Below are 55,031 nucleotides of genomic sequence, written 5' to 3' on the forward strand. Positions count from 1 at the left end.
GCGGCTTGACGATGTCGGGCACCAGGTTCGGATCGAGCGGCATCTACTTCTTCTCCGTCCACGGGAAGCAGGCATCGGCACGCGTTTCCAGGGGGCCCTCCTCGATCACTGAAGATCTTCTATCACTCCCGCAGCACGGAACACCACAGAAACCCTTATAACGGGCGTTCGTCCTCGCTACGCTTCCAGGCTGTGAAGCTTGACGGAGTCGTTTACAGCAAGGCCCAGCTACGCCGGATCGCCACCGGGACGGGCGCATTGGCCGGCATCACGTCCAGGACGACCACCCGGTACACGACCGTGAAGAACGCCGTACACGTCGCGCTGACCGACGACGAGTACGGCCGCTCCTACTGGGAGGCACGGGGCCCGCAACTCGAGAACATCGGCGTCGGCCTTGGTCTCCTGGCCGATGCCCTCAGCAAGCAGGAGAGCGGGCTGGCGGTCGCGCTGCGCAACTACCGCGCCGGCGACGACGCCTCCACCCTGCCCACCTGACGGCCTACCGCTGGAAGTGCCAGAACAGCATGGACGGCGTTCCGGCGATCGCGGCGTGCGCCGCCTCGGGGGCCAGGTCGCAGAGCGCCCACGGCCACACGTCCCACGGCTCCAGCACGTCGGTACGCTCGCGCGGCTCGCCCGCCGGATGCCGCGGTTCTTCGCAACGCCGTACGTGCAGCCCGGCCGCGAGCGCGGCCCGCACGTAGTCACCGACCGGGTGATGGTGGGTGGCCACCCGCGCGGGACGGCCGCCGGGCAGCCGTACGGGCGGCACCACGCCCCGCGCCACCCCGTCGGGATGGATGTCGGAGAGCACTGCGTGACCGCCGGGCCGCAGCACCCGCGCGAACTCGGCCAGCACCGGATCAAGCGCCGGCACGTGCGTGAGCGCCAGCGAGCACACCACCAGATCGACGCACGCGTCGGGCAGCGGCAACGCGGCCAGCTCACCGGGCAGGAACTCCGCGTCAGGCACCCGCTCGCGCGCCCGCGCCAGCATGTCGGGTGAGCCGTCGACCCCGCGCACCCGGTGCCCGCGCGCGGCGAGGAGCGCGGCGATCCGGCCGGTGCCGCACGCGGCGTCGAGCGCGTCGCCCGCCGGCAGCCCGCCGACGACCTCCTTGATGAACGGCTCGTCCAGGTCGAACGCGCTGTTGGGTCCGTCGTAGGTGGACGCCCAGATGCGGTAACCCGTCGCGACGTCCACCCGCTCGACCTCGACGGCGGCCCCCGCGAGCCTTTCGTCGTCGAGGAACGCCCGGATCTCGGCCAGCCGCGCCTCGACGAACGCGCGGTCGTGCCCGCCCGTGTAGGCCCGCATGAGGGCGACGCCCTCCAGGCCCAGCACGTACGCCAGCGGATGCTCGTACATCATCACCGCCACGCTAACGACGCCCTCCAAGGCGCGCACCTGATTATCCGGCAGCCCGTACGCCTTGAGCCCCCGCCCCGGCGGGCCGCGGAGATCGCCCGCCAGGCGAGCCGGGTGTGCGCCAGGCCCGCGAGCAGCACGGCGACCTGCCCCGGCCCCAGCCGCCGCCTGCGGCCGGGAGCGGGGTGCCGCAACGTCATCTGGCAGAACGCGGAGAACAGGTGCAGCACGAAGTCGCGCGGGGCGTACTCCACCGGGGCCGGCACCGCGGCCGACGAACCTCCGGTCAAGCGCGCGTCAGTGGAAGGTGCCGTGGCGGCCGAGGGTGGTGACCGGGGTGGCGCCGGGGCGGGTCCACTGGGCCGTGGGGCGGCTGGTCTCGCCCCACGTCGAGTTCCCCTCGGCGTCCGTACGCCAGTACCAGCAGGCGTGCTCCCCCTCCGGCCAGCCCTCGGGCTTGTCCTCCCAGGTCTCGCCGCGCCCGTACGGCGTCATGTCGAGCAGCGCCAGGGACGGGTTGGCGGGTTCGCAGCCCCGGCCCGTCGTCGAGTAGGTGAGGAAGGTGCGCTCGCCGTCGCGCAGGTAGCTGGTGAGATAGCCCGTCGGCCCGCCGGCCGGCCCCTCCACGCCGCGGATGGAGTACCACGGCTGGGTGTAGCCCATGAACGCGACGTACTCGGCTACCTCGTCCCACGCGCCGGGGGTCACGACGGCGAACGAGACGCCGCGCGCGTTGAGGTAGGCGGAGTCCTTGAGGTGCCAGGCCGTGGTGGTGCAGCCCTCGCACTGCCCCTGGGGCGGCGCGCCGTCGTACCACATGTGCTTGTAGACGACGAGCTCGTCGCGCCCCTGGAACAGCTCAAGGAACGGCACCGGGCCGCCCGGCCCGGTGACCTTGACGGAACCGTCGAACTCGACCATCGGCAGCCGGCGGCGGGCGGCGGCGATGGCGTCGCCCTCGCGGGTGTGGGCCTTCTCGCGGACCAGCAGCTCGTCGCGGGCGGCCTGCCAGGTGGCGAGGTCGGCGACGGGCGGGCGGCCGGGCTGCGCGGAAGCGCTGGATGTCACGGTGTCCTCCGGTGGTGTTCGGGGTGTCGTCGTACGACTCTGTACGACGCTCACCCGAACAGACCGGCGACCCGCCGGAAACTCATCGCACCCGTTACTGGAGCCCCGAACGGACCGAGGTGATGCGCTGGGTGTTGAAGCCGAGCCAGTGCATCCGCCCGACGTAACGGGCGTGCTCGACCTTGAGGCAGCGGTCCATGATCACGGGCAGGCCGGCGTCCTCGGCGATCCGCGCGCCCTCCTCGTTGATCACCCCGAACTGGCACCACAGCGCCCCCGCCCCGATCTGCACGGCCTCGCGGGCGATGCCGGGCAGCGCGTCGGGCGCGCGGAAGACGTTGACGAGGTCGATCGGCACCGGCACGTCGGACAGGCTCGGGTAGCTGGTCTCGCCGAGTATCTTCTGCTCGCGCGGGTTGACCGGCACGACCTGGTAGCCGTGGCGCTTGAGGTAGTAGCCGACGAAGTTGCTGGCCCGCAGCTCGTTGCCGGACAGGCCGACGATCGCGATGCTCCTGGTGGCGTGGAGGACCCGCTGGATGGTCAGCGGGTCCTGGTAGCGGGCCAGGCCGGCCGTGCTGTCGGTCATGCCGTCTCCTCCTTGGTGCCGATCGTCGCGGCGACGCGGGCGAAGCCCTGCTCGAGGTCCCAGATGAGGTCGGTGACCGACTCGGTGCCGACCGAGAGCCGCACCGAGCCGGGCCCGACGCCGGCGGCGGTCAGCTCGTCGTCGCTGAGCTGGCGGTGGGTGGTGCTGGCGGGGTGGATGACCAGGCTCTTGGCGTCGCCGACGTTGGCCAGGTGGGACCAGAGCGACAGGCCGCTGATGAGGCCCTGCCCGCCGGCCCGGCCGCCCGCGCACTCGAAGGAGAACACCGCGCCCGCCCCGCGCGGCAGGTATTTGTCCACCAGCGGGCGGTATTTGCTGCCCGGCAGGCCGGGGTGGCTGACGTTGGAGGCCAGCTCGTGGCCGTCGAGGAACTCGGCGACCTTGCGCGCGTTCTCGACGTGGCGCTCCATGCGCAGCGACAGCGTCTCCAGGCCCTGCAGGAACAGGAACGCGTTGAACGGCGACATCGCCGCGCCCAGGTCGCGCAGCGTCTCGGCGCGCAGCTTCATCAGGTAGCCGTACATGCCGAACGTCTCGTGGAAGCGCAGCCCGTGGTAGGCGGGCGACGGGTCGGCCACCACCGGGAAGCGCCCGTTGGACCAGTCGAACGTGCCGGCCTCCACGACGACCCCGCCGATGCTGGTGCCGTGGCCGCCGATGAACTTGGTCGCCGAGTGGATCACGATGTCGGCGCCCCACTCGATGGGCCGGCACAGGTAAGGCGTCGCGAACGTGTTGTCCACGATCAGCGGCAGCTCGTGCTCGTGCGCGATGGCCGCCACGGGCTCGATGTCGAGCACGTTGCCCGAGGGGTTGCCGATCGTCTCGGCGAAGAACGCCTTGGTGTTGGGCTGCACCGCCTTGCGCCAGGCGTCGGGGTCGTCGGGATCGACCCAGGTCAGCTCGACGTTCATCTTGCGCAGCAGGTGCTTGAGCTGGTTGACGGTGCCGCCGTAGAGCGCCGACGACGACACGACGTGGTCGCCCGGCTCCAGCAGCGTGAACAGCGCGGCGGCCTGGGCGGCGATGCCGCTGGCGAACGCCACGGCGCCGCTGCCGCCCTCCAGGTTGGCCACCCGCTCCTCGAACACGGCGACCGTGGGATTCATGATCCGGGAGTAGGTGTTGCCGTATTCCTGGAGGTTGAAGTACGCCGCCGCGGACTCGGGGTCCTCGAAGACGTAGCTGGTGGTCTGAAATATCGGTACGGCACGTGCTCCCGTGTTGGGGTCGGGCCGCTGCCCGGCATGCAGCTGCCGGGTCTCGAACCCGAAGGCGCGGGCCTGCTCTTGACGGGGGTGTTGCTCGGTCACCAGTGCCTCTTCCTCGACGTCACCCGGCCCCGCCTCGGGCAAGGAACCGGCGGATGATGGGCGTCTGCCGCGCTTCTTCCAGCAGGAAGCAGTCGTGGCCGTACGGCGCGTCGATCACCTCGAACTCTACCGGCTTGCCCTGAGAGCGCAGCGCCCGGTCGATGTCCTGCGAGGCCGCCGGCGGGTAGAGCCAGTCGGAGCTGAACGCGATCAGCAGCGTCCGCGCCCGCACGTCCTCGAGCGCCCGCTTCAGCGACCCGCCGCCGTGCTGCCTGGCGAGGTCGAAGTAGGTCAGCGCGCGCGAGATGTAGAGGTAGGTGTTGGCGTCGAAGCGCTTGACGAACGAGTCGGCCTGGTGACGCAGATAGCTCTCCACCTCGAACTCGGGCTCGGTGATCGTGTAGCGCAGGTCGTCGGCGAACTGCAGCCGCCGGGAAAACTTCTCCTCCAGCGCGGGCGCCGACAGGTAGGTGATGTGGCCGACCATCCGGCCGATGCCCATGCCGGCGTCGGGGGCGCGGCCCGTGCCGTAGTAGTGGCCGCCCTGCCAGGCCGGGTCGCGCATGATCGCCTCGCGGGCGATGGCGTTCCATGCGACGCCCTGCGGGTGCAGCGCGTGGGTGCTGGCGATGGCCACGACGGCGTCGACCTGGTCGGGGTAGCTGATCGCCCATTCCAGCGCCTGCATGCCGCCGAGCGAGCCGCCGGCCACGGCCGCGAGCCGCTCGATGCCGAGGGCGTCGAGGAAGGCGCGCTGGGTGCGGACCATGTCGCCGACCGTGATGACCGGGAAGTCGGACCCGTAGGGACGGCCGGTGGCCGGGTCGGTCGAGGACGGGCCTGTGGTGCCGCGGCAGCCGCCGAGCAGGTTGGTGGAGATCACGAAATAGCGGTCGGTGTCGAACGCCTTGCCGGGGCCGATCATGCCGTCCCACCAGCCGAGCCCCTTGGCGCTCGACCCGTCGCGCTCCTCGGCGCCGAAGCCGTCGCGGGTGCCCGACTCGGGCGGCGCCTTGGCCACGCCGGCCGCGTGGGCGTCGCCGCTCAGCGCGTGGCAGACCAGGATGACGTTGTCGCGCTCGGGGGAGAGGGTGCCGTAGGTCTCGTACGCCACCCGCACCGGGTGCAGCTCCCTGCCGCAGTCGAGCCGTACGGGGTCCGGAAGGTCGAGGTGGAACGTTTCGACGACGCCCACGGAGCCGGCCTCGGACGTTCTTGCTGGCTGCGACATGGGGCTTATGGTAGCCGCCACTCCCGGTATATGGTCAAATACCTACCGGAATACCCGGAAGCGAAGGGCGAGAGCTATGACCACGGTCACCAACGGTGTCAACGTACAGGCACTGCTCGAAGCGCGCGAAGCGCTCAAGGGTGCGCCCGAGGCCGCCCAGTTCGTCTGGCGGGCCTCCTCCAAATGGCAGAACGGCGTCCACAGCACCACCACGGTCAAGGAGTTCTTCGGCCTCGGCGAGGAGCGCAGCCACCGCAAGGAGGCGGTCTTCGACGCCGACCATCCCGAGGTCTTCGCGGCCGAGGACAACGGCATCACCCCGATCGAGTACCTGCTGGTCGGCCTGGCGAGCTGCCTGACCGCCGGCGTGGCCTCCGTCGCCCAGAACCGCGGCATCCAGCTCCGCTCGGTCGAGGCCAAGCTGGAGGGCGTCCACGACATCCGCGGCATCCTCGGCGCCGACAGCGACGTGCGCAACGGCTTCAACGACATCAAGGTGACGTTCGAGATCGACGCCGACGCCTCGCGCGAGGACATCGAGGCCCTGGTCGCCCAGTCGCAGAAGCGCTCGGCCGTCTTCGACGCCCTCACCAACCCGACGAACGTCACCGTCGAAGTCGCCTGAGGGAGCGAAGCATCATCGAACGGGTCACGACGGTCGTCATCGGCGCGGGGCACGCCGGCCTCGCCGCCTCGCACTTCCTGCGCGCGCGCTCGATCGACCACCTGGTGATCGAGCGCGGCGAGGTGGCCAACTCCTGGCGGCGCGAACGGTGGGACTCCTTCCGCCTGCTCACCCCCAACTGGCAGAGCCGCCTGCCGGGCCTGGCCTACGACGGGCCCGACCCCGACGGCTACATGACCACGAAGGAAGTGACGCAGTTCATCGAGCGGTTCGCCGCGCTCGCGGGGGCGCCCGTGCGTACCGGGACGACCGTCACGTCCGTACGGCCGTCCGGTGACGGCTACCACGTCACCACCGACCGCGGCGAGATCGCCTGCCGCACGGTGGTGATCGCCAGCGGCGCCTGCAACCTGCCGTCGGTGCCGTCCTTCAGCACTTCGGTGCCGCCGCAGGTGAAGCAGCTCACGCCGTACGACTACCGCGAGCCCGGCAGGCTGCCCGAGGGCGGCGTGCTCGTCGTCGGCGCCTCGGCGACCGGCGTGCAACTGGCCGCCGAGCTGCGCGCCTCGGGCCGTCCCGTCACGCTCTCGGTGGGCGAGCACGTCCGGCTGCCCCGCACCTACCGCGGGCGCGACGTGCTGTGGTGGATGGACGCCTCCGGCGTGTGGGACCAGCGCCACGACGAGCTGGACGACCTGACCAGGGCGAGGCGGCTGCCGTCGCCCCAGCTCGTGGGCACGCCCGAGCGGGCCACGCTCGACCTCAACGCGCTGACGGCGACGGGGGTCGAGCTGGTGGGCCGCTGGGCCGCCCTGCGCGACGGGAAGGCGCTGTTCTCCGGCGGGCTGCGCAACGTGTTCTCGCTGGCCGACCTGAAGATGAACCGGCTGCTGGACGCGTTCGACGCATGGGCGCGCGAGAGCGGCCGCGACGGTGAGGCGGGGCCGCCCGAGCGGTTCGAGCCGACCCGGGTGCCGGCCTCCGCGCGCTGGCAGCTCGACCTGAACTCCGGCGAGATCGCCACGATCGTCTGGGCGACCGGCTTCCGTCCCGACTACGGCTGGCTGGACGTGCCCGTGCTCGACGAGAAGGGTTTCCTGCGCCACGACGGTGGCGTGGTGGACGCGCCTGGACTGTACGCGCTGGGCCTGCCGGTGCTGCGGCGGCGCAGGTCGACGTTCATCAACGGCATCGAGGAGGACGCGCGGGAGGTGGTCGCGCACCTCGCCGGCCACCTGGCGGAACGGGCGTGACCGAGAGGGATGTCCGTTCTCACACCCGCTGATGCCCGATATTTACTCATTGCCACCTATATGGGTGTTCTGTAGATAATGCGGGATGGCAGAACGCGATCTACGGACCGGTGACCCCCAACTCGACCGGGTCATGGCGGAGTTCAAGGCGAACTCGCGCGAACTCTCCGACGTCATGGGCCTCGTCGGCGACGTCTCCGGTGAGGCGGCGAGCCCCGACGGCAAGGTCAGGGTGCGCGTCACCGCGTCCGGCCAGCTGACCGGCCTGCGGATCGACCCCCGTGCGATGCGGCTGGGCTCGCAGGAGCTGGCCGAGGCCATCCTGGAGGCCTCGCGGCGGGCTACGGAGGACGCGGCCCGCCACGTCATGGAGGTCACCCGCCCCTACCTGTGAGGCGTCAGACGCGGGGGATGAGGCTGCGGGTGCCGTGCACGATGAACTTCTGGTACATCTCCTCCTCGGTCAGCCCGTGCTCGGTGCCCGGCAGCGGGTTGTCGCCGTGCTGGACGTCCACGGTCATCGAGTACGCCGTCGAGGCCGTCATTCTGGGCAGGAAGTTGCCGGTGTTCAGCGTCACCCCGTTCGGCAGCTCGACGTTCTGGGCGACCGCGCGCAGGCCCGGCACCTTGGTCATCAGCGCGGAGCCGCCGTCGACCACGCTGTCGAAGATCATGTTGGCGTAGAAGTGCTCGCTGAACGTCGTGAGGTTGTGCTCCAGCGACTGCACCTCGTTGCCCGACATGTCGGTCTTGATGCCGCCCAGCTTGTTGATGGCCAGCGGCAGCACCACCTGCCCGGTGGCGTAGGTGGCGCTGTCGAGCACCCAGTACAGCCACGTCGGGATCAGCATGGCGATGAACCAGTGCGCGGTCTGCTGGAACAGCAGCGCCTGCCGCTTCATGATCGCCTGGAAGATCTTCCAGGTCAGCACCTGGTAGCCGATCGTGAACATCATGTCCACGGTCAGGATGTAGCACAGCACCTTGATCGCGTGGTTGACCTTCTCGATCACGTCGGCGTAGGCGCGGCAGGCGACGGCGGCCTTGCGGTGCCTGAGCGACACCTCCAGGACGACGGGGCCGTACTGCTCGGTCCAGAACTTCTTGAACTGCGACACCGCGGGGCCGGCGCTGGTGGTCCACACGGCGGTGGCGGCCGCGTTCGCGGTCCTGAAGTGCTCGTCGATGGTGTCGGCGACGTCGTCGAGTACGTCGGCCGCCTTCCTGATCGTGGCGGGGTCGCCTTCGAGGTAGGAGATGCCGAACAGGAACTCGGGCGCCAGGATGCCCGCCGCACCCGCGCCGGCCATCCCGCCCGCGGCGACCTTGGTCGCGAGTCCGATGGGCACGCGCGGCTCCTCAGTCGCGCTCTACCGGAGTGGACGGCACGGCGAGTGGTCGGTCCTCGCGCTCCGCGAACTCCTTGAGCGCCTTGAGGTGCTCGTTCCTGACCATCATGCTGGCCCACTCGGCGTCCTTGACGTTCGAGCTCATCGCCACCACGGCGTCCCCGATCGCCTTGTACGACTCCGTCAGGTCGCGCAGCGCCGTGCCCAGGTCGTCGCAGGCGGCGTCGAAGCCCGGGTGACCGTCCTGGCCACGGCGGAAGATACGGGCCGCCTCGTCGCTGTCGGGATTGCCGAAGTAAGGGACCAGCGGCCCGAGCGTCTGCCAGGCCCTGTTCACGGCCTCGCCGAACTCGCCACCGCCGTCGTGGATCGCCCGGCCGCTCTTGCGCATGCTCGAATGATCGATGTCCACGTGGTCTCCTCCCCGTACAACGCCTGAGCGGCCAGTCTCTGCACTCTTCGTTTCGGTCAGATGACCATTTGGTTGCCGTTCGCGCAGTTTGATGATCGAAGGGGCCTTGTGACGCCTGGTCAGAGAGCCGGCCGCGCTGCGTTCGCGGACGCTGGCCACTCGCGTCCGCGAACGCCCGGGCGTCAGGTGGTGGGGTCGACGATGACCTTGCCCACCGCGTGGTTCTGGACCGCGTTCTGGGCGGTGGCGGTTTCCGACAGCGGGGCCGGGCGGCGGTCCGCCCGGCCCCTCAGCGGGTCAGATCAGTTCGCTCTTGTAGAAGATGTTGGCCACCCGGGCCCCTGACTCGCCCGACGCCAGCCCCAGGCACAGCCGGGGACGGCCGGCGGCGATCTGGATGCCCATGCCCTCGGGCTCGCGGAAGTCGAGTGACCGGCCCGCCTCCGTGCGGGCCCGCTGGACCTGCTCGCCGGTGCGCAGGTCGAAGCAGGTGACGTGGGCGTTGCCGGGCGGCGGGTTGCTGTCGCTGTAGGCGGTGCCGTCCAGCATGTAGGCGAAGTTCCCGTAGACGGCGTACCCCTGGAAGGTGCCGAGCCCGCCCGGCTGGGCGACGTGGAAGATCGGTTCGTACCGGCCCGCCTTGAACTGCCCCAGCGGGTAGACGGCGTAGCGGAAGGTGCCGTTGTCGTTGTAGCGCATGACGATGCGGTTGGTGGAGGGGTCGATCGTACAGGTGACGTTGCGGACCCCGGCGATCGGCTCGTGCTTGGTGAGCTCCGGCGACGAGGGGGTCAGCGTCTGCCCGTCGACGAACCTGAACCGGGCGAGCTTGGTGCCGCGCGAGCTGGTGCCGTCGGGGATGCCGTCCGTCTCCGTCCACAGGTACGCCGACGTGCCGGACGGCTCCACCCCGCACTGCACGCCGTGCCCGAACCCCATGAGGTACATGTGCCCGAGGATCGCGCCGGACAGGCTGAGCTTGGTCAGGCAGAGGTCGCCGGCCGCGTTGGAGCCGGAGCCGTTCTTCACCTGCAGCGTGTAGATGTGGCCGTTGCGGTTGTCGAAGGCGAAGGACTGCAGGACGGTCTCGTCGTACAGGGCCTTCTTCCAGATGAGGGAGGTCGAGGGGGCGGTGAGCTGGAAGCGGCCTTCTGCGGCGAGCGCCGGCTGGGAGGCCAGCGCGGCGGCAGCGGCCGTACCTGCGCCGATGGTGAAGAGGCTCCTACGGGAAACGTTTACAGGGGGCATGCGTAACGGTCACCTTCCTGGTGCTGGAAGCCGAGCGGACAGGCGCGCCGTCAGGTTAACACCGGGGTGTCAGAGGGGCGAGGGGTTGGAGTTACCTCTGTAACATTCGTGACATATACGGCGAAAGAGGTCGGGTGGAGTGCCCAGATCTCGGGTGGCTGGCGTGTCCTCGTCCGCATAGGCGGTGGCCGCGGCAATCATGCTTGCTGTGTTGAGCAGGAGGTCCTTCCTGGCGGCGGGGTTCACGACCGGCCTGCCGTCCCTGGTGCCGTCAGCCGATTTCGGCGAGCCGTTCACGCTGGGCGTCGCCAGTGGCGACCCCGACCCGGGCGGGTTCGTGCTGTGGACGCGGCTCGCGCCGGACCCGCTGGCCGAGGACGGGTTCGGCGGGATGCCGCAGGAGCCGGTGCCGGTCCAGTGGCAGGTCCTCGCCGACCCGGCGGGCAGGACCGTCGTCCGCAGCGGCACTGAACTGGCCGTCCGCGACTGGGCGCACAGCGTGCACGTCACGGTGACCGGGCTGCGGCCCGGCCGTCCGTACTGGTACCGCTTCAAGGCCGGCCCGTACGTCTCGCCCACCGGCCGCACGCTCACCGCCCCCGCCCCCGGCACGATCGGCCGCCCGCTGCGCATGGCGGTCTGCTCCTGCGCCAACTACCAGCACGGCTACTTCACCGCCTACGCCGCAATCGCCGCCGAACAGCCCGACCTCGTGCTCAACCTCGGCGACTACATCTACGAGCAGGGCAGCGACCACCTGCTCGGCCCCGGCGGCAACGTCCGTGACCACGGCGGGCCCGAGGCCGTCACGCTGGCCGACTACCGGCGCCGCCACGCCCTCTACAAGACCGACCCCGACCTGCGCGCCGCCCACGCCGCCGCGCCCTGGGTGGCCGTCATGGACGACCACGAGGTGGTCAACAACTGGACCAACCTGATCCCCGCCGAGCGCCGTCAGGCCGCCTTCCGCGCGTACTACGAGCACCTGCCGCTACGCCCCGCCGCCCGCCCCGGTGGCACCGCCGTCCAGCTCTACCGGCGGCTGCGGTGGGGCGGCCTGGCCACCCTGCACGTGCTCGACACCCGGCAATACCGCGACCCGCACCTGTGCGGCGCCGGCTTCAACGACTGCCCGGCGCCGGACGGGCCCAGCCGCACGATGCTGGGCCTGGACCAGGAGCAGTGGCTGCTCGACGGTTTCCACCGCTCGCGCGCCCGCTGGGACCTCGTCGGCCAGCAGGTCTTCTTCGGCCAGCGCGACCGCGACCCCGGCCCGGGAAGGCTCGTACGCCAGGACGCCTGGGACGGCTACACCGCCGCCCGCATGCGCGTCAGCGAAGGCTGGGTGGAGGCAGGCGCGCGCAACGTCGCCGTGCTGACCGGCGACGTGCACGCGCATTGGGCGGGCGACCTCGTCCTCGACTACGACGACCCCGCGGCCCGCCCGATCGGCGCCGAGTTCGCCGTCACCTCGATCACCACCGGTGGCGACGGCACCGACGTCGACCCGGTCACCGATCCGCTGCCGGCCGTCAACCCGCGCCTGAAGCTGCATCTGCGCCACCGCGGCTACCTGATGCTGGAGATCACGCCGAGCACGCTGACCGCCGCCTTCAAGATCGTGCGGTACGTCAGCCGCCCCGGCGCGACCGCCGAGACCGCGGCCACCGTCCGCCTGCACGACCGGGTCCCCGGCCTGGGCGCGGCTACGGCGTGAGGAGTACCTTGACGGCGCGGCGCTCGTCCATCGCCCGGTAGCCCTCGGCGGCCTGCTCCAGCGGCAGGGTCAGGTCGAAGACCTGCCCGGGGTCGATGACGCGGCGCCAGATGAGGTCGATGAGCTCGGGCAGGTACTCGCGTACGGGGGCGGGGCCGCCGTGCAGGTGGACGAGGGAGAAGAACAGCTCGTCGCCCGGCAGCGCCACGTCGTGGGCGTACCCGACGAACCCGATGTGGCCGCCGGGCCTGGTGGAGCGCATGGCCTGCGTCATCGAGCTCTGTGTGCCGACCGCCTCGATGACGCTGTGGGCGCCGAGCCCGTTCGTCAGCTCCATGATCCGCGCCACGCCCTCGTCGCCGCGCTCGGTCACGATGTCGGTGGCGCCGAATCGGCGGGCCAGCTCCTGGCGGGACTCGTGGCGGCTCATCGCGATGATCCGTTCGGCGCCGAAGTGCCGGGCGGCCAGTACCCCGCACAGGCCGACCGCGCCATCACCGACGACCACCACGGTCTTCCCCGGGCCCGCCGCGGCGGCGACGGCGCCGAACCAGCCGGTGCCCAGCACGTCGGAGGCGGCCAGCAGGCTCGGGATCAGCTCGGGCTCGGGCATGCCGGGGGTGGCGACGAGTGTGCCGTCGGCGAGCGGGATGCGGGCGAACTGCGCCTGGGTGCCGATCGAGGCCATCAGGACACGGTTGACGCAGCCGCTCTGGTAGCCGGCCCGGCAGATCTCGCAGGTGTTGTCGGAGGCCCAGAACGAGCCGACCACGAACTGGCCCGGCCGGACCGTGGTGACCTCGGGGCCGACCTCCTCGACGACGCCGACGTACTCGTGGCCCATGGGAGCCGGGTCGCCGTTCTCCTCCAGGCCCCGGTAGGGCCACAGGTCGGAGCCGCAGACGCAGGCCGCGGTCAGGCGGATGATCGCGTCGGTGGGTGCGACGATCTCCGGGTCACGGCGCTCCTCGACGCGGACGTCGCCTGGACCGTGCAGCACTGCTCCGCGCATCGTGGCTCTCCTTCGGACGTTCTGCCCTACGCCGTACTTGTTTCCGTACGCGGCCGGCCGGTGGTCGGGAAAGGCGAAGTTTGGCCTGTTCGAGGGGCTTCGCCGACCTGTGCGTGACAGACGCCAGGAGCGGGCGTTCCGCCCAATAGGATCATGGTCCGCCCCGAAGGGAGTCATTGTGATGGATCGTCGTCGTTTCCTGGCCCTGGCCGGCGCCGCCGCCGGTGCGGGCGTCGCCGCCCCCGCGTACGCCGCCGCCCCCGCGTACGCCGCCGCCCCCGCGTACGCCGCCGGCTACCCCTCTTACGACAGCGGCGTCCCCGCGGAGGCGCACGGCAAGCTCGGCGAGCTGGCCCCGTACGGCATCACGGCGCTGGCCTTCACGCCGTCCGGCGGCTGGGTGATCGTCACGCAGGACGGCCGCTACTTCGCCCGCGGCATCCCCGACGCCTGCTTCACCGAGCTGGGCGCGCTGGTCAAGGCCGGCCGGCGCATCCACTGCGTGGCCTTCCCGCCCGAGGGCGGCGACCGCTGGGTGATCACCACCGACAAGGGGCTGTCGGCGCGCGGACTGCCCGAGGAGTGCCGGCAGCGCATCGCCGCCTACTATGACGCCGGGCAGCAGGTCATGTCCGTCGCGTTCCCGCCGGCCGGCGGCAACCGCTGGGTCGTGGCCGCCACGAACGGCTTCTACGCGCGGGGCGTGGACGACGAGTGCTACCAGATGATGCGCAACCTGACGCAGGGCGGGCGGCGCGTCACCCACGTCGCCTTCCCCAAGGCCAAGGGCTGGGTGGTCGTGGCGCAGGACGAGTACTTCGCGCGCAACATCCCCGACGCCTGCTACACCCGCATGAACACCCTGCACGGCGGCGGCTGGCAGGTGCACGCCCTGGCCTTCTCGCCGTCGGGCGGCTGGGCGCTCGCCACGCGCGGCAAGGTGCCGTCCCTGCCCGCCGACCGGGTCAGGCAGGTCGAGAACGCGGTCGCGGGCGGCACGATCTGGCAGCGGATGAGCGCGTACAACACGCCCGGCGTCTCCGTCGCGGTGGTCACCGGCAACAAGACCACCTGGTCCACCGGCTACGGCTGGCTGGAGGCCGGCAGCGGCGCGGCGGCCCACCCCGAGACGGCCTTCCAGGCCGCCTCCATCAGCAAGGCGGTCGCGTCCGTCGGCGTGCTGCGCCTGCTGCAGACCGAGAAGATCGCCCTGAACGCGGACGTCCGCCCCCTCCTCAACTGGACCCTGTCGCGCCGCTCCTGCCTCACCTCGACCGCCGTGCCGACCATCGACCGGCTGCTCACCCACCGCGCCGGCGTCATCGGCCGCGGCTCCACCTCGCCCGCGGACGTCTGCTCCGGCTTCGACGCCGGGGGCGGCGGCTTCGCCGGCTACGGCCCGGGCGCCACCGTGCCGACGCTGCTGCAGGTCATGAACGGTGCGGGCAACTCGCCGAAGATCGAGCTGACCACCGCGCCCGGCGCCGAGTACCACTACTCCGGCGGCGGGTTCGTCCTGCTGCAGCGCATGGTGGAGGAGCAGAGCGGCATGCCGTTCGACCAGTACATGACCGAGCAGGTCCTCGCCCCGCTCGGCATGAGGACCAGCTCGTACGCCGCGTCCCCCGGCTTCGAGCTGGCCGCCGGACACACGACCACCGGCGCCGTCATCGCCGGCAAGCGCAACCGCTACCCCGAGTCGGCCGCCGCCGGCCTCTACACCACGGTCCTCGACCTGAGCCGCCTCATCTCCTACCTCAACCGGGCCTGGAAGGCGTCCGGCGACATCGCCGGCCCGCTGACCAGGGCCTCGGTGCGTACGCTGCTCAGCCAGGGCCCGCAGCCCGGCATGGGCCGCGGCCTGTTCATCGCGAACGCCGGCACGAACCGCTTCTCCTACACCCACGACGGCTCCAACTACGGCTTCAGGTCGCTGTTCCAGGGCTATCCGGAGCTGGGCGCCGGCTACGCGGTGCTCGCCAACGGCAGCGACACGGCCCTGGTGACCGAGATCGGCGCCGCCATCAGGAAGGTGTACGGCTGGTCGTGACCGTAAGCGCTGGATTCCCCCGTCCCATCCGTGATCTTCTCCTCGTCCGGAGGTCCCTCATGCATGCCGTCAACGTGGCCTTAGCCCTCGTCACCGCCTTCCCCGCGCACGTCGTCGCGGCCGAGCCCGACCCCGTCGCCGCCCTGCGCACCCTGCTCGCGCGCGGGGCCGGGGCGACGACCGAGTTCTACGGGCAGGCCTCCACCGACATCTCGCGGGAGGTGGTGCGGAACGGCAGGCGGACGTTCATCGGCAGCGGCATGGCGCTGCGCGGCACCGGCAAGGTGAAGCTGGGGCGAGCCGGCGTGCTCGCCTCCGAGCACGTCCGTCACCTCAGCATCGGCAACAGGCACCTGGTGGTGGACGAGGCCGCCAAGGACCCCTATTACGCCGGCCTGCTGCCCACCGTGGGCACGCTGCGCACGATCAGCGTGGGCGGGCGGCAGTACCAGCTCGCGCCGGGGAAGAGGTCGTGGGTGCGGGTCGGGCGGGCGAGCGGGGCCGCCGCCGCGTTCGGCGACCAGTTCGTCAACGTGCTGGAGCCCGCCACGCTGCGCAAGCTGCTGTCCGGGAAGGTGAAGAAGACCGTCTCGTCGTGGCAGAAGGACCATACGACCGGCCGCCGCCAGCGCATCTACAACTTGACTGGGACGATCACCCTCAAGGAGCTCTACCGCGTCTCGCCCAGCTTCCGTGAGGCGGCGGGGTCCGGGGCGGGGCTGGGGACGGCCGAGGTGACGTGGACGTACATGTACGACGACCGCGGCTGGCCGTACCGGGTCGGCTGGCGCTTCTACGCGCACCCCCGGCCGCAGGTCAAGGGGCTCGGCGACGACCGGATCCTGCGCGGCCACTTCGCCACCCAGTACCGGTACTGGGAGAAACCGATGCGGATCACCGCGCCCAAGGCGCGGCCGGGCCGGGGGCTGGAGACCGACGACCTCGCCGACGTCCTGCGCGCTCCCAAGCGCTGACCTGTACGGGATGTGCGCCGGCATCCCACATGATCGCCTACCCGATCACAGAATGTCAGCATGATTACTCTCAGTCACGGGCATAACGCTCATCGTCTTACCAAGGGGCTACCTAGTCGGACATATGCCTAAGTGTCGGGGAAATCGGAGGCGTCGGCGATGCGGAACGGCGGCACCCTACTCATCAGCACGTGCGCGGTGGTGCTGCTCTGCACCGCCGCGTGCACGTCCTCGAGCGGCCCGGGCGGGCCTGGCGGCGCTGGCGGCGCGCTTGAGCGGGCGCCCCTCCCGCCGCCCCGGCTGGTCATCACGCCGGCGCACGGGGCCAAGAAGGTGCCGCCGGACACCGGGATCGGCGTCAAGGTCACCGGCGGCAAGATCACCGCGGTGTCCGTCGTCGACGCCAAGGGCCGCGCGGTCGGCGGCGCCCTGACCTCCGACGGGACGTGGCGGCCGACCTGGCCGTTCAAGCCCGCCGCCGCGTACACCGTGCGCGTCCAGGCCGCCGCGCCCGACGGCGGGAACGTGATCACCGAGCGGGCCGCGTTCACCACCCTGAAGCCGAAGCGCGTGCTCGAGACCGGCATGTCGCCGCTCGACGGCGAGAAGGTCGGCATCGGCATGCCGATCCAGCTCCTGCTGTCGAAGCCCGTGACCACGCAGAAGGACCGCGCGGCCGTCGAGCGGTCGCTCACCGTCCACATGTCCAAGCCGGTCGAAGGGGCCTGGAGCTGGGTGAGCGACCGGGAGGTGCAGTACCGGCCGCGCATGTACTGGCCGACGGGCGAGAAGGTCACCGTGGTCGCCCACCTGGCCGGCCTGCGGATCGGCCGCGACCTCTGGGGCCTCAAGGACCGCACCGTGCACTTCACCGTCGGGCCCCGGCACATCACCACGATCAACAGCAAGACCCACCGGGCCGTCGTCCGTGACAACGGCAAGGTCGTCAAAAGGATCCCGGTCAGCCTCGGCAAGCCCGGCTACGAGAGCTGGTCAGGCACCATGATCGCCCAGGAGAAGGCGCCCGACTTCCTCATGGACTCCGCGACCATCGGCATCCCGGGCGAGTATCTGCACCACACCAAGTGGAACGTCCGGATGACCTACAGCGGCATGTTCTTCCACGCCGCGCCCTGGTCGGTCGGCGACCAGGGCCGTCGCAACGTCAGCCACGGCTGCGTGAACGCCAGCACCACCAACGCCCACTGGTTCTACAACTTCACCCAGCGCGGCGACATCATCCGCGTCACGGGCACCTCGCGCAAGCTGCAGTTCGGCAACGGGCCGACGCCCTGGACCAAGTCGTGGCAGGAGTGGCTGGCCGGCAGCGCACTCAAAACCTCAACCGACGCCTGACCAGCCTTTCTCTTGGAGTGCCACGATGCTCAGAACCATCACCGGCGTAACCGCCCTGGCCTGCGCCCTCACCCAGACCCCGGCCTGGAGCGCCGCACCGGCGGGCAACGCCCCGATGTGCGTCGCCGTCTGGCAGACGACCGGCCGCATCACACAGACCGGCTACGCCCGCAACGACTGCCAATCCCGCCTCCGCCTCAAAATCATCTGGGGAAGAGGCGGTGACGGCGACTGCCAGACAGTGGACCCAGGCAAGACCATCTCCTCCCAGGTGTTCAGGGGAGTACGCGCCTTCGACGGCGCGAACACCTGCTGACACTGGGGCGTGGCCTCGTCCTGGCCGCCTTTGGGGCCGCGTCACCGTCGCCGTGACCGGCCCTCGGCCGAATTGTGCCTGATGGCTCCGACGTTTGCTCACCGCGGACTCTTGATATCACCGTGCAGGAGACATGGTTATCCCCCATGGGCAAGCGCGGGCAATGGACGGCGGGCTGGGGGCGTCGTGGGACGACAGTATGGCGCGGGGCTCATAGGTGTCCTGGCCCGAATCGTCACCCGCTGACGTCGTCACCGTGCCAGGCCCAGGAATGGTGACCGCCTGCTTCGCTGGCCGGACAAGGTGCGGTAGGGCTCGGATGGTCATCGAGCTGCGGAAACGGGCGTCAGTATGCATCAGACTTGCATGGGAACAAAGGGTACGATCACTGAAGCATTTCCAACCTGATCGGGCTGCTCAGCAGGAGAGAACCGGGACGGGTTGGCATGAGAAGAGGCTCTCGGCAGCTCGTACGCCCGGGTGTGACCCCATGAAGACCGATAGGCTCCTGGTTGCCAGATGTGCCGGTTGAGCGGTCTTTTGACGGCTCGGATCATGTGTGGAGGGATCTCGGTGATGATGATCAGCCAGCTCGTGATCGCCGGGCTGTTGTCCCCGAACCTGTCCGTACAGGCACAGCCCCCTCTCCTCCACGTGATGACGTGGAACGTCTGTGCGGGCACCAACGCCGGGTGCGCACTCTTTCGCCGCTCGAACGCCGAGCTGGCCTGGCACGTGGCAGTGCTGGCGACCGAGGCGGACGTGGTCTTCCTTCAGGAGTTCTGCACGGACGCCGACGCCGACCTGGAACACCAGCTCGAACGCCGTACCGGCCGGAATTGGAGCGTCCGGTCGGCTGGGCTGATGTACTCGGACGGTTCCCCGTACCAGTGCCTGCCCGACAGAAACGGCAGGCCGCGTGGGGTGCTGAGCGTCACCCTGGCCGTGGCCGGAGCGGACACCGGCCTCGCCGTGCACGCGCTGACCTCGCCGCCGTGGGGAGCCCGCAGGTACGCCGTCTGCACGGCCGACCGGGCGTTCTGCACCGCGCACTTCTCGTCGGGATCGAGCTACGACGACAGGCAGAAGGGCAGGCCCTACCGGCACATCCAGTTGCGAGAGCTGTTCAAGCTCGGCCGAGGTGTGATCGGCGGCGACCTCAACCTTGTGCCGCGCGACGCCGCCGCGGCCTACAAGGGCCGCGACGAATGCGACCCGCGCCGGCGCTGGACCTACGTGACCCGCAAGCGGAAGATTGATTACGTGTTCGCTGGCGAGGGCCGCGTACGGAAATGCTTCGTCGATTACGCCCGGAGCACGTGGTCTGATCACGTCCCACTGCACGCCTGGGTGAGAGCAGGCTCAACGCCGCCTGCACCACGTTGAGCTGGCCCAGCACCAGGTTGTTCGTCATGCCCTACCAGCGAAACGCGGATTTTGCGCATCACCTTACCGGCCAGGGACGAATTGGGATACGCCCTCACTGAGAGTTTTCATCCCGCTTCGCGGAGTTGAAGAACGAGGATTGCTTTGACGAGCTGACCTGCAAGGAGTGGGCAGCTGCGGAGTTTTCGGAGGATGCGCCAGGATTTCAGCTGGGCGTTGGCGCGTTCGCCGGGCCCGCGGAGCTTGGCGTGGGCGGCGTTGGCGGCCTTCTGTGAGGCGGGCTTGTCGCGGCCCTTGTAGGGCACGCGTACGTGCTCACCTGCGCCGACGTAGCCCTTGTCGGCGAGGGTGACCAGGTCGGCAGCTTGCAGGCGGCGCAGGATGCCCCAGATGCGAGCGGCCTTGAGGTCGTGCACCGAGCCGGGCAGGGAACCGGAGGTCCACAAGGGGGTGCCGTCGGGCGTTGCCAGGACCTGGATGTTCATGCCGCGCTTCTTGTGCTTGCCCGAGTAGTACGGCCGGTCGGCGGCCACCCGGTCGATGGGAATCAGCGTGCCGTCCAGCACCAGGTAGGGGTAGCCGGCGCGCTTGGCCGCGCGTAGCGCCTGGTCCAGGCGGGGCGAGCGGCGGGCGAGCAGGGTGACGGCTTCGCGGATGTAGCGCCAGGTGGTCGCGATGCCGATGCCGAAGCCAGCCGCGACCTCCGTCAGGGTCTCGCCTTTGCGCAGGTGGACGAGCACGAGCAGGGCCTGCTGGCCGGGGTTGAGGCGGCGCCAGGGCGTGCCGATCGTCTTGCGGTGTCGGCGCAGGATGCCGGACAGATAGGACAGCGTCCGAGATGACAAGGGCAGCGCGGCGCGGTAGAACAACACAGAGCCTCTGGTGGTGAAGGTTGATCTTGGTTGACAACCCTTGTACCAGGGGCTCTTCTACTTGTCGATCAAGGCCCCACCCACGCGGCGTTGCCTCGACCTGCGGCTTCAGGTTGGAAAGCCCTCACTGCTATCGTTGAATGCGGCTCGGCCGCTTGCCCATGCGCCCGCCGCTTCGGGGGCGTATCCGCATGGGTGGCAGTAGTAATATGCCGTAATGCTGCGGTATTACGGTTTGCCCTCGATTTTGATCTAGGGCAATGCTCGCGCCCATAGGATCGCGGGTGATTGTGTCGAGAGGTCGGTGCAAGGGAGACCAGTGGCCGGGCTGTCAAACGACATCTCGCCGGCGATAGCACGGCTGGAGAAAAGAAGTTACATCACATATTTGAGTCGACTCAACGCCTACCGCCGACTGGCTCATGCGAACATAGCTTGGAATGCTGCGCTCGTTGCGTTGTCGACCTCGACGGTAATCGCTTCCGTTGGGATGCTCGTCGAGAAGAATATGTACGGCAAGGGCGGCGACGCCCTGATGGTCGCTTTAGCAGTGTTTTCTTTATCGATCTCGCTCGTAGTTTCCAGTGTTGGGTATGGAACAAGGGCGAAGGCGATGGAGGAGAATTATAAAAGAATACAGCAGATCTCTGTCCTTGCGGAGAATTTGAAAGAATACACCGGCCCGGACAGGTCTGAAAAATATCAGAAGTTGCTGGACGATTATCATGTGGCGATGGCGTCTTCGGAAAACCATACCGAGCATGATTATCGAAGGGTCCAGCCCGTGCCGCCCCACGCCGGATCTGGCTTCTGGCGCCGCGCGCGTGAGCTCTTCGTCTGGCTGAGGCATTTCACCGCCATGGCCTTTCCATATGTGACCCTGGTAGTTCCGGTCGCACTTCTGATCCCATTCGGCGTTTGGTTCGCCAATGGTCTATGAAGTAGCTAGCGAAATCTCGACAGATGCTTTCGCTCGCTCGGCCTCACATATTGAACCGTCGATTGTGCGGCCAGCGCGAGTGACGGCAGCAACGCTGTTCAGGTCAATAACTACACCATCTAACCTCAGGCGTTTGTATCATGATCACATAGAGGACAAGGGCGCTCATGGAAGGGACGGTATTCATCCCAAGTCGCTCGCTACCGATCTTGATGTGGTCACGAAACTCATCTCGCGAAAAGTGCGGATGGGGTCTTATCGGTTCACCGGCTATCGCGAAGTGCTGGAACTCAAAGGTGCCGGGAGAGCGCCGCGGGTTCTTTCGATTCCCACCGCTCGCGACCGAATAGTCCTGAGAGCGCTTGCTGATTGCCTGACCGCGTTGTTTCCGCAAACGCGAGGCGTTATACCCCATCAGCGAGTGCTCGAGGTAGCCACCGCGGTAGCTGCTGGCACGTACGACTCGTACATCAAGCTTGATATAGTGAACTTCTATCCGTCCATCGTGCATAGTCAAATCGAGCAGGAGTTGAGGACCAAGATTCGAAAGAAGGAGATCCTTGGTGCTGTTCTAGGCGCAGTGAGAACACCGACGGTTCCTAGTGGTCAACGGGACCGCACGCCGAATGAGCGGGGGGTGCCGCAAGGCCTAGCCATCTCAAACATTCTTGCAGAGCTGGTGATGGGGAAAATTGACGCTGCTGCCTCCACCCTAGATGACTGTGCGTACTTTCGCTATGTAGATGACATCCTGATCCTTTGTAATGGCACTTCGATCAATCGCGTTCGAGACAGTATCATCAATGAATGCGAAGATAGCGGTCTGAAAGTTCATTTGACAGCCGCCGGCGAAGCAAAGTCGAGCAGTGGTTCTATTTTAGACGGGTTCAGTTATCTTGGATATAAGTTCAGTGGCAGTGCTGTAACTGTTCGCAAGAGAAGCGTTCAGAATATCGAAACCTCAATTGCACGAGCGTTTACTCGCTACAAGAATGATGGAAATCTTCAACAGTTGCAGGACCGGCTCAATCTGATCGTCACCGGCTGCGTTTATGGAGGCGTCTCTTATGGGTGGCTCAATTACTTTCGTCAAATGAACGACATTGCGCTTCTTAAGCGCCTAGATGTCACAATGGAAACGATGAAGCGCCGCCACAAAATACCTGCGACCCTAAGAGTCAAGCGCTTCGTTCGGGCATATTGGTCGATCAGATATCCGTTCGGGAAGGATCGGAACTATATACCCAACTTTGACTTGGCAAATATGGCGCAGATGCGCCGGGTGTTGATAATCCACCTTGGCGAAAAAGAAGTAGCCAAGATCACCGACGACGAGTTGCCCGCTACATTCAAGCGCATAATGCGGAAAGTGATCATAGATCTAGAAAAGGACATCGGCCACATCTCGTGAGCCCTCCGGTGGTGTCGTGAACGTCATCGCCGTTCTCTAGCATGAATTTGCGATGTCGTCGTGGCGCAGTTAAGACGAGCCCAGAGCTGGTCTAGCAGGCCTCCGGCACATTAGGTGGTGCTGGAGCCGACGTAGTCCGTCTTGGACGGCGTGATCAGCTTCTCGGACGTGTGAAAAACACGAGTGGTAACGGTGCTGAGGAGCGCCGACTAGATCTCTTATTTGCTAGATCGTCGGCTAACGTCCCGGAACCCCAGGACCGGGGACGAACGGCGACTCGTGAGAGCCTGGTAACTGAGCAGCAAAGATTCTTTGCTTGCTGTTCCGTCCCCTTTTTACAACACCATCCGCTGAGCGGTTATCAACGAGGAGAACCTCAGAGGGTGATAGTGGCACCGAGTCCACCTGCCTGATGCGGCTCTCGACGGCCGTGGCCACGCAGAGTGTGCATATCCATCATTAAGTGCGGCTTTGAGAAGATCCAGAAGCGGTGCGGGGGCTTCTGGATGCTCTCCACCCTTCAGCTGCTCAGGTGTTGATGTGGAGGACCCATACCGAGTCGGGATCCAGGTCCTCCGGGCCATGCGTGTAGAGCGCGCGGAAGATCGGGGTGGTCAGCTCGTACGCGCCCGGAATATCTGCATACGGTACGGCTTCGGGGGGTGCGGGGGCCATCTCCCAAGTCCAGCAACACATCGACGATCGACGCGCGCAGGGTTGTCGGTGCCGAGAGTAGCGCAGCCCTGACCTCCGGGGCGATCCGGACTGGAACCTTCACTTGTCGGCGTCACCCAGCCCGAGATCGGAATAAGCTTGCTCGCGCGACGTATAGGTCGTCATGTCGAGTTCACCTTGGGCGGCGGCGTCGATCTTGGCACGGACCTCTGCGGCCTCGCGCTCCCGCTTGAGTCGTATGTACTCCTCGAACTCCTCCTCTGATATGAGCACGGCGCGCTCGGTGGTGGATCGGCTGATGGTCGTGTACCGGCGCCCGTGCACGGCACGCGCTACGAGCGTGCCGAGCTGGCTGCGGGCTTCAGAGTGCCCATTGAGTCGTGCGGGTTGGTCATGCCCAGCCGCCTTCTGTCGAGTCTTGGTGGTGAATCAACCCTACAAAAACTGCAGCCAGTACAGGAGGTGGAACATGTACAGGTTGCTCATCGAGGCGTGTGTCAGCGTCGTGAATGTCGTGTAGCCAGGCGAAACAGAGGGCCGGATCCGGCGATAGTCCCAGGGTGGCCGTGCTGGTGCCGCCAGCCGGATGAGGTCCGGTCGGCCTGTAAGGGAGACGCGTATGAACAACGCGAGCGGACGGCGATGGAGACGGCTCACCCTCGTACTGGTGGTCCTGGTCGCGGTGTCGGTGGTAGCGGGAATGCTGGTTCTCTCGCCGCTGGCGCTTCGGGGACTCGCCGCTCTTGTGCCCGGCCCCGAGTGGACGAGGCTCAGCGAGATAGGGCAGGCGTACGGACCCGCCACCACTCTGCTCACGGCGGTCTCGCTCCTGGGCATAGCGGCTTCCGTGCTGATGCAGGCTCGCACCGCCCGGATCGCGGCCGAACAGACGTCCAGAGTGCTGCACATGGAGCTCATCCGCTGGGCGATCGACGATCCGAGCCTGACGCAGGCTCTAGGCGAACCGTGGCGGAAGCCGGAGGACGACGGCTACCTCCGCCTGTACGTCTTCTACAACCAGTTCCTCACCATGTGGCGGAGCATGTACTCGCTGGGGCAGATCACGGAGGCGTCACTCCGCCACAACATGGCCCGCGCCTTCGGAACCGAGATCGCACGGACCCATTGGGAGGGCCACCGCGGGGAGTACGAGATCGCCAGTGCGGATCGGCGCCAGCGGGACTTCTGCCGGATCGTGGAGGAGGAGTGGCAGCGTGCGGGCGGTGAACCGATGCGACAGGTGATCGTCAAACCGGCGACGTCACGCTCGCGTGACTGGCGGCTCCTGGCGGTGGGTGGTGCTGCCGTGGCCCTCGGCGTGCTGGTCTCCAGGCGCGGCGGTCGCGTGTGACGGTGGACCAGGCGAGGGAGGAAGGCAGGCGGCTTACTTGAGGGCGCGCGGCGGGCCGCCTTGGGTGGCCGGTCTGGTGCGGGTGGTGGCAGGCCCGGTGTAAGGAGGCGGTCCGCCGCGCGTGGGGGCTCGGATGCTCCTATGGATCGTCAAGCCGACGTTGATCATTTGTGAGGATGGTCCGAAAGAGCTCTCGACGCATCCACAGCGAGGCCGTCTTCGCCATGTCTGCGGCGTTGCGCCGATCCCCGCCTCATTCGGCAAGACCACCCGGCACCGCCTCAACCGCGGCGGCGATCGCCAGGCCAACGCCGCCCTCTATCGCATCGTCATGCGTCGAGATCGCTGACCTCGACGACATGCTGGAGCCGGGCGACGGTAGCGTTTCAGGCAGCGGATGATCTCCTTCTTGGACAGGCCGTCCTGGGTGCGTCGTTTCATGTAGGCGCTGGTGCGTGGGTCCCAGCGCAGGCGGCACGTCGTCGCGGTCGGGGCGCAGGGCGGCGCAGGTGGCGATCAGTTTCGTGCTCGTCAGGCCGCGCAGGCGCTGGCGGAGCGCGTCGGGAGCGGTGACGATCAGGGCCTTGATCTGCCGTTGGGTATCGGCACGGCGGTCGATCGCGCTGCGCCGGGCGCTGCGCAGGTCACGCAGCGCTTCGATGCGGCCGTCGCGCTGCTTGGGGGTGCCGGTCCGGTCTCCGGCTAGTGCCGTCTTGGCGGCGGCGATGGCATCGATCGGGTCGGACTTGCCTTGGAAGCGGCGGGCCCTGCGGTCGGGCCGGTCGATCTCGATGACGTCGATCTGCTCGGCCTGCAGCAGGCGGGCCAGGCCTGCTCCGTAGACGTCGGTGCCTTCGACCCCGACCCGGCTCAGCTGCCCGACAGCGCGCATCCAGGTCAGCAGAGCGGCGTAGCCGACCGACGCCGCGTCCGGTGAGCGCACTTGAGCGCTTCCCGGCCAGGGCCGACAGATCCCGTTGAGGACCCGAGGTCAGTCAGTCGCTGGGCCGAACTCTGGCGGGAAGCGCTCACCCCTCCATCGTCACTGTCAGTCGCGGACGTCCTGGAGGAGGCTCTCCAGGCGTTGTTCGACGGCGGCGAGGCGCTCGGCCAAGGGGCGGCTGTGCAGGAGGCCGGCCACCTGGTCGGCCTCCTGCTGGTCGAACTCGACGGTGGCGATCGGGGTGTCGGGGACCTGCCGGTCGTACACGATGAGGGAACGCTGTCCCGTCGGGCTGATGATCACCGCGAGGTGGTCGCCTCGGTGGGTGTCGAAGTGGTGGATGACCCCGCCGCCTGGGACGGGGGTGTGGGTGATGTTCACCGGTGGATGTCTCCTTCCTTGAGGGGTACGGCTGCCGCGGGACGCGGGGGCTCCCTGCGCCGGACGCGGGCGATCAGCTCACCCCGGAGCGGGACCTGGACGTCGGCGACGTCGAGCAGGGTGACCTGGACGCCCCACCGGCGGGTGCTCCGGCTCACCCGCTCGGCGAGCTCGGCGCCGGCGTGGGCGACCAGACCGGGCAGGTCGGCCAGGTCCCGTCGGCCGACCTCCCGGCGCAGCTCCGCCTCGGCGGCGATGGTGGTCGCCGTCAACGGGTCGTCCGCCGTCGTCGCGTACCGGACGGGGTCGTCCACGGCCGCCACGGCGGTGGCCTTGACCCGTACGCCCACGCCGTCGCGGGTGACCAGCTCCTTGGCGAACAGGTCCAGGTACGTCAGCCGCAGCGACACTCGTACCCCTCGTTCCAGGACCGGCCACACGACGACGAGGCCGGGGCCGCGCACGCCGGCCGCGCGCCCCAGCCGGCGCACCACGAGCCGCTCGTCCTCGCCGACCACGCGCAGCGTCCGCGCCGCGAGCGCCGCGAGCGGCAGCAGGCCGAGAACCAGCCACATCACGGGCTCGGCCACCGTGAACGCCTGCCAGAGGGAGGCCGTCCGGCCGTTCGTCATGCCCTCTCCCCTCGACCGTTCGTCCGATGGGCCCGGAATCGGGTTCGCTCACTTACCAGCTTGGCCGCCGCCCCGCCCTGGCACCATTGGGCTCAGCACCCATCTCCACGGGTGGACACCATGCAGAGGCGTGGCCCCTGACAAGGGGTCTACGGACGGAAGCGCTCCCGGTGAGGCGCGCGTCGGCGAGGGACGGTGTGCCAGCATGGCCGGTATGACGATCTTCGTCCACGAGGCCGGCCCGCACGACGCCGACGCCGTGGTGCTCCTGCACGCCGTGGGCACCACCGGCTGGATGTGGGAACGGCAGGTCACCGCGCTGAAGAGCGACCTGCGGGTGCTGGTGCCCGACCTGCCGGGACACGGGCGCAGCGCCGCCGTCGCCTGGGAGTCGATCGGCGGCACCGCCGCTCTCGTGGCCGAGCTGATCGCGGCGCGGGCGCCGTCCGGCCGGGCGCACGTCGTCGGGCTCTCGCTCGGCGGCTACGTGGCCGCGACCCTCGCCGCGACCGCCCCCGACGTGGTGGCGAGCGCGATCGTGAGCGGGGTGAACGTGCTGCCGTTCCCCAACCCGGGCCGGTTACGCCTCATGGGCGCCCTCATGGCCCCTGTCATGAAGTGGGGGCCGGTGCTGCGGGCCAACGCCCGCGCGCTCAACGTCCCCGACGCCGACGTGGACGGCTACCTGACCGCCGCCCGCACCACCGACCGCCACGCCTTCCGCAAGGCGAGCAACGACGCCATCGACTTCCGGCTGCCGCCTCGGACGTCGCCGTGCCGGGTGCTCGCGGTCGCCGGCGAGAACGAGCACGACCTCACCAAACGCTCCCTGGCCGAGATCGCCGCGGCCTTCCCGAACGGCGAGGCCCGTCTGGCGCCCGGCGTGGGCCACGCGTGGAGCGGCGAGAACCCGGACCTGTTCACCGCCATGATCCGCGCCCACCTCTCCGGCTCCGCCCTCCCCGACGCCTTGACGCATGCGTGACGACTGGGGGCAGCGGGGGCGCGAGGTGCTGCGTGTCGCGGCAGGGGAGGCGCCGCGCGGTGCCGGGGTGTACTTCTTTCTGGGGGAGGGGGACGAGCTGCTGTACGTCGGCAAGGCCGGCGATCTGCGGCAGCGGCTGCGGCAGCATGCGGGGGTGCGGGTTCCGGTGTCGCGGCTGCATCAGCGGTACGACCTCGTGCGCCGGGTCGCCTGGGAGACCGCGGTGGATGAGGAGGCGGCGGCCTGGCGGGAGGCGGATCTGATCTTCGCCCTGCGTCCGCCCTACAACGCCGATCCCGGGTTGCGCGCGACGGATCCACTCGGGAAGGACGCGCCGGTGCCGTACGTGGTGGTGAGTGAGGAGGCGGACGGGCGGGTGCGGTTTCACCTGACGCCCGACCCGGGCAGACACGGCCGGGCTTATGGGTGTTTTCCGCATCTCGGCAAGGGGGTGGCGTCGCGACTCGGGGTTGCGTGCAGTGACGGGTACCCCGCTCTGCTGCGGCTGCTCTGGGCGGCCGGGGGTGAGGGGGAGCGGGTGCCGGGGGCGATCACCCGGCCGGCGCCCGCGTCGTTCGTGGTCGTGGTGGCGGACGAGGTGCGTGAGAAGGTGCACCGGTTCCTGTCGGGGGCGCGGGCGCGGCTGGTGGACGAGCTGTTCGACGCGGCCTCGGAGCGGCCGGCGTTCATGCGCCCCGCGCTGCGCCGCGACAGGGAGGCGGCGCTGGGGTTCTTCGCGGCGGGGCCCGCGCTGGTGCGGGCGCGGCGGCTGCGGCACGGGGTGCGGGCGAGGGCGCTGGACGCCGGCACGTACCGGCGGCTGGTCGCGGCCGAGGTGGAGACGCTGATCGGGCCGGTGGGGGCGGCCCGGTCTGGGGCCGCCCCACATGTGGAGGGCTAGCGGACGCGGATGAAGACCGGGTTGGAGTAGAACCACAGGTCCTCCCAGGGGCTCTCCTTCCCGTCGGCCTGCGGCTCCATCTCGTCCGTGCTGGTGCCGCGCACCCGCAGGTAGCTGTCGTGCCCGACGTCGCGCAGCGTGTACCGGATGACGCGGTCCTGGCCCTGACGGCGCCAGTCGTTCGGGCCGAAGCGGGCGACGACCTTGGTGGTGGGGTTGGTGTCGGCGTCCAGGTTCGAGCTGACGCCGGTGACCTGGCCGACGATCAGGTCGACGCGCCGCACCTCGGGGTGGTCGCCGTTGCCGTTCTTGCCGTCCAGCGGGCGGAAGCGGATCTCCACCTCCACGTCGTTGCGGCCCCGGCTGGTGACGACGAGCGTCTCGCTGACCGTGGCGCTGCGGCCCTGGCTGCTCGCGGTGACGTCGAGCGCGGTGACCAGGTCGCCGGTGGTGACGAAGATCCGGCCGTTGCGCAGGGCGTCCATGATGTCGCCGTAGTCCTGGCGGGCGGCCACGTACGTCTTGCTGTACTCGCCGGGCCAGAAGTCGGAGCCGCCGCGCGTCCAGTGCACGTGCGAGTCGGAGGTGGCGGTGATCCACCAGTGGCGTCCCTCGCCGAGCAGGGAGTCCCACAGGCCGCCGACGCGGGCGGTCATCTGGTCGAAGCCGCCGTACGTGGGGTGGTTGCCGTAGCCGCCGCGGGCGCCGCCGTTCAGCGGGCCGGCCTGGTGCCCTGGCGCGCCCTCGAAGCCGACGTACACGTCGGGGGCGGCGTTGTTGCCGTTACGGAACTCGCGCGGCGTGTCCTGGCCCCACACGCCGAGCCCGGTGGCGGACCGGGAGGCGTGGTGGGCGATCACCAGCGGCTTGCGCGGCATGCCGCGGGCGGCCTTGAGGAACTCCACCATCTTGGCCTCGGTGTCGCGGCCTGGGTCGTTCGGGAAGGCGTCGAACTTGGCGAAGCGGCTCTCCAGCTCGAACAGCTGCTGCGCCTCACCGTCGTGGTGCGGAATCATCAGCGTGTGGTGGTCGAGTGCGGGCGCGTCGAACTCCATGCCCCAGAACTGCAGCACCTCGGGCACCAGCACGCGCGAGCGCAGCAGGTCGGGGTAGGCCTGCTCGAGGTTCACCTTGGAGTGCGTGGGGCCGCCGTGGTCGGTGCACATCGCCCAGGTCAGGCCGAAATGCTTGGCCATGATCGCGTTGGTGACGATCGGGTAGACGGCGTCCGCGCCCTTGTGGAAGGTGGGCGGGTTCGTCTTGGTGTCGAACTCGCCGCTGTACTCGGAGTGGACGTGGTGGTCGCCGGCCCGCCACATGCGGCCCTTGTTGCCGCCGTTGCCGAACCTGCGCTCGTCGTCGGCCTGCGCGGGGGTGCCGCCGACGAGGGGTGCCGCGGCGGCGAGCGTCGCGCCGACGCCCGCGTACTTGACCAGCCGGCGGCGGGAAAGCCCGGAGTGCTCGGTCTCCTCGGCCTTCTTGTTCTTCACAGTGCTGCCTTTCCTGCAAATGAGGGTGACAGCCGACAAACCTCCAAGACGGGCATGAACGCCGCATGAACCACCATCGGCGGCAGCGAGAACAGTGCACGCAGGGTGAAATGCGTTTGAGGAGGTACGGGGGCGCCGGTTAGCGTGCCGTTCATGACCCCCCTCGTACGGCACCGCCTGACCCGCGAGCAGACCGGCCCCGCGCTGCGCGCCCTGAGCGAGTGGACCCCGGCCGACCTGCCGGGCGGCGGCCTCCATCCCGGCGACGTGGGCTGGTACCTCCGCTTCGACGACGCGGTCGTGCACCTGTGGAGCGCCGGCGGGACGCCGGTGGCCGTCGGGTTCCTCGACGGGCACGTGCTGCGCGTGACCGCCGCGCCGGACGCCGACCTGGCAGCCGTCGCGGCGGACGCCGAGGAGGTGCTGGGGCCGGACGACGACCGTACGGACGGGCTGCCCATGCCCGGATGGACCCGCGACACGGACGAGCCCTGGACCGCGCTGACATGGACTCCGCGCCCGGTCACCACCCGCGCCGAGCTCGTCGGCCCCGGCACCGCCGCCGACCGGGTGCTGGTGCAGCGCGCCGCGTTCGCCGGCTCCACGTTCACCGTCGAGCGCTGGCAGGCGATGAAGCGCTCGCCGGCGGGCGGGCTCGTGGTGGAGACGCTCGTCCGCACCCCGTCCGGAGCGCCCGCCGCCGCCGCGACCGGCTGGTTCGCCGGCGAGGGCAGGTGCGGGCTGCTCGAACCGGTCGGCACCGACCCCGGCCACCGCGGCCACGGCTACGGCCGCGACGCGGTGCTGGGCGCCTGCGCCGCGCTCGCCGAGCGGGGCGCGAGCGCGGTCGCCGTCGTCACCCCGTCGTCCAACGAGGGCGGGGTGGCGTTCTACCGCTCGGTCGGCTTCACCGTCGTCCGCGAGAACCTCGACTGGGCACGCGCCTGACGAAAACGCGCCTCGGCGGGCCGAAGGTCTCTGGGGCGCGCGGGCTTTCGGCCCGTCGTCCAGCGGCGGGAATGAGCGCGGCGGGCCCGTTGTTGATCTCGGGCATGGCTGATCAGAGCGTTGAGCTGAGCCCCACCGACTGGGTACGCGACCAGACGAAGAAGATCCTGGAGGCGGGCACCACCGAGGTGGCCGACATCCGGGGCTTGAAGGTGGTGCTGCTGACCTTGCGCGGCGCCAAGACCGGCAAGCTGCGTTACACGCCGCTCATGCGGGTGGAGCACGAGGGCAGCTACGCCGTCGTGGCCTCCAACGGCGGCGCCGCCGAGCACCCGACCTGGTACCACAACCTCAAGGCCCACCCGGAGATCGAGCTCCAGGACGGCGCCGTCACCCGCACCTACGTCGCCCGCGAGGCCGACGGCGACGAGCGGGCGGCCTGGTGGGAGCGGGCGGTCGCCGCCTTCCCGCCCTACGCCGAATACCAGGAGAAGACCGACCGGCTCATCCCGCTGTTCGTGCTCGACCCGAAGTGACGGTGACCGCCGCCGTCGCCCGTCCGGCACTAGGAGGCGACGGCGGCGGAGCTCATCAGGCGCCGGCGTTCATCAGGCGCCGGCGTTCATCAGGCGCCGGCGTTCATCAGGTGTCGGCGTTCATCAGGTGTCAGCGGCGAGCGCGCCGACCGTCACCCGCCACTCGCGCAACCGGCGGTCCTTGGTGACGTCGAGCTGCGTGTAGGGGTCCTGCTCGACGAGCGCCTGCGCCGCGCTCTCGTCCTCCGCCCGCAGCACGATCATGCCGCCCGCCAGGTCCGTGTACGGGCCGGCGGCGACGAGGCTGCCCTGCTCCCTGAGCTTCTCCAGATGGGCGACGTGGTCATCGCGGCGCTCGGCGCGCAGCGGGGTGTCGTGGTAACCGTAGGTCAGAACGAACAGTGCCATAACGGTGCCATTCCTTTCAGCGTTGTACCTGTCAGCTCTCCAGCCCGTACACCCGTCGGGCGGTGCCGGCGAAGACCGCCTCCTGGTCACCGGGCGGGAGGTGGGCCAGCGCGTCCTTCCACGCGCCGACCAGTGGGGGCATGGTGGTCCAGAGCTTCTCCACGGGGAAGTTGGTGCCGAACATGGCGCGCCCGGCGCCGAACCGGCCGATCACCTCGTCGGTGACGAGCGAGATGAGGCCGCGGTCCACCCGGTGCACGAACGTGCCCTGCCCGGTGAGCTTGACGACGACGTTCGGCAGCCCGGCCAGCGCCGCCAGCCCGGAACGCCACGACGGCACGTCCGCGTCGCCGATGAGCATGCCCGCGTGCACGAGCACGAACGTGACCTCGGGGAAGTCCGCCACCAGCTCGGCCGCGTCCGCCATCTGCTCAGGGAAGACCTGCAGCTCGAACAGCCAGCCGAGACCGGCGAGCGCGCCGACGTTCTTCCTGAACACCGGGTCCTTCATCCGGTCGGGGGCGTCGGCGAAGCGGAACTCGGGCCGCTCGTGCCAGTGCAGCTGCTGCCGCACGCCCCGCACCAGCGGGGTGAGCGCGGCCTGCCGCCGCATGACCTCGGGGGCGTCGTCGGCGAACATGTCGGCCGCCGCGACGACCGCCGTCGGCCAGCCGCTCTGCTCGTGCACCTCGCGCAGCCAGCGCACCTCGTCCTCGACCCGGTCGAGCGGCCAGTTCGTCTGCACGTAGACGGACTGGGTGATGCCGCAGGCGGTGGCCTCGGCGACGTACTCGTCGATCAGGTAGTCGCGCCTGATGGGCTCGTACGGGCCGAAGATGCGCGGCACCATCGGCCCGGACAGCCACGGCTGGTCGGCCACCCGCCAGATGTGGTGGTGCGCGTCGACGATGGGGCCCGTGTACATGACGATCACTCCCTGCCCAGAAGCCGTACCTGCTCGTACGCCGTGCGCAGGTCACGGACGCCGGCCAGCGCGTCCAGGTGGCCCAGCACGGCCGACATGCCGCGGGTGACCGGCCGGTACGCCGGGTCGCAGGCCAGCGGCGACCACCACAGCAGCCGGTGGCCGAGCAGCGACAACCGCCGTACGGCCGCCCGCATCGGCTCGCAGTCGCCGCGTTCCAGGCCGTCCGACAGCACGATCACCAGGGCGCCGCGCGCCATCGTGACGTAGCGGGCGTTGCCCAGGAACTCCTGCAGCGCGGCGCCGATCCTGGTGCCGCCCTCGGCGTCCAGGACGACCTCGCTCAGCGCGGCGACGGCGGTGTCCACCTCGCGGGCCCGCAGCGCCGCGGTCACCCGGGTCAGCCGGGTGCCGAACGTGAACACCTCGGCCCGCTCAAGCCGGGCGGTCACCGCGTGCGCGAAGCGCAGGTAGGCGGCGCTGTGCTGCTTCATCGAGCCCGACACGTCGATGAGCAGCAGCACCCGGCGGTGCCTGCGCGGCCGGTCACGGCGGCGCAGCGTCACGATCTCGCCGTGGGTGCGCCAGGACTCGCGGCAGATCCTCGCCAGGTCGATCCACGGACCGCGCCTGGCGGGCCTCCTGCGGCGTGAGCGTACGGACGGCACCGCGCGGGGCAGTTCCCTGCGCAGCAGCGTGAGCAGCGCCCGCTCGTCCTCGCTCGCCGCACCGAACATCGGACGCCGCTCGCGCTCGGCCCGCCCTGCCTCGCGGCCCGCCCGGCCGCCGAGCGCCGCCGCGAACGGCGACTCGTCCCCCTTTCCCTGCGGCGCGGGCGTCTCGTCCTCGGGGGACTCCTCGTCGGGGACGTGCCGGGTCCCTGCCGTCCCGAACCAGCGCTCGAACGTGGGGGTGTAGACGTCGAGGTCCTCGCGGGCGGCGGTGAGCGTGCTCGCCCCGATCCAGTACAGGTGCGTGACGTCGCGCGGGCCCACGGCCTCGATCGCCCGCAGGAACACCAGCCGCCGGGGGACCGGCACCCGCAGGCCCTGCTCGTGCAGGTCGCGCAGGAACCCGTGCACGTGCTCGGCGACTCCCTCGGCGAACTCGGGCCCAGTCGCGGGTGCTGTCGCCGGCCCCTTTCCGGGGTCAGTCACAGAACACCTCCGCCGCGTGCCGTTCGACCAGGGCCAGGTCCTCCTCGTGCTTGACGAGCAGCCCCGCCGACCTGCGCATCGCCTCAGGCCAGCTCGCCCCCTCACCGGCCAGCGTGCGCACGCCGCGCGCCCACGACGTGGACTCCGCGATGCCCGGCCGCTTGAGCAGCGCGAGCGCGCGGATGCGGTGCACGGCGTCCACCAGGCGGGCGGCGCTGCGCTCGTCCAGCCCCGGCTCCTGCGCCCGGATGATGGCCCGCTCGCGGTCCGCGTCGGGGAAGGGGATCCAGTGGTAGAGGCAGCGGCGCTTGAGCGCGTCGTGCAGCTCGCGGGTCCTGTTGGAGGTGAGCACGACGAACGGCACGCTCGCCGCCCGCATGGTGCCGAGCTCCGGGATCGTGATCTGGAAGTCGCCCAGGAACTCCAGCAGGAACGCCTCGAACTCGCTGTCGGCCCGGTCGATCTCGTCGATCAGCAGCACCGCTCCGGACGCCGCCCGCAACGCCCGCAGCAGCGGCCGCTGGAGCAGGAACTCCTCGCGGTAGAGCCGGCCGACCTCGCGCCCCTCCACCTCGGCGGCCCGCAGTGACAGCAGCTGCTTGGGGTAGTCCCACTCGTACAGGGCCTGGGAGGCGTCCAGGCCCTCGTAGCACTGCAGCCGGATCAGCTCGCGGCCGAGCACCCGGGCCAGCACGTTCGCGATCTCGGTCTTGCCGACGCCCGGCTCGCCCTCCAGCAGCAGCGGCAGCCCGAGCACGCCGGCCAGGTGCACGGCGGTCAGCAGGCCCTCGCCCGCGAGATAGCCCTCCGCGCCGAGCCGGCGGCCCAGCTCGTCCTGGTCGGAGAGCAGCGCGTCAGCCGGCCCCTCAGGTCGCACAGCCGGCCCGCAGCTCATCCAGCCCGCGCAGCACCTTCTCCGGCGTGAACGGCATGCTCGTCAGCCGTACGCCCACCGCGTCGTACACCGCGTTGGCGATCGCGGGGATCGGCGCGTTCGCCGTCATCTCCCCGATCCCCTTCGCCCCGAAGGGCCCGTTGTCGGCGGGCCGTTCGAGGAGCACGCTGGTCTGCGCCGGGATGTCGGCGGGCCCCGGCATCAGGTACTCGGTGAAGTCGAGCGGGCCGTGCTCGCGCGAGTGCGGATAGTACGGCTCCGTCGACTCGAACAACGCGTGCGACAACCCCATCCAGGCGCCGCCCTCCACCTGCTGCGTCGCGATGGCCGGATTGAGCGCCCTGCCCACCTCGTAGGTGTTGTAGAGCCGCAGCACCTCGATGACGCCGGTCTCGTCGTCCACCTCGACCTCGGCCACCGTGCACGCGTGCGCCTGGCAGGAGTCGGGGTCCATCTCCCCGGTCTCCGGCACCACCGGGCTCGGCTCCTTCAGGAACATGCCCCGGCCCGAGATCGTCCGGCCCTGGCGGAAGTGCGCGGCCAGCGCCACCTCGCTGACGTGGATCTTCCTCTCCGCCGAGCCCTTGAGCCGGACGTAGCCGGTGCCGTCGGTCTCCAGGTCGCCCGCGTCCACCTCCAGCTCGTCGGCGGCCACCTGCAGCATGACCTCCCTGGCCTCGCGCGCCGCCATGATCACCGCGTTGCCGACGCGGTGCGTGCCGCGGCTGGCGAACGTCCCCATGCAGTGCGGTCCCGTGTCGGTGTCGGCGGTGTCGATGATGACGTTCTCGATGGGGATGCCCAGCGTCTCGGCCGCGCACTGCGCGACGACCGTCCGCAGCCCCTGGCCGAGGTCCACCGAGGAGAGCGTCACCACGAAACCGCCCATGGTGGTGGCGTGCACCAGGGCCTGGGACGGGTCGCCGCCCAGGTTCATCCCGGTCGGGTAGTTGACTGCCGCGTACCCACGTCCGCGCCGCAACGCCATCTGCTCAGCCCTCCGCTCGCTCGGTGGACGACATCGCCCGGTACTCGGGTGGCAGCTCGTGCCCCACCAGGTCGGCGGCTCGCTGGATCACCTCGACCAGCGCCGTGCCCGACGCGATCTTGCGGTGCGCCTTCATGTCGCCGTCGCGGTAGGCGTTGAGCAGCCGCAGCCGCAGCGGGTCCATGCCCAGCTCCCTGGCCACCAGGTCCATGTGCGACTCCAGCGCGAAGTCGCCGATCGTCACGCCGAAGCCGCGCATGGCGCTGGACGGCGTGCGGTTGGTGTAGACGCAGTAGCAGTCCACGTGCACGTTCGGGATCGTGTACGGGCCCGGCATGTGCGCCGCCGCCTTGGTGACGCCGTAGGGGCTGTGCCGCGAGTACGCGCCCGCGTCCACGTACAGCCTGACCTGGCGGGCGACGATCCGGCCGTCGTCCATCACGCCGTCCTTGATGTAGATGCGCTCAGCGGCGCGCGTGGACGACACCTGCATCTCCTCGGCGCGGCTGTAGACGTACTTGGCGGGCCGGCCGGTCAGCAGGGCCGCCAGGCAGGCCAGCGGCTCCACGATGACGTCCACCTTGCCGCCGAAGCCGCCACCCACCGTGCCGCCGACGACCCGCAGGTCGGTGGGCGGGACACCGAGGATGAGCGCGGTGTTGTCGAGGGTGAAGAAGGCGGCCTGCGTGTCGCTGTGGATGCGCAGCCGGCCGTCCCCCTGCGGGACGACCACGCAGCCGGTCGGCTCGGTCGGCGCGTGCTCGATGGGAGAGGAGTCGTAGCGGCCCTCGATGATGCGGTCCGCCTCGGCGAAGCCCCGCTCGACGTCGCCGAAGCGGACCCGGCGGCAGTGGTGGCCCTCGTAGACGAAGTGGTTGGTGCCGGCCTGCTTGATGATCGGCGCGCCCTCGGCCAGCGCCTCCTCGACCTCGAGCACGGCCGGCAGGTCGGTGTAGTCCACCACGACCTTGGCGGCGCCCTCGCGGGCGGCCTCCTCGGTCTCGGCGACCACGGCGACGATCGGCTCGCCCCGGTACAGCACCCGGTCCTCGGCCAGCACCGGCTCGTCGTCGGGGCCGACTCCGATCAGGCGGAGGACGACGTACCAGTTGTTCGGCACGTCCTCGTGGGTGATGACGCGCAGCACGCCCGGCACCTGGAGGGCGGCGGAGACGTCCACGCCGTTGATGCGGGCGTGGTGGCGGGTGGAGCGGTGGATCTTGACGTGGGTGAGGCCCGGCGGGGTCATGTCCTCGAAGAACGCCGTGCGGCCCGTGACGTGGGAACGGGCGTCAGAGCGCTGGACGGGGGCGCCGATGACGGTGAAGTCGCCCGTCCGCTCCTGGGTGAAGTACGCGGTGTCGATGGGGGTGAGGCGGGGCGTCATCGGTCGGCCCCCGCGGTCTCGGGTGTACCGGGCCCGGGTGTACCGGTCTCGGGTGTACTGGGCTCGGCGGTCGCTTCGCGGCGGCGTTCCGCGGCCGTCAGGACGGCGGTGATGATCGGCTCGTAGCCGGTGCAGCGGCAGACGTTCCCGCAGATGGCCTCGGCGACCTCCTGGCGGCTGGGGTCCGGGTTACGGTCGAGCAGAGCGGTGGCGGACATGATCATCCCGGGGGTGCAGAAGCCGCACTGCGTGGCGAACCCGTCCACGAACGCCTGCTGCACGTCGCTGAGCCGCTCGCCGTCCGCCTGGCCCTCGATCGTCTCCACCGCCGCGCCGTCCACCGTCACGACGGGGATCAGGCAGGCGACCACCGGCCGGCCGTCCAGCAGCACCGTGCAGCTGCCGCACCCGCCCTGCGCGCACCCGCGCTTGGCGCCCATCAGCCCTAACGTCTCACGCAGCGCGGCCAGCAGCGTGGTCGAGGGCCGGGCGATCAGCTCGCGTTCGGCGCCGTTCACCTTGAGCGTGACGATCCTTGACGGCATGCGTTCCCCTTTCAAGCCCCGAGCAGGGCGCGACGCAGGTGGACGGGGTAGACCCTGGCGCGGTACCAGGCCGAGGCGTAGGCGTCGCCGACCGGCTCGAAGGCGTCCGCCTCCGCCGCGCGGGCGACGGCCTCGGGGGTCAGCGGCCCGCCGAGCAGCGCCCGTTCGGCCCCGGTGGCGCGTACCAGGCGGTGGGTGAGCCCGCCGACGGCCAGCCGTACGTCGGCGACCACGCCGTCCTCGACCATGACCCTGGCCGCGACCGTGACGATGGAGCCCGAGTTGAGCCGCCGCCTGGCCGCCTTGTGAAAGCGGAACGTGTCCGGTGCCGGGGCGGTGAAGCGGACCCGCGTCACCAGGTCGCCCTGGGGCAGGCCCTCGGCCGCGATGCGCTCCAGGGGCTCGCGGCGGGCGCCGTCCGCGCCCAGGACGTCCAGCTCGGCGTCCAGGGCCAGCAGGGCCGCCGCGAGGTCGCCGTACGGCTGCGGCACGAAGAGGTTGCCGGCCACGGTGGCGAGGTTGCGGACCGGCGGTGCGGCGATCGAGCGCACGCAGGGGGACAGGTAGGGGAGCCGGGGGTCGTCCTCGACGTCGGCGAGCGTGGTGGCCGCCCCCAGGGTGACCACGCCGTCCTCGGCGTCGATGCCGCGCAGGCCGGCCTTGCGCAGGCTGACCAGGCGTACGTCGGTGCCGGCGGTGTCGTCCAGCTTGGCCATCAGGTGGGTGCCGCCGCCCAGGGGGAGTGCTCCGTCTCGGAGGTAGGCGTGCGCCGCGTCGGCACTGTCCGGCATCTCGACCGATATCAGCATCTGCGCTCCAATTATCGATATCGATAATTTGAACGTAGATGAGATGATTCGAGAGTCAAGAGGGGATTTTGGAGGGAGGTCTGGTGCCAGAACCCACGGCCCGCACAGCGCATCCGTCCACCGCGCCGCGCTCCGCCCGGCCGACCCTGAGCCGGCAGATCCGCGACGGCCTGCTGCGCAGCATCGTCACCGGCGAGCTGGGCGAGGGGGAGCGGCTGATCGAGACGAAGATCGCCGCCGAGTACGGCACCAGCCAGGCCCCGGTCCGCGAGGCGCTGCGGCAGCTCGAAGGGCTCGGCCTCATCGAGAGCAGGCCCCGGCAGGGCAGCCGCGTGCTGCCCTTCGCCGAGCAGACGATCCGCGAGGCGTACATCATGCGGGCGGCCCTGGAGGAGACCGCGACCCGGCTGGCCATGCTGGCGGGGGCGCTCCCGTTCGACCTGCTGGAGGCGGCGGTCGAGGACATGTACGCCTGCGCCCGCGCCGCCGACATGACCGGCATCGGCCTGGCCAGCGCCCGCTTCCACCGCCACGTCGTCCAGGCCGGCGGCAACGGCCTGCTGACCCGCGCCTGGGAGGCCCTGCAGATCGAGGCCCGCACGGCCATCGCCCTGATGGTCACCGGCCCCGAGCTGGAAGGCGTCGCCGACGAACACCGCGACCTCCTGGACGTCATGCGGACAGGGGACGTCGAGTCGGCCTGCCGCCACGCCAGGGACCACCAGTGGGCCTACGCCGACACCCCCCACGACGCCTACGGCACCCCCCGCCCCCAGAAAACCTGACCCCACCCAGACGTGGATGGCCAGGACGAGGGCCGGCTGTCCGGCTTCGTCACCAACGGCCAGGACGTGCTGCGCCGCAACCCGCTGAGCTCGTTCCCCGCGGGCCCGCCCACGCCGCCCTGCTGGTGGCGGGCGACGTGGACGAGCGGTTCCGCGTCGCGGCCGACGTGGTGATCGACGGCTTGCTCGCCCGATCCGGCCGGACCGACTGTGGAGGTTGAATGCCCTTTTCGTACGGTCTGGGCTATGGTCGGGCTTATGACGGGACCGTGGGGCACCACGACACCACGAGGCTCCCTCGCGCGGTGCGGCGTGATGGGCCTGCTCCTGCTGTCCCTGCTGGCGGCCGGCCTGATGACCGGCGCCCACAACGGCTGGTACGAAGCCGACCAGGTCCCCCGATCGGCCCTGGCCCCCAGCAAGACCAGCGACGAACACGCCGGCGACGACGGCCTGTCGAGCCTGCCACCGCAGGCGTCCAGCGTCCGCGAACATCCCGTGCTGACGCTGTGGCCGCCCCTGCGCGGCATGCGGCACGCCGAGGCCGCCCACCTCGCGCTGCTGCCCGCGCCACATCCCGAAGGGGACCTGACCGGCGACCCCCAGCAGTTCGGGCACCGCACCGCGGGCTCACGCAGCCCACCCCTGATCTGACGCCACCCCTGTCTTCACGATCACCGTCACTCCAGCGTGCCGCTGGAGCAACCCCGTATCCGATGGGGACGCCGTCCTTTCCCTTCGCGTCCAGCGAGGAGCAGATCAGCGTCATGGCCGACGACAGATCAGTCCACACCCACCTGCAGCACTACACCGAGCACCTGGAGCGGCTCGAGGAGCTGCGCGAGCTGCTCGACGACCGGCTCGCCGCCACCGACCCCGTGCTCGACCGGGCCGCCGCCGGCCGCATCAGGGCCGCACTCGAACGCATGGACCGCGGGCTCTACGGCATCTGCCGGGGCTGCGGGACCTTCATCTCCTTCGACCAGCTGCTCCAGGCGCCGGACCGGCCGTCCTGCGACGCGTGCTCGCAGCTGCGCGGCCAGGAGGAAGCCGCCTAGCCTGGGGTGTGACCTAGGAGGTTCCCCAGTCGAGGAGCGTTCCGGTGCCGGAAGGTGAGGCCGCGACCTAGGATGCCGGTCACCGACCTTCAGCGATCGGACGGCGGTGAGACGTGCGATGAAGCGGGACGCCTCCCAGCAGGCCGGCTACGACGTGTTCATCTCCTACAGCCACAGCCGGGACACCGGGCTGGCCGAGGCGCTGCAGTCCGAGCTGCAGCGCTTCGCCTGCCCCTGGTACCGGCCCAGAGCGCTGCGCGTCTTCCGCGACAAGACGGACATGGCGGCCAGCCCGCAGTTATGGCCGGAGATCGAGCGGGCACTTCGCGTGTCCCGGTGGTTCGTGCTCATGGCGTCCCCTGCCTCCGCCGCCTCCCCCTGGGTGCGCAGGGAGGTGGAGTGGTGGCAGACCAACCGGTCGCCTGAGCGCCTGCTGATCGCGCTCACCGACGGGACGATCACGTGGGCGGGAGGCGACTTCGATCAGGCACGTACCGACGCGATCCCGCCGTCCCTCTCACGATATTTCGCCTACGAGCCGCTCTGGATCGACCTGCGGTCGCTGCGCCCGCCGCCTGGCACGACGGGGCGTCCCCGGCTGGGGGACGTCGTCGCCGAGTTCGCCGCGCCCGTACACGAGCGGCCGAAGGACACGCTGGTCGGCGAGCACATCAAACGGCAGCGGCAGACCAGACGGGTGGTCCGTCAGGTGATCGCGGCGCTCGCCACGCTGGCCGTCCTCGCGACCGCCGCCGCCGTGACGGCCGTCGTGCAGCGCGACGAGGCGGTCAGGCAGGCGCTGATAGCGACCGCCGGGCGGGCCGCCGCCGAGTCCGCGGCCATGGCGCCGGACCGGATGGACGTCGCGCAGCTCCTGGCCGTGGAGGCGTACCGGATGTGGCCGGACGAGCAGACCCGCGCGGCGCTGCTCAGCGCGGTGACGGCGAGCCCCGCGCTGGTACGCCATCTCCAGGCGGGCGCCCCCGTCTCGGCCGTCGGCGGCTCCCAGGACGGGCGGGTCGTCGTCGCGGGCACCCGTGACGGACGGGTGCTGTGGTGGCGGGCGGTGGACGGGGCGCGGGCGGGCTCCGCCGAGCTGCCCAGGCCGGTCAAGGACGTCGCCGCCGACCGTACGGGCCGGGTCGTCGCCGCCACCGACGGCACCTCCGTCCTCACGACGCCCGCCACCCGCCTCCCGAAGACATGGGGCGGCCCCGTGGACGCCATCGCTCTGTCACCGTCCGGCCGCTTCCTGGCGGTGGTCGTCCCCGGCCGGCTCACCAGGGTGGATCTCACCACGGGCGCCCGGCGCACCACGCGTACGTTCGACAGACCCGTGGACGTGGCGATGCCCAGCGCCTCCACGATCGTGGTGGGCGACGTGGCGGGGCAATGGGAGTACTACACGGGCACGAACCTGCGGCTCACGCTCAGCTCGCGCCACTCGGTGATGGGCGCGCACGGCTTCGCGCCCACATTCTCCAGCAACGGCGCCTACTTCACCCACACCCGCACCAATGGCGGGCCCATGCCGCTCTATCCGACCATCCGGCCGCTGTCGATCACGAACGACTCCGCACCCAAGGAAGCGCGGTCTCACGGCAACTCGCCCCAGGCGATCGCCCTGAGCGACGACGGCCTGCACTTGGCGGTGGCCGACGGCACCGCGATCTACGTCTCCTCCGTCGATCTGAGGGGCGAGCAGGTCACGCTGCCCGGCAGTGGTGCAGTGATCGAGGGCGGCCTGCGTTTCCTCGGCGACCGCGATCACCTCGTGTCGGCGGCCGGGGACGTCGTCACGGTATGGGATCTGCAGCACGCGGGACGCATCGGGGAACGTGCCAAGGTGAGCCTGTACCGCTCGTGCAGTGGTTGCGACGCGCCGCGAGCCGAGGTGAGCGCCGACGGCACCCGCGTGGCCGTGCAGACCGTGGGTGAGATCGTCGCCGTGCACGACTGGGATCGGCGGGGCAGCCAGACCTTCGAGGGAGTGGGATGGCTTCTCGGGTGGAGCGCCGACGACGTCCGGCTCTTCACCGCCCAGACCGACCACCTGGAGACGCTCGACACGCGGGACCTGACGCGCGCCAGGAGTCCCTTCAGAGATGAGCTGCCCGGCACTCCGATCGCCGTCACCCCGGACGGGCGTGACCTGCTGACCCTGAGCGACACGGGCGCTCTTGAGATCCGCGACGCCACGACCGGCGTCACACGCGCCAGGATCCCACCGCCGAAGCAGGTGACGGGAGCCTACCGGTCGGTCGTCGACTTCGAGCGGGGCATCGTCGTGGCCCAGGGCGCCGTCGGGACCACGGCGTACGCCGTCCTGTACGACCTCGCCGAGGGCACGAGCCGCGTCATCGGATCCGGCTCCTCCCAGTACGTCGCGACCGGCGGCGGCAACGTCGTCGTGCAGCGCCGTGACGGCCCCCTCGAAGTGTGGGACGACACCGGCACCACGCTGCGCCGCACGATCCCCCGCGACACGACCTTCAGCCCTCGCGAGCTGCCCCCGCAGAGCGTCCCCGCCGTCAACGACACCCTGGTCGTCCAGCGCAAGTCGGACGGGGTGATCGTGCTCACCGACCTCGGCACCGGCACCGACGTCGGCACCCTGCGCCTGCCCGGCTACTGGGTCCAGTTCAAGACCGCGATGCGGCTGACGGCGGACGGCTCCCACCTGATCACCGCGACCGACCCGGGCGGCTCCCCTGGGCTGCTCGTCCGCTGGCGCCTGTCGCCGTCCGCCTGGACCGCGGCCGCCTGCGCCGCCGCCGGCAGGAACCTGACCCCGGAGGAGTGGCGCCGCCACATCGGCACCCCGCCCCCGGACGACCTGTCCTGCACCCGTCAGAGGTAGCGGGCCAGGAAGCCGAGGAGCGTGCGGGCCAGGGTGACGCGGTGGTCCGACAGGGCGTGGTCGGTGGGCAGGACCTCGTGGTGCAGGCGCTTGACGGGATGGGCCCGGTACGCCGCCACGAGCGGGTCGTGGTGCACTTCGGACGGGGTGACGTCGTCGCGGCCGGTGCCGATGAGCAGCACCGGGCGGTCGGCGAGCAGCGGCGCGAGCCCGGCCAGGCACCATGTGTCCCCGGCCGCCTCCATCTCCGCCACCAGGGCCTCGCCGCTGGTGCCCTGGAGCGGGCCGAGCGAGTCGGCGAACGCCTCCGTGTAGACCGTGCGGTGGGCCGGATCGTCGCGGATGAGGGCGGCGACGGTACCGAAGTCGAACCCGGCGATCGAGGCGACGGCGGCGATGGACGGGTCCGCCGCCGCGGTCATCAGCGCGGCGAAACCGCCCAGACTGTGCCCCACGACCGCGACCCGTCCGGGATCCAGACGATGGGCGGAGGCGAGATCAGGCTCGCGCAGCCTGGACACCACGGTCGCGGCGTCCTCCAGCACGTGGGCCCACGACCAGGCCCCGCCGACGCCCCACGAGCCGCGGTAGTGGAACACCAGCGCCGCGTACCCCGCCCGGCGCAGCGCCTGCGCGAGGTCGAAGTTGCGCTCGTTCCCGGGAAAGCCGTGCAGCAGCACCACGACGGGATGCGGCCCGGGGCCGGCGGGCACGTGCAGCACGCCGAGCAGGTCCGTGCCGGCGCTCTCGATGGTCAGCGCCGGGGTGGTGGCCGGGAAGCCGGGGTCGAGCGGCGGGTCGTCGGCGAGGGGGTCGGTCATCGTTACGCTCCCAAAAAGACAATTCGGTAGGGCCGGTAGCAGCATGCCCTACTCGGCCCCGGTATAGAGGGAGAGGACCGCATGGTGAACACGCTGAACCTATGGCGCCGGCCGCTGGGCGAGGTGCCCGGCGAGGTCTGGGAGCGTACGGACCTGGAGGTGCTGATCCTCGCCGAGACCGGCCTCAAAGCCCTCCCGCCCGAGATCGGCCGCCTCAAAAGGCTGGTCACCCTCGACCTGGGCCACAACGAGCTGACCACCGTGCCGGACGAGCTGGGCGGGCTGACCGCCCTGAGCGGCTGCCTCTATCTGCACGACAACCGCCTGCGCGAGCTGCCCGGCACGCTCGGCGGGCTGAAAGGGCTGCGCTACCTCAACGTCGGCGAGAACGAGCTGACCGCCCTGCCGGAGTCGCTCGGCGGCATGGCCTCGCTGATCGAGCTGCGCGCGCAGCACAACCGGCTGACGACCCTGCCCGCCGGTCTCGGCGAGCTCTCCCGGCTGCGCGAGCTGTGGCTGCGCGGCAACGCGATCGAGCACCTGCCGCCCTCGGTGGCGGGCCTGCGCGAGCTGAGGCATCTCGACCTGCGCGACAACCGGCTCGCCGAGCTGCCGGAGCCGCTCGCCGGCCTGCCGCTGCTGCGCCAGGTGGATCTCAGGAGCAACCGCCTCACCGGGTTGCCCGGCTGGGTCACCCGCATGCCCGCCCTGGAGAAGCTCGACCTGCGCTGGAACCCCTGCGACCCCGACCCGTCCGTGCTGGCGGAGCTGGAGCAGGCCGGCTGCGTGGTCCTGATCTGACTAAATTCATGTAAAGCTAGTAGGAAATATTGACTTCACTGGAGGGTGATCGTACCTTCGAGACCATGAGCCAGGGCCTCCTCCTGACCCGGCGCCCGCACGTGGACCACGGCCACGTCACCAGCGCGCAGTGTCGCTGATTCACGGATCCACCTCGCCCCGTGCCCGCTTCGGGGGTGGGCGCGGGGGAGGCACCGCCCTTCCCCCCGGCTCTCATCTGGAGGAACCAACATGACGCGAAGAATGCACCTCAACGCCTTCCTCATGGGCGTCGGCCACCACGAGGCGGCCTGGCGCCACCCGCGCAGCGCACCCGCCAGGCTCACCGACGTCCGCCACTACCAGGAGCTGGCCAGGACCGCCGAGCGCGGCACGCTCGACTCGGTGTTCCTCGCCGACGGGCTGGCGCTGGCCGGCAAGGTACGCCACAACGCGCTCGGCGGCCTCGAACCGCTGACCCTGCTGACGGCCCTGGCCACCGTCACGGAGCGCATCGGGCTCATCGCCACCGTCTCGACCACGTACAACGAGCCCTTCCACGTGGCGCGCAAATTCGCCTCGCTCGACCACATCAGCGGCGGACGGGCCGGCTGGAACATCGTCACCTCCGCAGGCGAGGCCGAGGCCGCCAACTTCGGCGTCGAACGCCCCGCCCACGCCACCCGCTACGCGCGCGCCACCGAGTTCCTCGACGTGGTCACCAAACTGTGGGACAGCTGGGAGGACGACGCCATCGTGGCCGACCGGGCCGCCGGCGAGTACGCCGACCTCGCTAAGATCCACCCCATCGACCACACCGGCGAGTACTTCTCCGTCGCAGGCCCGCTGAACACCTCGCGCACCCCGCAGGGCCGCCCGCTGCTCGTCCAGGCCGGCTCGTCGGAGGACGGCAAGGAGTTCGCCGCCTGCCACGCCGAGGCCGTCTTCACCGCCCAGCAGACCCTCCAGGACGGGCAGGAGTTCTACGCCGATCTCAAGCGGCGTCTGGCCGCGTACGGGCGGCGGCACGAGGACCTGCTCGTCCTGCCCGGCATCTCGCCGATCATCGGCTCGACGGAGGAGGAGGCGTACGCGCTGGAGGAGGAGCTGGAGGAGCTCATCATCCCCGCGTACGGGCTGGCCCAGCTGTCGTACATGACCGGCGTCGAGCTGACCGAGGAGCACCTGGACGGCCCGCTGCCCGAGGTGCCGGTCGAGACCGAGGGCGCGCAGAGCCGCCGCAGGCTCGTCGTCGAGCTGGCCAGGCGCGACGGCCTCACGGTCAGGCAGCTGCTGTCGCGGCTGGCGGGCGGCCGCGGCCACCGCGTCGTCGCCGGCACGCCCGAGCAGATCGCCGACCAGCTCCAGGAGTGGTTCTTCAACGGCGCGGCGGACGGCTTCAACATCATGCCGCCGCTGCTGCCGAGCGGCCTGGAGCTGTTCGTGGACCACGTGGTGCCCGAGCTGCGGGCGCGCGGGCTCTTCCGGCACGAGTACGACAGCCACACCCTGCGCGCCCACTACGGCCTGCCCCGCCCGCCCTCCCGCCACGCCGCCCGCCACGCCGCCCGCCGCGAACCGGTCGCGGTCTGACCGTCACCGCTGGGCGGCGAGCCCGACGCCCAGCCCGATGAACAGGGTGCCGGTGGCCGCGTCCAGCCGCCGGCGCACCGCCCGCCGGGTGCGCAGCCAGCCGCCGATGCGGCCGGCCAGCACCCCGACGGTCGCGTCCGCCGCGAACTCCAGCACGATCAGGACCGCGCCGAGCAGCGCGAACTGCAGCCACACCGGGCCCGCCCCCGGATCGATGAACTGCGGCAGGAAGGCGACCATGAACGTGAACGTCTGCGGGTTGGCCGCCGCCGACACCACGCCGTTCAGGTACGCCCGCCGCCCGGTCATGCCGCCGGCGCCGCCGGCCTGCTCCTTGCCCCGGTTGCGGAACATCTGCACGCCGAGCAGGATCAGGTAGGCGGCGCCGGCTAGCCGGAGCACCGTGAACACCACGGGGAACGCCGTCAGCAGCACCGACAGCCCGGCCGCGGCGGCGACGACGTAGAGTGCGTCACCGGTGATCACGCCGAGCGTGGCGAGCAGCCCGGCGCGTGCGCCGCCCCGCACCCCGCAGCCCAGCACGAACAGCATGTCGGGCCCGGGGGTGACCAGAGCGACGATCGTGGTCGCCGTGAAGACGGCGAGAAGATGCGGATCGAGAGGCACCCGGAGAATGCTGCCACCTGAACGCCGTTGACGCGGCCCCGGGATGGCGGAAAGGATCGCGACATGGCGCGCACCGAACACCGGCCCCGCAGCAAGGTGCACCTCCTGCCCAAGTCGCCGGCCGACGACGTGGCCGGGCTGCCGCCCGACGTGCCGGGCACCCTCTACGTCAGGGGCAGCGGCGGCGGGATCAGGGTGGCGCCCGACGCCGGGTTCGAGGTGGTGTTCGGGCGCAGCGAGCTGGACGTCCACGTCTGCGTCGGCCCCGACGACCCGTACGTCAGCCGCCGCCACGGATCCATCACCCGCGAGGACGGGCACTGGGTCCTGCGCAACCTCGGCACCCTGCCGATCCGCCTGCCCGGCGGCCGCCTGGTGCTCGCCGGGCACCGGGCGCCGCTGACGGCCGCGTACACGCCGCTGTTCATCGTCGCGCCCGAGCAGGAGCACCTGCTCGAAGTACGGGTCGTCACGGTGGCCCCCGCGGCGCGAGAAACGCGCGGCCGCGAGGAGGCCGGCACTCGCGAGCCGAACGGCTGGGCGCTCAGCGACGTCGAGCGGCTGGTCCTGGTCTGCCTGGGCCAGCGCTACCTGCGTCCCGAGCCGTGGCCGCAGCCGCTCACCTGGTCACAGGTCGCCGACGAGCTGAGCCGCCTGCGCCCCGACGAGCAGTGGACCGCCAAGCGCGCCGCCCACGTCGTCACCCAGACCCGCAAGCGGCTCAGCGCCAAGGTGCCAGGACTGCTGGAGGAGGAGATCCCGCCGCCGCTCGGCAACGCGCTCAACCACAACCTCATCACCGCGCTCCTGACCAGCGCCACGATCGGCCCCGCCGACCTCCGCCTGCTCGACGACCCCGAGGACCCGCACCCGTAGACCTCCGTGAGCCCTCGCCCGTACGCTCACCCGGCGGGCAGCCGTTCGAACCGGGGCAGGCGGGTGAGGTCGCAGGGGACTGTGACCTGGGCGGGGCCTTCGAGCACCGTGCCGTCGTCGGCGCGCCAGCGGCCCTCCGGGAGGACGACCGTCCGTGCGGTGGCGCCTTGCGCGATCACCGGCGCCACGATGAGGTCGGGGCCGAGGAAGAACTGGTCGGTGACGTCGGCGGAGTCGTCGTCGGAGCCGGCCGCGTGGTACGCCATCGGCCGCACGATCGGCTCGCCCGTGGCGGCGGCGTGGTCCACCAGGTCGAGGATGCGGGGGAGCAGCGAGGCGCGAACGGCGAGCGCGTCGCGGACGGCGGCCAGGTGCACCGGGTCGAGCACGCGGGTGGGCAGCACCGAGAACTGCATGATCGGGCTGAGCGCGGCGATCTGGGCGTACCGGACGAAGAACTCCTGATCGGTCGCCCCTTGCGCGGACACCGACCCGATCTCGCCACCGCCGATCATGTCGGGACAGACGAACGGATGCCCGATCATGCCCTGCGCGAGCATCTCGGGGATCAGCGACCCGATCCCGGAGGGTCCCCACAGCGGCGGCTTGTCCTGCAGCCGCTGGACGAGCGGCTGCCCGCCCATCCGCCAGCACGCACGGAACTCGTTGTACGGATACCGCAGCCCCACCCGCGCCCACGCCTCGCACAGGTCGACCGGCTCGGCGGGCTCGGCCGTGCGGTCGCCGGCCCGGTAGTCGCGCACGTCGCCGGCGTCGAACTTGAAGCCGTCGATCCCGGTCTCCTCGACGAGCGCGTCGAGCCGGCCGGTGATCCACGCGACCGCGCCGGGGTGGGTGAGGTCGAGGGTGGCGCTGAACCCGTTCCACCACCGCCGGATCGCGGTCTCGCCGGCAGCGTCGCGCAGCAGCAGCCCTCGCCCTTCGAGCTCGCGGAAGACGGCGGAGTCGGGGCTGACGAACGGCACCACCCACACCATCACCGAACAGCCCAGCGCGTGCAGCTCGGCGACCATGGCGGCGGGGTCGGGGAAGCGGGCCCGGTCGAAGCGCCAGGTGCCGTAGTCCTCCGCCCACAGGTCGTCGATCAGCACGACGCCGGGCGGCATCCCGCCCTCCAGCAGGTCACGGGCGAAGCGCAGCACGCCGTCCTGGGTCGGCGTGTACGGGTGCTCGATCCACGTGTTGTACTGCGGGCCGGAGAACAGCGCGCGGGCGGGGGCCCGCCCGGACGGCGGGAAGAAGCGCCGCGAGGCCGACAGGAAAGCCTCGCGCAGCGTGCCGCCCGTCCTGCCGACCTCGATGCCGCCCCCCGACAGCCGCAGGACATCGTCCTCGAAGGAGAACGCGAACGGCCGCTCCGACCACACCACCCGCCCCCGCGTGGACAGCAGCACGGGGGCGCTCTGATTGGACGGCCCGAGAGGCTCCCTGGGCGCGGCGAGGTCGCGGGCGAACGGCCGCGCGCCGAACGGCATCGACAGCCCGTCGTCCACCGAGCCGCCCCACCACCGCTCACCCGCCTCGACGGCCAGCTCCAGCACTTCGGACGTAGAGGGGTGAAACGTCATCGAGGACCTCTCGGGAGGGGGTGGCCGGAAACGGAGGAACGGGAGCTACCAGTTGAACATCGTGCCGTCCTCCAGCCGGCTGACCGGCAGGTACGCCCGCCGGTACGGGAACCGCTCCGCCACGTCGTCCCGGTAGTCCACGCCGAGCCCTGGCGCGTCGCCGGGATGCAGGTAGCCGTCGGCGAAGGTGTAGGCGTGCGGGAACACCTCGTCGGTCTCGGCCGTGTGCCGCATGTACTCCTGGATGCCGAAGTTCGGGATCGACAGGTCGAAGTGCAGCGCGGCGGCCATGGTGACGGGCGACAGGTCGGTGGCGCCGTGGCAGCCGGTGCGCACGTGGTGGACGGCCGCGTAGGCCGCCGCCGTGCGCAGGTGGGTGATGCCGCCCCCGTGCACGACGGTCATGCGCAGGTAGTCGATGAGGTTCTCGCGCAGCAGCAGGGTCGCGTCGTGGATGGTGCTGAAGATCTCCCCGACGGCCAGCGGCGTCGTGGTGTGCTGCCGGACGATCCTGAACGCCTCCTGCTGCTCGGCCGGCACCGCGTCCTCCAGCCAGAACAGCGCGTACGGCTCCAGCTCCCGCCCCAGCCGGCCGGCCTCGATCGGGGTCAGCCGGTGGTGGGCGTCGTGCAGCAGGTGGACGTCCCTGCCGTACTCCTCGCGCACCCTGGCGAACAGCTCCGGCACGGTGGCCAGGTACTTCTCCGTGCTCCACGCGTCCTCGGCGGGCAGCCCCTCGCCGGCGGGCTCGTAGAACAGCTCGCCCCTGCCCACCCCGTACGTGCCCTTGAGCCCCGGCACTCCGGCCTGCACGCGCACGGCCTTGTAGCCCATGTCGAGGTAGCGCCCGACGGCCTCCACCGCCTCGCCGACGCTCTGGCCGTTGGCGTGGCCGTACACCATGACGCCGTTGCGGCTCGCGCCGCCGAGCAGCTCGTAGACCGGCACGTTGAGCGCCTTGCCCTTGATGTCCCACAGCGCCATGTCCACCGCGCCGATCGCGGTCATCGTGACGGGGCCGCGCCGCCAGTAGGCGCCCCGGTAGAGGTACTGCCAGATGTCCTCGATCTGGAACGGGTTGCGGCCGATCAGACAGGGGGCGACGTGATCGCGCAGGTAGGAGGCGACGGCCAGCTCGCGGCCGTTGAGTGTGGCGTCGCCGATGCCGTACACGCCTTCGTCGGTGCGGATGCGGATCGTCACGAAGTTGCGTCCCGGGCTGGTGACGAGGACTTCGACGTCGGTGATCTTCAAGCGGGCTCCTTCTAGCGCGCACCCGGTCAAGGGGTTGTTCCACGACGGTAACGGGGGCCCGGAACCGGCCGCGCGGGACCCCCCGTCGGTCGCTGCCGGCGGCCAGGCGGGCCGGTGGTTCCAAGGAACGCGTGCCGCAGCGCCGCCCGCTCACCGTGGGCACCCACCTGCGGGAGTGCCGGCGCCGACGCCTGCTCCCTGAGCAGCCGGCGCTGCTGCACGTCGAGGCCGTGACGACGACCGCCTGACGGCCGTGTAGCGGGATTGTGGTGCCGATGTGGCGGCGGTTCCTAGGCTGGCGCACGCCATCAGGACCTCGGGAAAGGACACCTCGACGACCCCACGCTGACGGCGTTCCCCCCATCCCCTGAGGGCGACGCCACCTCCTGTGCTCTCTCTCAAGGCGCGGCTGGCCGCCCCCACCCCCTCCACGGCCGGCCGCGCCGGCCTCTTCCCCGGCGACCTGCCGTCGACCGGCCAGGCGGTGCCGGACCCGCCCTGGCCGTGGCCGTCGCGCCGGAAAAGCGCGGGCGCTCCGCAGCGGCGCCCGCGCTTCCTCCTTCCCGCCTCCTCCTTGCCGTCTCCTCCTTCCCGTACGCCGCCCGGGATGCTGGGATGGGGACATGTCCCAAGCGCAGCTGTACGACACCATCGGAGCCGGCTACACCGTCACCCGGCGCACGGAGCCGCGCATCGCGGCCCAGATCGAGGCGGCGCTCGGCGACGCCAGGACCGTGCTGAACGTCGGCGCGGGCACCGGCTCCTACGAACCGGCCGGCCGCCATGTCCTCGCGGTCGAGCCGTCGGCGCTCATGCGCGCGCAGCGCGCCCCCGGCGCGGCCCCCTGCCTCATCGGCACCGCCGACCACCTGCCCTTCGACGACGGCGCCTTCGACGCCGCGATGTCGGTGTCGTCCCTGCACCACTGGCCCGACCCGATCGCCGGGCTGCGCGAGCTGCGCAGGGTGGCGCGGCGCGTGGTGGTGTTCACCCACGACACCAGCCGCGCCGGGTGGCTCGACCGGTTCTGGCTCACCCGTGACTACCTGCCCGAGGTGGCCGATCTGCTGACCGGCCGCCCCTCGCTGCCCGAGCTGGCCGAGGCCATCGATGCCAGGGTGGAGCCGGTGCCCATCCCGTGGGACTGCGCCGACGGCTTCTTCGAGGCGTTCTGGCGGCGGCCCGAGGCGTACTTGGACGAGCGGGTGCGCCGCGGCGTGTCCGTCTGGACCAAGGTCGGGCCGGACGCCGAGCGGCGGGCTGTGCACGACCTGCGCGCCGACCTCGGCTCGGGCCGCTGGGCCGAGCGCAACCGCGACCTCCTCGACCTCGACGCGGCCGACCTCGGCCTGCGCCTGCTCATCGCCTGACGGTCTCAGCGGCCGGGCCGCCGCAGGTAGCGGCCCACCGGCGGGCCGACGATCTTGCCCGACTCCAGCACCCGATGCCCCCGGACGAAGGTGTCGGTGACCTTGGCCGTCATCGGGAAACCTTCGAACGGCGTGTACTCCTGCGCCGACTCCGACTCCTGCGCCCGCACCGTCCAGGCGTGCTCGGGATCCACCAGGCACAGGTCCGCGTCGTAGCCGGGCGCGATCGTGCCCTTGCCGCGCAGCCCGAACCGCCTGGCCGGGTTCCACGAGGTGAGCGCGGCGATCCTGCCGTAGGGCAGGCCACGGCGGCGGCCCTCGCTGATCAGGCCGGGCAGCAGGTACTCGGCGCCGCCGAAGCCGGCCTTGGCCAGGAACACGTCGTCGCGCGGTTCGCCGAACTTGGTCTCGTCCCTGCAGCAGGCGTGGTCGCTGACCACCCAGTCCACGGTGCCGCCGAGCACGTGCCCCCACAGCGCCTCGACGTCGGCGCGCGGCCTGATCGGCGGGTTCACCTTGCCGCCGATCCCGGCGGCGGTGGAGACGTCGGCCAGCAGGTGCCCGATCGTCACCTCCCGGCGGAAGTCGATCTCGGGGAACGTCGCGGCCATCCGTACGGCGGCGTCCATGGCCTTGGCGGACGACAGGTGCAGCAGGTTCACGGTGGCCAGGCCGGTCTCGTGCGCCAGGTACGCGGCCACGAACACCGCGAGCCCCTCGGAGTGCGGCGGCCGGGAGGCGCTGTAGGCGGCCAGCCCGCGCAGCTCGCCCGCCTCCTCCACCAGCCGGGTGTAGGCGGTCATGATCTCGGCCGTCTCGCAGTGCAGCGACAGCGAGATCTCCCCGGCCAGGTCGGGCCGCGCGCGCCGGAGCGCCTCGACGCCGCGCATCACGAACTCGAAGTGGGCGTGGTCGTAGCGCTCGCCCTCGGGGAGCATGAGGAAGGAGCGCTGGTCGTCGGAGCGGCCGTGCAGCCCGTGCCCGCCGTAGAACATGAAGATCTTGAACGACGGCACCCCGAACCGCTCGACCAGCTCGGGCAGCTCGGCGATGTGCGCGCCCGACATCGGCGCGAGGTGGAAGCCGTAGTCGACGTACGCCCTGCCCTCGGCCTGGGCCAGCACCTCGGGGAAGAACTCCGCGTACGGGCCGCCCCTGTTGAGGTAGTACTGCCCGGTCCGCATGTACGTCAGCGCGGTCGTCACCCCGCCCTGCGCGCTCGCCCTGCTCTCCGAGGCGGCGTCGGCCGGCAGCGGGTTGTAGATGCCCCAGTGCTGGTGGGCGTCCACGACGCCGGGGAAGGCCAGCCGGCCGCCACCGTCGATCACCTCGGCGGCGCCGGACAGCCCGAGCCCCACCCGCTCGATGCGGCCGTCCGCCAGCGCGATGTCGGCTTCGACCGGGTCGTCCCGGTCCGGCGTGACGATCCTGACGTTCTTCAGCAGCAGGTCGGTCATGGCGGGGGAGCCCTCCTCAGGCGGGACGGCGGGCGTCGTGGTGCCAGGCCAGCACCTTGCGCTCCACCGTCAGGAACAGGGAGTTGAACGCGAAGCCGAGCACGCCGAGCAGCAGCACGGCCGCCCAGATGGCGGGCATGTCGGCGTTGCCCGAGGCCAGGTTGAGCAGGTAGCCGATGCCTTCCGTGCTGGCCTTCAGCTCGGAGATGACCATGAGGATGAGCGCCAGCGAGACGCTCAGCCGCAGCCCCGCGAAGATCTGCGGCGCCGCCGCCGGCAGGATGACCCGCCACAGCCGCAGGTGGGCGGGCAGGCCGAAGACGACCGCCGTGTCGATCTTGAGGGGGTCCACGTGGCGGGCGCCGTCGATGGCGTTGAGCAGGATCGGCCAGACGATGCCGAAGACGATGGTGGCGACCTGCACCTGCGGCCCGATCGGGAACAACACCAGGAAGACGGGCAGCATCACCGGCGGCGGCACCGCCCGCCCGAACGCGATGAGCGGCTCCAGGCAGTCGGCCAGCCAGGCGATCCTGCCGATCGCCACCCCCAGCCCGACCCCGGCCGCCACCGCGATGGCCCACGACCCGATCACCCTGACCAGGCTGGGCAGGAAGTGGCCGGCCGCCTCGTCGGTGAGCACGTAGGGACCCGAGAACCACATCTCGTACGCCCGCGACACCACCAGCACGGGACCGGGCAGGTACGGGGTGGCCAGCCAGGCCGCCAGCACCTGCCATCCGGCCAGCACGACGGGCACCAGCCAGAGCCGCTTGACCAGGGTGACGATCATGTCTGCCGCCACCTGAACAGCCGCCGCTCGGCCCTGGCCAGCAGCGCGTTGGCGGCGAGACCGATCGCGCCCGACCAGATCAGCACCGCGATGACGTCGATCAGCGCGTCCATGCCGATGCCGGTGCTCGCCTGGATGAGGAAGCCGCCGATGCCGGTCGAGCCGCCCACGACGTACTCCACGCTGATGGCCAGGATGAGCGCGACCGAGGCGGCCAGCCTGACCCCGGTGGCGACGAACGGGGCCGCGCTGGGCAGCAGCACCCACACCACCACCGCGCCGCGGCCGAACCCGAACGACCGCAGCGTGTCCTTGGCCAGCGGGTCGGCGTCGCGCACGCCGTACAGGGTGTTGATGAGGATCGGCCAGGACGCGGCGAACGCCACCAGCGCGATCTCGGCGTTCAGCTCCGGCTGGATGAAGAACAGCGCCAGCGGGATCAGCGCCACCGACGGGATGGGCCGCAGGAACTCCACGAACACCCGCGTCATCTCCTCCAGCGCCGGCACCGTCCCCAGCAGCAGCCCGGCGGGGACGGCGATCAGCGCCGCGAGCGGCAGCCCGAGCGCCGCCGCGGTGAGCGTGCCGCCGAGCCCGGCGAGGAACTCGGGGTCGGCGGCCAGCTCGGCCGTCCTGCCCAGCGTGCCCGCGGCCGGCGGCAGCCAGCTCACCAGGCCGGACATGCCGAGCGCCTGCC

Annotated in this window: 58 protein-coding genes (1 of these 58 running past the window's edge); 27 read left to right on the plus strand and 31 right to left on the minus strand. The window is 70.6% G+C overall.

Features of this window, described 5'->3' with window-relative positions; genetic code table 11:
• The first annotated feature begins 192 nt into the window (after positions 1-192).
• Positions 193-498, plus strand: a complete 306-nt coding sequence (locus ACFFR3_RS37395) for a hypothetical protein (protein ID WP_345385235.1) — start codon at positions 193-195, stop codon at positions 496-498.
• Between the two features lie 4 nt (positions 499-502).
• Here ACFFR3_RS37395 and ACFFR3_RS37400 read toward each other — a convergent pair whose 3' ends face one another.
• The 6 genes from ACFFR3_RS37400 to metX form a co-directional block, all read right to left on the minus strand.
• Complete coding sequence (locus tag ACFFR3_RS37400; RefSeq protein WP_364384102.1) at positions 503-1,402, minus strand: class I SAM-dependent methyltransferase; 900 nt, start codon at positions 1,400-1,402, stop codon at positions 503-505.
• Positions 1,375-1,662: a hypothetical protein gene (locus ACFFR3_RS37405; RefSeq protein WP_379484659.1), complete on the minus strand. Its 288-nt coding sequence runs from the start codon at positions 1,660-1,662 to the stop codon at positions 1,375-1,377. Before ACFFR3_RS37405 ends, ACFFR3_RS37400 begins: the two co-directional genes overlap by 28 nt.
• 7 nt (positions 1,663-1,669) lie before the next feature.
• Positions 1,670-2,440, minus strand: coding sequence for a DUF899 family protein (locus tag ACFFR3_RS37410; RefSeq protein ID WP_364384096.1), 771 nt, complete (start codon positions 2,438-2,440; stop codon positions 1,670-1,672).
• Positions 2,441-2,534: 94 nt separating this feature from the next.
• The gene (locus ACFFR3_RS37415) at positions 2,535-3,029 is read right to left on the minus strand and encodes a CoA-binding protein (protein WP_345385232.1); all 495 of its coding nucleotides are present in this window, start codon (positions 3,027-3,029) and stop codon (positions 2,535-2,537) included.
• Positions 3,026-4,363 carry an O-acetylhomoserine aminocarboxypropyltransferase/cysteine synthase family protein gene (locus ACFFR3_RS37420; protein ID WP_364384090.1) on the minus strand — a complete coding sequence of 446 codons (1,338 nt, stop codon included), beginning with the start codon at positions 4,361-4,363 and terminating at the stop codon, positions 3,026-3,028. The genes ACFFR3_RS37415 and ACFFR3_RS37420 overlap by 4 nt, the downstream gene beginning before the upstream one ends.
• Before the next feature lie 19 nt (positions 4,364-4,382).
• Positions 4,383-5,594, minus strand: a complete 1,212-nt coding sequence (gene metX, locus ACFFR3_RS37425; RefSeq protein WP_379484660.1) for a homoserine O-acetyltransferase MetX — start codon at positions 5,592-5,594, stop codon at positions 4,383-4,385.
• 76 nt (positions 5,595-5,670) lie between these two features.
• On the opposite strand from metX, the gene ACFFR3_RS37430 reads away from it, so the two are divergent.
• The 3 genes from ACFFR3_RS37430 (at position 5,671) to ACFFR3_RS37440 (ending at position 7,866) form a co-directional block, all read left to right on the plus strand.
• Entirely contained in the window at positions 5,671-6,219 is a 549-nt protein-coding gene (locus tag ACFFR3_RS37430) for an OsmC family protein (protein WP_345385230.1), read from the plus strand.
• 38 nt (positions 6,220-6,257) lie between these two features.
• The gene (locus ACFFR3_RS37435) at positions 6,258-7,472 is read left to right on the plus strand and encodes an NAD(P)-binding domain-containing protein (RefSeq protein ID WP_379484709.1); all 1,215 of its coding nucleotides are present in this window, start codon (positions 6,258-6,260) and stop codon (positions 7,470-7,472) included.
• An 85-nt stretch (positions 7,473-7,557) separates the two neighbouring features.
• Positions 7,558-7,866 (plus strand): YbaB/EbfC family nucleoid-associated protein, encoded by a 309-nt coding sequence (locus tag ACFFR3_RS37440; protein WP_379484661.1) that lies wholly within the window; start codon positions 7,558-7,560, stop codon positions 7,864-7,866.
• A gap of 4 nt (positions 7,867-7,870) precedes the next feature.
• Here the strand turns inward: ACFFR3_RS37440 and ACFFR3_RS37445 are convergent, their stop codons facing one another.
• The 3 genes from ACFFR3_RS37445 to ACFFR3_RS37455 all read right to left on the minus strand — a co-directional run bounded on the left by ACFFR3_RS37445 (position 7,871) and on the right by ACFFR3_RS37455 (position 10,481).
• Entirely contained in the window at positions 7,871-8,821 is a 951-nt protein-coding gene (locus ACFFR3_RS37445; protein WP_364384080.1) for a WXG100-like domain-containing protein, read from the minus strand.
• Positions 8,822-8,831: 10 nt separating this feature from the next.
• Entirely contained in the window at positions 8,832-9,233 is a 402-nt protein-coding gene (locus ACFFR3_RS37450; protein ID WP_345385227.1) for a hypothetical protein, read from the minus strand.
• Between the two features lie 297 nt (positions 9,234-9,530).
• Complete coding sequence (locus ACFFR3_RS37455) at positions 9,531-10,481, minus strand: phage baseplate protein (protein WP_364384077.1); 951 nt, start codon at positions 10,479-10,481, stop codon at positions 9,531-9,533.
• A 208-nt stretch (positions 10,482-10,689) separates the two neighbouring features.
• Here ACFFR3_RS37455 and ACFFR3_RS37460 point away from each other — a divergent pair, with 208 nt between their 5' ends.
• A complete protein-coding gene (locus ACFFR3_RS37460; RefSeq protein WP_379484662.1) occupies positions 10,690-12,198 on the plus strand; it encodes an alkaline phosphatase D family protein in 1,509 nt (502 codons plus the stop codon).
• Here the strand turns inward: ACFFR3_RS37460 and ACFFR3_RS37465 are convergent.
• The gene (locus ACFFR3_RS37465) at positions 12,188-13,210 is read right to left on the minus strand and encodes a zinc-dependent alcohol dehydrogenase family protein (RefSeq protein ID WP_345385226.1); all 1,023 of its coding nucleotides are present in this window, start codon (positions 13,208-13,210) and stop codon (positions 12,188-12,190) included. The two genes, ACFFR3_RS37460 and ACFFR3_RS37465, sit on opposite strands and share 11 nt — an antisense overlap.
• A gap of 181 nt (positions 13,211-13,391) precedes the next feature.
• Here ACFFR3_RS37465 and ACFFR3_RS37470 point away from each other — a divergent pair, with 181 nt between their 5' ends.
• The 5 genes from ACFFR3_RS37470 (at position 13,392) to ACFFR3_RS37490 (ending at position 19,292) form a co-directional block, all read left to right on the plus strand.
• Positions 13,392-15,260, plus strand: coding sequence for a serine hydrolase domain-containing protein (locus tag ACFFR3_RS37470; protein ID WP_379484663.1), 1,869 nt, complete (start codon positions 13,392-13,394; stop codon positions 15,258-15,260).
• 59 nt (positions 15,261-15,319) lie between these two features.
• Complete coding sequence (locus ACFFR3_RS37475) at positions 15,320-16,234, plus strand: hypothetical protein (protein ID WP_345385224.1); 915 nt, start codon at positions 15,320-15,322, stop codon at positions 16,232-16,234.
• Between the two features lie 159 nt (positions 16,235-16,393).
• Complete coding sequence (locus tag ACFFR3_RS37480) at positions 16,394-17,590, plus strand: L,D-transpeptidase (protein WP_345385223.1); 1,197 nt, start codon at positions 16,394-16,396, stop codon at positions 17,588-17,590.
• Positions 17,591-17,615: 25 nt separating this feature from the next.
• Positions 17,616-17,906 carry an alpha-amylase inhibitor gene (locus ACFFR3_RS37485; RefSeq protein WP_364384061.1) on the plus strand — a complete coding sequence of 97 codons (291 nt, stop codon included), beginning with the start codon at positions 17,616-17,618 and terminating at the stop codon, positions 17,904-17,906.
• Positions 17,907-18,482: 576 nt separating this feature from the next.
• Entirely contained in the window at positions 18,483-19,292 is an 810-nt protein-coding gene (locus tag ACFFR3_RS37490; protein WP_345409201.1) for an endonuclease/exonuclease/phosphatase family protein, read from the plus strand.
• 107 nt (positions 19,293-19,399) lie between these two features.
• On the opposite strand, the gene ACFFR3_RS37495 is transcribed toward ACFFR3_RS37490, so the two are convergent.
• Positions 19,400-20,164: a transposase family protein gene (locus tag ACFFR3_RS37495; RefSeq protein WP_379484664.1), complete on the minus strand. Its 765-nt coding sequence runs from the start codon at positions 20,162-20,164 to the stop codon at positions 19,400-19,402.
• 319 nt (positions 20,165-20,483) lie between these two features.
• Between ACFFR3_RS37495 and ACFFR3_RS37500 the strand changes: the two genes are divergently transcribed.
• Together ACFFR3_RS37500 and ACFFR3_RS37505 are read left to right on the plus strand one after the other, a co-directional pair.
• Complete coding sequence (locus ACFFR3_RS37500) at positions 20,484-21,104, plus strand: SLATT domain-containing protein (RefSeq protein ID WP_379484665.1); 621 nt, start codon at positions 20,484-20,486, stop codon at positions 21,102-21,104.
• A complete protein-coding gene (locus ACFFR3_RS37505; protein ID WP_379484666.1) occupies positions 21,094-22,515 on the plus strand; it encodes a reverse transcriptase domain-containing protein in 1,422 nt (473 codons plus the stop codon). The genes ACFFR3_RS37500 and ACFFR3_RS37505 overlap by 11 nt, the downstream gene beginning before the upstream one ends.
• Before the next feature lie 774 nt (positions 22,516-23,289).
• Here ACFFR3_RS37505 and ACFFR3_RS37510 read toward each other — a convergent pair.
• A complete protein-coding gene (locus tag ACFFR3_RS37510; protein ID WP_345385219.1) occupies positions 23,290-23,514 on the minus strand; it encodes a prevent-host-death family protein in 225 nt (74 codons plus the stop codon).
• A gap of 295 nt (positions 23,515-23,809) precedes the next feature.
• Between ACFFR3_RS37510 and ACFFR3_RS37515 the strand changes: the two genes are divergently transcribed.
• Positions 23,810-24,541 carry a DUF6082 family protein gene (locus ACFFR3_RS37515; RefSeq protein ID WP_379484667.1) on the plus strand — a complete coding sequence of 244 codons (732 nt, stop codon included), beginning with the start codon at positions 23,810-23,812 and terminating at the stop codon, positions 24,539-24,541.
• A gap of 133 nt (positions 24,542-24,674) precedes the next feature.
• Complete coding sequence (locus ACFFR3_RS37520; RefSeq protein WP_512699785.1) at positions 24,675-24,890, plus strand: transposase; 216 nt, start codon at positions 24,675-24,677, stop codon at positions 24,888-24,890.
• On the opposite strand, the gene ACFFR3_RS50325 is transcribed toward ACFFR3_RS37520, so the two are convergent.
• From ACFFR3_RS50325 to ACFFR3_RS37535, 3 genes are all read right to left on the minus strand, one after another.
• Positions 24,795-25,484: an IS110 family transposase gene (locus tag ACFFR3_RS50325; RefSeq protein ID WP_512699786.1), complete on the minus strand. Its 690-nt coding sequence runs from the start codon at positions 25,482-25,484 to the stop codon at positions 24,795-24,797. The two genes, ACFFR3_RS37520 and ACFFR3_RS50325, sit on opposite strands and share 96 nt — an antisense overlap.
• 105 nt (positions 25,485-25,589) lie before the next feature.
• On the minus strand, positions 25,590-25,865 hold the full coding sequence (locus ACFFR3_RS37530) for a cation:proton antiporter regulatory subunit (RefSeq protein ID WP_379484668.1): 276 nt from the start codon (positions 25,863-25,865) through the stop codon (positions 25,590-25,592).
• On the minus strand, positions 25,862-26,497 hold the full coding sequence (locus ACFFR3_RS37535; protein ID WP_345385215.1) for an SPFH domain-containing protein: 636 nt from the start codon (positions 26,495-26,497) through the stop codon (positions 25,862-25,864). The genes ACFFR3_RS37530 and ACFFR3_RS37535 overlap by 4 nt, the downstream gene beginning before the upstream one ends.
• Positions 26,498-26,711: 214 nt before the next feature.
• Between ACFFR3_RS37535 and ACFFR3_RS37540 the strand changes: the two genes are divergently transcribed.
• Positions 26,712-27,482, plus strand: a complete 771-nt coding sequence (locus ACFFR3_RS37540; RefSeq protein WP_379484669.1) for an alpha/beta fold hydrolase — start codon at positions 26,712-26,714, stop codon at positions 27,480-27,482.
• Positions 27,475-28,383: a GIY-YIG nuclease family protein gene (locus ACFFR3_RS37545; protein ID WP_379484670.1), complete on the plus strand. Its 909-nt coding sequence runs from the start codon at positions 27,475-27,477 to the stop codon at positions 28,381-28,383. Before ACFFR3_RS37540 ends, ACFFR3_RS37545 begins: the two co-directional genes overlap by 8 nt.
• Here the strand turns inward: ACFFR3_RS37545 and ACFFR3_RS37550 are convergent.
• Complete coding sequence (locus tag ACFFR3_RS37550; RefSeq protein WP_379484671.1) at positions 28,380-29,873, minus strand: CehA/McbA family metallohydrolase domain-containing protein; 1,494 nt, start codon at positions 29,871-29,873, stop codon at positions 28,380-28,382. The genes ACFFR3_RS37545 and ACFFR3_RS37550 overlap by 4 nt on opposite strands.
• A gap of 153 nt (positions 29,874-30,026) precedes the next feature.
• On the opposite strand from ACFFR3_RS37550, the gene ACFFR3_RS37555 reads away from it, so the two are divergent.
• Positions 30,027-30,821, plus strand: a complete 795-nt coding sequence (locus ACFFR3_RS37555; RefSeq protein WP_364384043.1) for a GNAT family N-acetyltransferase — start codon at positions 30,027-30,029, stop codon at positions 30,819-30,821.
• A 104-nt stretch (positions 30,822-30,925) separates the two neighbouring features.
• Complete coding sequence (locus ACFFR3_RS37560; RefSeq protein WP_345385208.1) at positions 30,926-31,357, plus strand: nitroreductase family deazaflavin-dependent oxidoreductase; 432 nt, start codon at positions 30,926-30,928, stop codon at positions 31,355-31,357.
• A 123-nt stretch (positions 31,358-31,480) separates the two neighbouring features.
• Here ACFFR3_RS37560 and ACFFR3_RS37565 read toward each other — a convergent pair whose 3' ends face one another.
• Genes ACFFR3_RS37565 through ACFFR3_RS37600 form a run of 8 tightly spaced genes read right to left on the minus strand, consistent with a single transcriptional unit; the run spans position 31,481 to position 38,471 of the window.
• Complete coding sequence (locus ACFFR3_RS37565) at positions 31,481-31,765, minus strand: YciI family protein (RefSeq protein ID WP_345385207.1); 285 nt, start codon at positions 31,763-31,765, stop codon at positions 31,481-31,483.
• Positions 31,766-31,796: 31 nt separating this feature from the next.
• Positions 31,797-32,690 carry an amidohydrolase family protein gene (locus tag ACFFR3_RS37570; RefSeq protein ID WP_379484672.1) on the minus strand — a complete coding sequence of 298 codons (894 nt, stop codon included), beginning with the start codon at positions 32,688-32,690 and terminating at the stop codon, positions 31,797-31,799.
• Positions 32,691-32,695: 5 nt separating this feature from the next.
• Entirely contained in the window at positions 32,696-33,847 is a 1,152-nt protein-coding gene (locus tag ACFFR3_RS37575; protein ID WP_379484673.1) for a vWA domain-containing protein, read from the minus strand.
• Positions 33,840-34,724: an AAA family ATPase gene (locus ACFFR3_RS37580; protein WP_364384033.1), complete on the minus strand. Its 885-nt coding sequence runs from the start codon at positions 34,722-34,724 to the stop codon at positions 33,840-33,842. The genes ACFFR3_RS37575 and ACFFR3_RS37580 overlap by 8 nt, the downstream gene beginning before the upstream one ends.
• Positions 34,714-35,724, minus strand: a complete 1,011-nt coding sequence (locus ACFFR3_RS37585) for a xanthine dehydrogenase family protein molybdopterin-binding subunit (protein ID WP_379484674.1) — start codon at positions 35,722-35,724, stop codon at positions 34,714-34,716. Before ACFFR3_RS37585 ends, ACFFR3_RS37580 begins: the two co-directional genes overlap by 11 nt.
• A gap of 10 nt (positions 35,725-35,734) precedes the next feature.
• Positions 35,735-37,117 carry a xanthine dehydrogenase family protein molybdopterin-binding subunit gene (locus ACFFR3_RS37590; RefSeq protein ID WP_379484675.1) on the minus strand — a complete coding sequence of 461 codons (1,383 nt, stop codon included), beginning with the start codon at positions 37,115-37,117 and terminating at the stop codon, positions 35,735-35,737.
• Positions 37,114-37,662, minus strand: a complete 549-nt coding sequence (locus ACFFR3_RS37595; protein WP_379484676.1) for a (2Fe-2S)-binding protein — start codon at positions 37,660-37,662, stop codon at positions 37,114-37,116. The genes ACFFR3_RS37590 and ACFFR3_RS37595 overlap by 4 nt, the downstream gene beginning before the upstream one ends.
• A gap of 11 nt (positions 37,663-37,673) precedes the next feature.
• Complete coding sequence (locus tag ACFFR3_RS37600; RefSeq protein WP_379484677.1) at positions 37,674-38,471, minus strand: FAD binding domain-containing protein; 798 nt, start codon at positions 38,469-38,471, stop codon at positions 37,674-37,676.
• Positions 38,472-38,554: 83 nt separating this feature from the next.
• On the opposite strand from ACFFR3_RS37600, the gene ACFFR3_RS37605 reads away from it, so the two are divergent.
• The 5 genes from ACFFR3_RS37605 (at position 38,555) to ACFFR3_RS37625 (ending at position 43,174) form a co-directional block, all read left to right on the plus strand.
• Positions 38,555-39,256, plus strand: a complete 702-nt coding sequence (locus tag ACFFR3_RS37605; RefSeq protein WP_379484678.1) for a GntR family transcriptional regulator — start codon at positions 38,555-38,557, stop codon at positions 39,254-39,256.
• A 12-nt stretch (positions 39,257-39,268) separates the two neighbouring features.
• Positions 39,269-39,430 (plus strand): hypothetical protein, encoded by a 162-nt coding sequence (locus tag ACFFR3_RS37610; RefSeq protein WP_345385199.1) that lies wholly within the window; start codon positions 39,269-39,271, stop codon positions 39,428-39,430.
• Positions 39,431-39,514: 84 nt separating this feature from the next.
• Complete coding sequence (locus ACFFR3_RS37615) at positions 39,515-39,910, plus strand: hypothetical protein (protein ID WP_379484679.1); 396 nt, start codon at positions 39,515-39,517, stop codon at positions 39,908-39,910.
• Between the two features lie 62 nt (positions 39,911-39,972).
• On the plus strand, positions 39,973-40,314 hold the full coding sequence (locus tag ACFFR3_RS37620) for a hypothetical protein (protein WP_345385197.1): 342 nt from the start codon (positions 39,973-39,975) through the stop codon (positions 40,312-40,314).
• A 118-nt stretch (positions 40,315-40,432) separates the two neighbouring features.
• On the plus strand, positions 40,433-43,174 hold the full coding sequence (locus tag ACFFR3_RS37625) for a toll/interleukin-1 receptor domain-containing protein (RefSeq protein ID WP_364384012.1): 2,742 nt from the start codon (positions 40,433-40,435) through the stop codon (positions 43,172-43,174).
• On the opposite strand, the gene ACFFR3_RS37630 is transcribed toward ACFFR3_RS37625, so the two are convergent.
• A complete protein-coding gene (locus ACFFR3_RS37630; protein ID WP_345385193.1) occupies positions 43,165-43,995 on the minus strand; it encodes an alpha/beta hydrolase family protein in 831 nt (276 codons plus the stop codon). The two genes, ACFFR3_RS37625 and ACFFR3_RS37630, sit on opposite strands and share 10 nt — an antisense overlap.
• Before the next feature lie 81 nt (positions 43,996-44,076).
• On the opposite strand from ACFFR3_RS37630, the gene ACFFR3_RS37635 reads away from it, so the two are divergent.
• The gene (locus ACFFR3_RS37635) at positions 44,077-44,796 is read left to right on the plus strand and encodes a leucine-rich repeat domain-containing protein (protein WP_345385192.1); all 720 of its coding nucleotides are present in this window, start codon (positions 44,077-44,079) and stop codon (positions 44,794-44,796) included.
• 231 nt (positions 44,797-45,027) lie between these two features.
• Entirely contained in the window at positions 45,028-46,368 is a 1,341-nt protein-coding gene (locus ACFFR3_RS37640) for an LLM class flavin-dependent oxidoreductase (RefSeq protein ID WP_345385191.1), read from the plus strand.
• Positions 46,369-46,371: 3 nt separating this feature from the next.
• Here the strand turns inward: ACFFR3_RS37640 and ACFFR3_RS37645 are convergent, their stop codons facing one another.
• Complete coding sequence (locus ACFFR3_RS37645) at positions 46,372-46,995, minus strand: LysE family translocator (protein ID WP_379484680.1); 624 nt, start codon at positions 46,993-46,995, stop codon at positions 46,372-46,374.
• Between the two features lie 63 nt (positions 46,996-47,058).
• Here ACFFR3_RS37645 and ACFFR3_RS37650 point away from each other — a divergent pair, with 63 nt between their 5' ends.
• Positions 47,059-47,871, plus strand: a complete 813-nt coding sequence (locus ACFFR3_RS37650) for an FHA domain-containing protein (RefSeq protein WP_379484681.1) — start codon at positions 47,059-47,061, stop codon at positions 47,869-47,871.
• Between the two features lie 26 nt (positions 47,872-47,897).
• Here ACFFR3_RS37650 and ACFFR3_RS37655 read toward each other — a convergent pair whose 3' ends face one another.
• Positions 47,898-49,460 carry a glycoside hydrolase family 31 protein gene (locus ACFFR3_RS37655; RefSeq protein ID WP_379484682.1) on the minus strand — a complete coding sequence of 521 codons (1,563 nt, stop codon included), beginning with the start codon at positions 49,458-49,460 and terminating at the stop codon, positions 47,898-47,900.
• Between the two features lie 45 nt (positions 49,461-49,505).
• Positions 49,506-50,714 (minus strand): D-mannonate dehydratase ManD, encoded by a 1,209-nt coding sequence (gene manD / locus ACFFR3_RS37660; protein WP_364567393.1) that lies wholly within the window; start codon positions 50,712-50,714, stop codon positions 49,506-49,508.
• Positions 50,715-51,337: 623 nt separating this feature from the next.
• Here manD and ACFFR3_RS37665 point away from each other — a divergent pair.
• Positions 51,338-52,084 (plus strand): class I SAM-dependent methyltransferase, encoded by a 747-nt coding sequence (locus tag ACFFR3_RS37665; protein ID WP_345385186.1) that lies wholly within the window; start codon positions 51,338-51,340, stop codon positions 52,082-52,084.
• Positions 52,085-52,089: 5 nt separating this feature from the next.
• Here the strand turns inward: ACFFR3_RS37665 and ACFFR3_RS37670 are convergent, their stop codons facing one another.
• The 3 genes in view from ACFFR3_RS37670 to ACFFR3_RS37680 are tightly spaced (at most 16 nt apart) and all read right to left on the minus strand, a layout consistent with a single transcriptional unit that may run on beyond the window.
• Complete coding sequence (locus ACFFR3_RS37670; protein WP_379484683.1) at positions 52,090-53,541, minus strand: dihydroorotase; 1,452 nt, start codon at positions 53,539-53,541, stop codon at positions 52,090-52,092.
• A gap of 16 nt (positions 53,542-53,557) precedes the next feature.
• Positions 53,558-54,334, minus strand: a complete 777-nt coding sequence (locus ACFFR3_RS37675; protein ID WP_345385183.1) for an ABC transporter permease — start codon at positions 54,332-54,334, stop codon at positions 53,558-53,560.
• Positions 54,331-55,031, minus strand: partial view of an ABC transporter permease gene (locus ACFFR3_RS37680; RefSeq protein WP_345385182.1) — the 3' portion only. It continues 85 nt past the right edge of the window; only the last 701 of its 786 coding nucleotides appear in the window; its start codon lies off the right edge, out of view; it ends in the stop codon at positions 54,331-54,333. The genes ACFFR3_RS37675 and ACFFR3_RS37680 overlap by 4 nt, the downstream gene beginning before the upstream one ends.

This window comes from Nonomuraea salmonea, assembly GCF_042428605.1.
In the GTDB taxonomy this organism is placed as follows: domain Bacteria; phylum Actinomycetota; class Actinomycetes; order Streptosporangiales; family Streptosporangiaceae; genus Nonomuraea; species Nonomuraea salmonea.

Bases quoted from the DNA above. Each gene is read 5' to 3' on its own strand.
- ACFFR3_RS37490 (WP_345409201.1), top strand. From the start codon at position 18,483: ATGATGATCAGCCAGCTCGTGATCGCCGGGCTGTTGTCCCCGAACCTG.
- ACFFR3_RS37505 (WP_379484666.1), top strand. From the start codon at position 21,094: ATGGTCTATGAAGTAGCTAGCGAAATCTCGACAGATGCTTTCGCTCGC.
- ACFFR3_RS37675 (WP_345385183.1), bottom strand. From the start codon at position 54,334: ATGATCGTCACCCTGGTCAAGCGGCTCTGGCTGGTGCCCGTCGTGCTG.
- ACFFR3_RS37455 (WP_364384077.1), bottom strand. From the start codon at position 10,481: ATGCCCCCTGTAAACGTTTCCCGTAGGAGCCTCTTCACCATCGGCGCA.
- ACFFR3_RS37590 (WP_379484675.1), bottom strand. From the start codon at position 37,117: ATGACGCCCCGCCTCACCCCCATCGACACCGCGTACTTCACCCAGGAG.
- ACFFR3_RS37545 (WP_379484670.1), top strand. From the start codon at position 27,475: ATGCGTGACGACTGGGGGCAGCGGGGGCGCGAGGTGCTGCGTGTCGCG.
- ACFFR3_RS37440 (WP_379484661.1), top strand. From the start codon at position 7,558: ATGGCAGAACGCGATCTACGGACCGGTGACCCCCAACTCGACCGGGTC.
- ACFFR3_RS37600 (WP_379484677.1), bottom strand. From the start codon at position 38,471: ATGCTGATATCGGTCGAGATGCCGGACAGTGCCGACGCGGCGCACGCC.
- ACFFR3_RS37650 (WP_379484681.1), top strand. From the start codon at position 47,059: ATGGCGCGCACCGAACACCGGCCCCGCAGCAAGGTGCACCTCCTGCCC.
- ACFFR3_RS37640 (WP_345385191.1), top strand. From the start codon at position 45,028: ATGACGCGAAGAATGCACCTCAACGCCTTCCTCATGGGCGTCGGCCAC.
- ACFFR3_RS37565 (WP_345385207.1), bottom strand. From the start codon at position 31,765: ATGGCACTGTTCGTTCTGACCTACGGTTACCACGACACCCCGCTGCGC.
- ACFFR3_RS37465 (WP_345385226.1), bottom strand. From the start codon at position 13,210: ATGCGCGGAGCAGTGCTGCACGGTCCAGGCGACGTCCGCGTCGAGGAG.
- ACFFR3_RS37655 (WP_379484682.1), bottom strand. From the start codon at position 49,460: ATGACGTTTCACCCCTCTACGTCCGAAGTGCTGGAGCTGGCCGTCGAG.
- ACFFR3_RS37570 (WP_379484672.1), bottom strand. From the start codon at position 32,690: ATGTACACGGGCCCCATCGTCGACGCGCACCACCACATCTGGCGGGTG.
- ACFFR3_RS37470 (WP_379484663.1), top strand. From the start codon at position 13,392: ATGGATCGTCGTCGTTTCCTGGCCCTGGCCGGCGCCGCCGCCGGTGCG.
- ACFFR3_RS37475 (WP_345385224.1), top strand. From the start codon at position 15,320: ATGCATGCCGTCAACGTGGCCTTAGCCCTCGTCACCGCCTTCCCCGCG.
- ACFFR3_RS37515 (WP_379484667.1), top strand. From the start codon at position 23,810: ATGAACAACGCGAGCGGACGGCGATGGAGACGGCTCACCCTCGTACTG.
- ACFFR3_RS37485 (WP_364384061.1), top strand. From the start codon at position 17,616: ATGCTCAGAACCATCACCGGCGTAACCGCCCTGGCCTGCGCCCTCACC.
- ACFFR3_RS37520 (WP_512699785.1), top strand. From the start codon at position 24,675: ATGCTCCTATGGATCGTCAAGCCGACGTTGATCATTTGTGAGGATGGT.
- ACFFR3_RS37615 (WP_379484679.1), top strand. From the start codon at position 39,515: ATGACGGGACCGTGGGGCACCACGACACCACGAGGCTCCCTCGCGCGG.
- ACFFR3_RS37630 (WP_345385193.1), bottom strand. From the start codon at position 43,995: ATGACCGACCCCCTCGCCGACGACCCGCCGCTCGACCCCGGCTTCCCG.
- ACFFR3_RS37555 (WP_364384043.1), top strand. From the start codon at position 30,027: ATGACCCCCCTCGTACGGCACCGCCTGACCCGCGAGCAGACCGGCCCC.
- ACFFR3_RS37595 (WP_379484676.1), bottom strand. From the start codon at position 37,662: ATGCCGTCAAGGATCGTCACGCTCAAGGTGAACGGCGCCGAACGCGAG.
- ACFFR3_RS37625 (WP_364384012.1), top strand. From the start codon at position 40,433: ATGAAGCGGGACGCCTCCCAGCAGGCCGGCTACGACGTGTTCATCTCC.
- metX (WP_379484660.1), bottom strand. From the start codon at position 5,594: ATGTCGCAGCCAGCAAGAACGTCCGAGGCCGGCTCCGTGGGCGTCGTC.
- ACFFR3_RS37540 (WP_379484669.1), top strand. From the start codon at position 26,712: ATGACGATCTTCGTCCACGAGGCCGGCCCGCACGACGCCGACGCCGTG.
- ACFFR3_RS37620 (WP_345385197.1), top strand. From the start codon at position 39,973: ATGGGGACGCCGTCCTTTCCCTTCGCGTCCAGCGAGGAGCAGATCAGC.
- ACFFR3_RS37670 (WP_379484683.1), bottom strand. From the start codon at position 53,541: ATGACCGACCTGCTGCTGAAGAACGTCAGGATCGTCACGCCGGACCGG.
- ACFFR3_RS37535 (WP_345385215.1), bottom strand. From the start codon at position 26,497: ATGACGAACGGCCGGACGGCCTCCCTCTGGCAGGCGTTCACGGTGGCC.
- ACFFR3_RS37430 (WP_345385230.1), top strand. From the start codon at position 5,671: ATGACCACGGTCACCAACGGTGTCAACGTACAGGCACTGCTCGAAGCG.
- ACFFR3_RS37665 (WP_345385186.1), top strand. From the start codon at position 51,338: ATGTCCCAAGCGCAGCTGTACGACACCATCGGAGCCGGCTACACCGTC.
- ACFFR3_RS37480 (WP_345385223.1), top strand. From the start codon at position 16,394: ATGCGGAACGGCGGCACCCTACTCATCAGCACGTGCGCGGTGGTGCTG.
- ACFFR3_RS37635 (WP_345385192.1), top strand. From the start codon at position 44,077: ATGGTGAACACGCTGAACCTATGGCGCCGGCCGCTGGGCGAGGTGCCC.
- ACFFR3_RS37415 (WP_345385232.1), bottom strand. From the start codon at position 3,029: ATGACCGACAGCACGGCCGGCCTGGCCCGCTACCAGGACCCGCTGACC.
- ACFFR3_RS37560 (WP_345385208.1), top strand. From the start codon at position 30,926: ATGGCTGATCAGAGCGTTGAGCTGAGCCCCACCGACTGGGTACGCGAC.